At 63.0% G+C, this 56,577-nt stretch carries 51 protein-coding genes and 1 tRNA gene (2 of these 52 only partly in view); 24 read left to right on the top strand and 28 right to left on the bottom strand.

The features are described from left to right. The 4 genes from E8E78_RS06710 to E8E78_RS06695 all read left to right on the top strand — a co-directional run. Positions 1 to 103 carry the final stretch of a DUF1330 domain-containing protein gene (locus tag E8E78_RS06710; RefSeq protein ID WP_049273498.1) on the top strand. The gene continues 188 nt to the left of window position 1, outside the view, so the window shows 103 of its 291 coding nt (coding positions 189-291); its start codon lies beyond the left edge, outside the window; the stop codon is at positions 101 to 103. Positions 104 to 511: 408 nt separating this feature from the next. Next, a complete protein-coding gene (gene dusA, locus E8E78_RS06705; RefSeq protein ID WP_041167810.1) occupies positions 512 to 1,522 on the top strand; it encodes a tRNA dihydrouridine(20/20a) synthase DusA in 1,011 nt (336 codons plus the stop codon). 203 nt (positions 1,523 to 1,725) lie between these two features. Continuing rightward, the gene (tal, locus tag E8E78_RS06700) at positions 1,726 to 2,652 is read left to right on the top strand and encodes a transaldolase (RefSeq protein WP_049273496.1); all 927 of its coding nucleotides are present in this window, start codon (positions 1,726 to 1,728) and stop codon (positions 2,650 to 2,652) included. A gap of 207 nt (positions 2,653 to 2,859) precedes the next feature. Continuing rightward, positions 2,860 to 4,704: an alkaline phosphatase D family protein gene (locus tag E8E78_RS06695; protein WP_049273495.1), complete on the top strand. Its 1,845-nt coding sequence runs from the start codon at positions 2,860 to 2,862 to the stop codon at positions 4,702 to 4,704. A gap of 130 nt (positions 4,705 to 4,834) precedes the next feature. Here E8E78_RS06695 and rssC read toward each other — a convergent pair whose 3' ends face one another. Both rssC and rssB read right to left on the bottom strand, forming a co-directional pair. Beyond that, complete coding sequence (gene rssC / locus E8E78_RS06690) at positions 4,835 to 5,317, bottom strand: anti-sigma factor antagonist RssC (protein ID WP_016500715.1); 483 nt, start codon at positions 5,315 to 5,317, stop codon at positions 4,835 to 4,837. Beyond that, complete coding sequence (gene rssB / locus E8E78_RS06685) at positions 5,314 to 6,495, bottom strand: two-component system response regulator RssB (protein WP_049273574.1); 1,182 nt, start codon at positions 6,493 to 6,495, stop codon at positions 5,314 to 5,316. Before rssB ends, rssC begins: the two co-directional genes overlap by 4 nt. Positions 6,496 to 6,766: 271 nt before the next feature. Between rssB and E8E78_RS06680 the strand changes: the two genes are divergently transcribed. Further along, on the top strand, positions 6,767 to 7,066 hold the full coding sequence (locus tag E8E78_RS06680; protein WP_049273494.1) for a PilZ domain-containing protein: 300 nt from the start codon (positions 6,767 to 6,769) through the stop codon (positions 7,064 to 7,066). A 31-nt stretch (positions 7,067 to 7,097) separates the two neighbouring features. On the opposite strand, the gene E8E78_RS06675 is transcribed toward E8E78_RS06680, so the two are convergent. Next, a complete protein-coding gene (locus tag E8E78_RS06675; protein ID WP_016500718.1) occupies positions 7,098 to 7,805 on the bottom strand; it encodes a VacJ family lipoprotein in 708 nt (235 codons plus the stop codon). Positions 7,806 to 8,006: 201 nt separating this feature from the next. Between E8E78_RS06675 and E8E78_RS06670 the strand changes: the two genes are divergently transcribed. Both E8E78_RS06670 and E8E78_RS06665 read left to right on the top strand, forming a co-directional pair. Next, positions 8,007 to 8,573 (top strand): hypothetical protein, encoded by a 567-nt coding sequence (locus tag E8E78_RS06670; protein ID WP_049273493.1) that lies wholly within the window; start codon positions 8,007 to 8,009, stop codon positions 8,571 to 8,573. Between the two features lie 122 nt (positions 8,574 to 8,695). Further along, the gene (locus E8E78_RS06665) at positions 8,696 to 8,959 is read left to right on the top strand and encodes a DUF4404 family protein (protein WP_016500720.1); all 264 of its coding nucleotides are present in this window, start codon (positions 8,696 to 8,698) and stop codon (positions 8,957 to 8,959) included. Positions 8,960 to 9,102: 143 nt separating this feature from the next. Here the strand turns inward: E8E78_RS06665 and queF are convergent, their stop codons facing one another. Both queF and E8E78_RS06655 read right to left on the bottom strand, forming a co-directional pair. Continuing rightward, positions 9,103 to 9,933 carry an NADPH-dependent 7-cyano-7-deazaguanine reductase QueF gene (queF, locus tag E8E78_RS06660; RefSeq protein WP_049273492.1) on the bottom strand — a complete coding sequence of 277 codons (831 nt, stop codon included), beginning with the start codon at positions 9,931 to 9,933 and terminating at the stop codon, positions 9,103 to 9,105. 68 nt (positions 9,934 to 10,001) lie between these two features. Continuing rightward, positions 10,002 to 10,511 (bottom strand): cupredoxin family protein, encoded by a 510-nt coding sequence (locus tag E8E78_RS06655; RefSeq protein ID WP_049273491.1) that lies wholly within the window; start codon positions 10,509 to 10,511, stop codon positions 10,002 to 10,004. 182 nt (positions 10,512 to 10,693) lie between these two features. Here E8E78_RS06655 and cinR point away from each other — a divergent pair, with 182 nt between their 5' ends. Together cinR and E8E78_RS06645 are read left to right on the top strand one after the other, a co-directional pair. Next, entirely contained in the window at positions 10,694 to 11,374 is a 681-nt protein-coding gene (gene cinR / locus E8E78_RS06650) for a two-component system response regulator CinR (RefSeq protein WP_016485658.1), read from the top strand. Continuing rightward, positions 11,371 to 12,723: a heavy metal sensor histidine kinase gene (locus E8E78_RS06645; protein WP_049273489.1), complete on the top strand. Its 1,353-nt coding sequence runs from the start codon at positions 11,371 to 11,373 to the stop codon at positions 12,721 to 12,723. Before cinR ends, E8E78_RS06645 begins: the two co-directional genes overlap by 4 nt. 121 nt (positions 12,724 to 12,844) lie before the next feature. Here E8E78_RS06645 and E8E78_RS06640 read toward each other — a convergent pair whose 3' ends face one another. Genes E8E78_RS06640 through E8E78_RS06630 form a run of 3 tightly spaced genes read right to left on the bottom strand, consistent with a single transcriptional unit; the run spans position 12,845 to position 16,088 of the window. Then, positions 12,845 to 14,086: a lipoprotein-releasing ABC transporter permease subunit gene (locus E8E78_RS06640; RefSeq protein ID WP_061203906.1), complete on the bottom strand. Its 1,242-nt coding sequence runs from the start codon at positions 14,084 to 14,086 to the stop codon at positions 12,845 to 12,847. A gap of 60 nt (positions 14,087 to 14,146) precedes the next feature. Next, a complete protein-coding gene (gene lolD / locus E8E78_RS06635; protein WP_193391278.1) occupies positions 14,147 to 14,830 on the bottom strand; it encodes a lipoprotein-releasing ABC transporter ATP-binding protein LolD in 684 nt (227 codons plus the stop codon). A gap of 7 nt (positions 14,831 to 14,837) precedes the next feature. Continuing rightward, positions 14,838 to 16,088, bottom strand: a complete 1,251-nt coding sequence (locus E8E78_RS06630; protein WP_049273484.1) for a lipoprotein-releasing ABC transporter permease subunit — start codon at positions 16,086 to 16,088, stop codon at positions 14,838 to 14,840. Positions 16,089 to 16,181: 93 nt separating this feature from the next. Here E8E78_RS06630 and E8E78_RS06625 point away from each other — a divergent pair, with 93 nt between their 5' ends. Further along, positions 16,182 to 16,766: a PilZ domain-containing protein gene (locus tag E8E78_RS06625; protein ID WP_041167812.1), complete on the top strand. Its 585-nt coding sequence runs from the start codon at positions 16,182 to 16,184 to the stop codon at positions 16,764 to 16,766. Positions 16,767 to 16,799: 33 nt separating this feature from the next. Then, a complete protein-coding gene (locus E8E78_RS06620; protein WP_016500730.1) occupies positions 16,800 to 17,516 on the top strand; it encodes a glycerophosphodiester phosphodiesterase in 717 nt (238 codons plus the stop codon). 48 nt (positions 17,517 to 17,564) lie between these two features. Here the strand turns inward: E8E78_RS06620 and sthA are convergent, their stop codons facing one another. From sthA to E8E78_RS06605, 3 genes are all read right to left on the bottom strand, one after another. Next, positions 17,565 to 18,959, bottom strand: coding sequence for a Si-specific NAD(P)(+) transhydrogenase (gene sthA / locus E8E78_RS06615; RefSeq protein WP_016500731.1), 1,395 nt, complete (start codon positions 18,957 to 18,959; stop codon positions 17,565 to 17,567). Positions 18,960 to 19,162: 203 nt separating this feature from the next. Further along, positions 19,163 to 20,161 carry an FAD:protein FMN transferase gene (locus tag E8E78_RS06610; RefSeq protein ID WP_049273481.1) on the bottom strand — a complete coding sequence of 333 codons (999 nt, stop codon included), beginning with the start codon at positions 20,159 to 20,161 and terminating at the stop codon, positions 19,163 to 19,165. 210 nt (positions 20,162 to 20,371) lie between these two features. Continuing rightward, on the bottom strand, positions 20,372 to 21,835 hold the full coding sequence (locus E8E78_RS06605; protein WP_049273479.1) for a glyceraldehyde-3-phosphate dehydrogenase: 1,464 nt from the start codon (positions 21,833 to 21,835) through the stop codon (positions 20,372 to 20,374). 167 nt (positions 21,836 to 22,002) lie between these two features. Here E8E78_RS06605 and mfd point away from each other — a divergent pair, with 167 nt between their 5' ends. The 3 genes from mfd to E8E78_RS06590 are packed head-to-tail and all read left to right on the top strand — an operon-like array spanning position 22,003 to position 29,350. Beyond that, a complete protein-coding gene (mfd, locus tag E8E78_RS06600; protein WP_059395413.1) occupies positions 22,003 to 25,452 on the top strand; it encodes a transcription-repair coupling factor in 3,450 nt (1,149 codons plus the stop codon). A 9-nt stretch (positions 25,453 to 25,461) separates the two neighbouring features. Next, complete coding sequence (locus tag E8E78_RS06595; RefSeq protein WP_049277282.1) at positions 25,462 to 26,034, top strand: CsiV family protein; 573 nt, start codon at positions 25,462 to 25,464, stop codon at positions 26,032 to 26,034. A 1-nt stretch (position 26,035) separates the two neighbouring features. Next, the gene (locus E8E78_RS06590; RefSeq protein WP_280312848.1) at positions 26,036 to 29,350 is read left to right on the top strand and encodes a DEAD/DEAH box helicase; all 3,315 of its coding nucleotides are present in this window, start codon (positions 26,036 to 26,038) and stop codon (positions 29,348 to 29,350) included. 125 nt (positions 29,351 to 29,475) lie between these two features. Here the strand turns inward: E8E78_RS06590 and nagZ are convergent, their stop codons facing one another. From nagZ to E8E78_RS06575, 3 genes are read right to left on the bottom strand one after another with little or no spacing between them, the layout of a single operon-like run. Continuing rightward, entirely contained in the window at positions 29,476 to 30,474 is a 999-nt protein-coding gene (gene nagZ, locus E8E78_RS06585; RefSeq protein WP_172439606.1) for a beta-N-acetylhexosaminidase, read from the bottom strand. Between the two features lie 22 nt (positions 30,475 to 30,496). After that, positions 30,497 to 31,021 (bottom strand): L,D-transpeptidase, encoded by a 525-nt coding sequence (locus E8E78_RS06580; RefSeq protein ID WP_049277280.1) that lies wholly within the window; start codon positions 31,019 to 31,021, stop codon positions 30,497 to 30,499. A 40-nt stretch (positions 31,022 to 31,061) separates the two neighbouring features. Next, positions 31,062 to 31,769, bottom strand: coding sequence for a TetR/AcrR family transcriptional regulator (locus tag E8E78_RS06575; RefSeq protein WP_016500739.1), 708 nt, complete (start codon positions 31,767 to 31,769; stop codon positions 31,062 to 31,064). 216 nt (positions 31,770 to 31,985) lie between these two features. Between E8E78_RS06575 and lexA the strand changes: the two genes are divergently transcribed. Next, complete coding sequence (gene lexA / locus E8E78_RS06570; RefSeq protein WP_016500740.1) at positions 31,986 to 32,594, top strand: transcriptional repressor LexA; 609 nt, start codon at positions 31,986 to 31,988, stop codon at positions 32,592 to 32,594. Between the two features lie 13 nt (positions 32,595 to 32,607). Further along, the gene (gene sulA / locus E8E78_RS06565) at positions 32,608 to 33,084 is read left to right on the top strand and encodes an SOS-induced cell division inhibitor SulA (protein ID WP_016500741.1); all 477 of its coding nucleotides are present in this window, start codon (positions 32,608 to 32,610) and stop codon (positions 33,082 to 33,084) included. A 50-nt stretch (positions 33,085 to 33,134) separates the two neighbouring features. Here the strand turns inward: sulA and E8E78_RS06560 are convergent, their stop codons facing one another. The 7 genes from E8E78_RS06560 to E8E78_RS06530 all read right to left on the bottom strand — a co-directional run bounded on the left by E8E78_RS06560 (position 33,135) and on the right by E8E78_RS06530 (position 41,464). Next, a complete protein-coding gene (locus tag E8E78_RS06560; RefSeq protein WP_004376430.1) occupies positions 33,135 to 33,368 on the bottom strand; it encodes a hypothetical protein in 234 nt (77 codons plus the stop codon). A 50-nt stretch (positions 33,369 to 33,418) separates the two neighbouring features. Next, positions 33,419 to 33,934, bottom strand: a complete 516-nt coding sequence (locus E8E78_RS06555; RefSeq protein WP_049277278.1) for a DUF6586 family protein — start codon at positions 33,932 to 33,934, stop codon at positions 33,419 to 33,421. A 172-nt stretch (positions 33,935 to 34,106) separates the two neighbouring features. Then, a complete protein-coding gene (topA, locus tag E8E78_RS06550; RefSeq protein WP_280312853.1) occupies positions 34,107 to 36,716 on the bottom strand; it encodes a type I DNA topoisomerase in 2,610 nt (869 codons plus the stop codon). Positions 36,717 to 36,816: 100 nt separating this feature from the next. Next, positions 36,817 to 37,068, bottom strand: a complete 252-nt coding sequence (locus E8E78_RS06545) for a DUF1653 domain-containing protein (RefSeq protein WP_016485639.1) — start codon at positions 37,066 to 37,068, stop codon at positions 36,817 to 36,819. Positions 37,069 to 37,144: 76 nt separating this feature from the next. Then, positions 37,145 to 38,320, bottom strand: coding sequence for an acetyl-CoA C-acyltransferase FadA (gene fadA / locus E8E78_RS06540; RefSeq protein WP_016500745.1), 1,176 nt, complete (start codon positions 38,318 to 38,320; stop codon positions 37,145 to 37,147). A gap of 31 nt (positions 38,321 to 38,351) precedes the next feature. Then, on the bottom strand, positions 38,352 to 40,499 hold the full coding sequence (fadB, locus tag E8E78_RS06535) for a fatty acid oxidation complex subunit alpha FadB (protein WP_016500746.1): 2,148 nt from the start codon (positions 40,497 to 40,499) through the stop codon (positions 38,352 to 38,354). Between the two features lie 527 nt (positions 40,500 to 41,026). Next, positions 41,027 to 41,464: a hypothetical protein gene (locus tag E8E78_RS06530; protein ID WP_049277273.1), complete on the bottom strand. Its 438-nt coding sequence runs from the start codon at positions 41,462 to 41,464 to the stop codon at positions 41,027 to 41,029. A gap of 110 nt (positions 41,465 to 41,574) precedes the next feature. Between E8E78_RS06530 and E8E78_RS06525 the strand changes: the two genes are divergently transcribed. Beyond that, entirely contained in the window at positions 41,575 to 42,015 is a 441-nt protein-coding gene (locus E8E78_RS06525) for a universal stress protein (RefSeq protein WP_016500748.1), read from the top strand. 125 nt (positions 42,016 to 42,140) lie between these two features. Here E8E78_RS06525 and E8E78_RS06520 read toward each other — a convergent pair whose 3' ends face one another. Then, positions 42,141 to 44,069, bottom strand: coding sequence for an ATP-binding cassette domain-containing protein (locus tag E8E78_RS06520; protein WP_059395416.1), 1,929 nt, complete (start codon positions 44,067 to 44,069; stop codon positions 42,141 to 42,143). Positions 44,070 to 44,290: 221 nt separating this feature from the next. Here E8E78_RS06520 and E8E78_RS06515 point away from each other — a divergent pair, with 221 nt between their 5' ends. Then, positions 44,291 to 46,216, top strand: coding sequence for a transglycosylase SLT domain-containing protein (locus E8E78_RS06515; protein WP_049273472.1), 1,926 nt, complete (start codon positions 44,291 to 44,293; stop codon positions 46,214 to 46,216). A gap of 129 nt (positions 46,217 to 46,345) precedes the next feature. Here E8E78_RS06515 and E8E78_RS06510 read toward each other — a convergent pair whose 3' ends face one another. Both E8E78_RS06510 and E8E78_RS06505 read right to left on the bottom strand, forming a co-directional pair. Further along, positions 46,346 to 47,149 (bottom strand): MOSC N-terminal beta barrel domain-containing protein, encoded by an 804-nt coding sequence (locus E8E78_RS06510; RefSeq protein ID WP_049273470.1) that lies wholly within the window; start codon positions 47,147 to 47,149, stop codon positions 46,346 to 46,348. Between the two features lie 55 nt (positions 47,150 to 47,204). Beyond that, a complete protein-coding gene (locus E8E78_RS06505; RefSeq protein WP_016500752.1) occupies positions 47,205 to 48,140 on the bottom strand; it encodes a chemotaxis protein CheV in 936 nt (311 codons plus the stop codon). Positions 48,141 to 48,490: 350 nt separating this feature from the next. Here E8E78_RS06505 and E8E78_RS06500 point away from each other — a divergent pair, with 350 nt between their 5' ends. The 3 genes from E8E78_RS06500 (at position 48,491) to E8E78_RS06490 (ending at position 50,905) form a co-directional block, all read left to right on the top strand. Beyond that, positions 48,491 to 48,994, top strand: a complete 504-nt coding sequence (locus E8E78_RS06500; RefSeq protein WP_049273468.1) for a hypothetical protein — start codon at positions 48,491 to 48,493, stop codon at positions 48,992 to 48,994. Between the two features lie 365 nt (positions 48,995 to 49,359). After that, complete coding sequence (locus E8E78_RS06495) at positions 49,360 to 50,256, top strand: histidine kinase (RefSeq protein WP_049273466.1); 897 nt, start codon at positions 49,360 to 49,362, stop codon at positions 50,254 to 50,256. Continuing rightward, on the top strand, positions 50,246 to 50,905 hold the full coding sequence (locus E8E78_RS06490) for a response regulator transcription factor (protein WP_049273465.1): 660 nt from the start codon (positions 50,246 to 50,248) through the stop codon (positions 50,903 to 50,905). Before E8E78_RS06495 ends, E8E78_RS06490 begins: the two co-directional genes overlap by 11 nt. Here E8E78_RS06490 and yegS read toward each other — a convergent pair. After that, positions 50,889 to 51,776, bottom strand: a complete 888-nt coding sequence (gene yegS, locus E8E78_RS06485) for a lipid kinase YegS (protein ID WP_049273463.1) — start codon at positions 51,774 to 51,776, stop codon at positions 50,889 to 50,891. The two genes, E8E78_RS06490 and yegS, sit on opposite strands and share 17 nt — an antisense overlap. A gap of 309 nt (positions 51,777 to 52,085) precedes the next feature. On the opposite strand from yegS, the gene E8E78_RS06480 reads away from it, so the two are divergent. Further along, positions 52,086 to 53,333, top strand: coding sequence for a glycosyltransferase family 4 protein (locus E8E78_RS06480; protein WP_016500757.1), 1,248 nt, complete (start codon positions 52,086 to 52,088; stop codon positions 53,331 to 53,333). Here E8E78_RS06480 and glp read toward each other — a convergent pair. After that, positions 53,322 to 54,548, bottom strand: coding sequence for a gephyrin-like molybdotransferase Glp (gene glp, locus E8E78_RS06475; RefSeq protein ID WP_049273461.1), 1,227 nt, complete (start codon positions 54,546 to 54,548; stop codon positions 53,322 to 53,324). The genes E8E78_RS06480 and glp overlap by 12 nt on opposite strands. Then, positions 54,532 to 55,071: a molybdenum cofactor biosynthesis protein B gene (gene moaB, locus E8E78_RS06470; RefSeq protein WP_016500759.1), complete on the bottom strand. Its 540-nt coding sequence runs from the start codon at positions 55,069 to 55,071 to the stop codon at positions 54,532 to 54,534. Before moaB ends, glp begins: the two co-directional genes overlap by 17 nt. A 187-nt stretch (positions 55,072 to 55,258) precedes the next feature. On the opposite strand from moaB, the gene E8E78_RS06465 reads away from it, so the two are divergent. Both E8E78_RS06465 and E8E78_RS06460 read left to right on the top strand, forming a co-directional pair. After that, the gene (locus E8E78_RS06465) at positions 55,259 to 55,480 is read left to right on the top strand and encodes a YgdI/YgdR family lipoprotein (protein ID WP_016485624.1); all 222 of its coding nucleotides are present in this window, start codon (positions 55,259 to 55,261) and stop codon (positions 55,478 to 55,480) included. A gap of 80 nt (positions 55,481 to 55,560) precedes the next feature. Continuing rightward, a tRNA-Pro gene (locus tag E8E78_RS06460) sits at positions 55,561 to 55,637 on the top strand. A 55-nt stretch (positions 55,638 to 55,692) separates the two neighbouring features. On the opposite strand, the gene E8E78_RS06455 is transcribed toward E8E78_RS06460, so the two are convergent. Beyond that, positions 55,693 to 56,577, bottom strand: the 3' portion of a protein-coding gene (locus E8E78_RS06455) for a methyl-accepting chemotaxis protein (protein ID WP_049273476.1). It continues 732 nt past the right edge of the window; 885 of the gene's 1,617 nt are visible here — the last part of the coding sequence; its start codon lies off the right edge, out of view — the gene reads right to left on this strand; the stop codon is at positions 55,693 to 55,695.

The following is a 56,577-nucleotide window of genomic DNA, read 5'->3' as shown; positions in this document are numbered from 1 at the left end:
AGCCAAGAACTGTTACAGCGATCCTGATTACACCGCCGCAAAACAGTTCGCGCTTCGCGCCTACTGCCGCGAACTGATCATCATTGAAGGCGATCTCGCCTAGCCTCATCGCTACGGGAAACTATCGGCATCAGGGCCCAGAGCTATCCGGGATACTGAAGGCGAGCGACCTCATTGCTGTAGTGCCGCGTCGCTTAGCGGCGGATGTCGATAGTCTCGTCATGCCTTAGCCAGTTTGTGGCCAGCCCCCTCCGGCCCTTCTCGTCGTTTTGTTCAAACCTGAGCTAGCTGCTCCCGGGCGAACGTCTGGGCTTCTTGGTAGACTAATACACCTTTTTCTTGAGGCAGATCTGGACGGTATAGCTCACCGTCCCAGCAGCCTTTTTCCTTGCTCTGATAGTTGCCATGGTTTTCGGTGGTACAAGCGTGATTGGCATTGGTACATCGTACCAGTGCGCAACCAAAAAGCGCCCAAAACCCCGAAAAATGGTACCAAAATGCGTAGACCAGAATGCCCCTAGAATCAGCCCCAAAGCCAGAAACCACGCGCCCTGAGCCGTCACGCCGCTTCAGCGTTGCACCTATGATGGACTGGACAGACCGCCACTGCCGCTTCTTCCTGCGCCTGCTCTCCAGTCAAACCTTGCTCTACACCGAAATGGTCACCACCGGTGCCCTGCTGCACAACGACGCCCACCGTTTCCTGCGCCACGATGCCTCCGAGCACCCGCTGGCCCTGCAACTGGGCGGTAGCGTACCCGCCGACCTGGCAGCCTGCGCACGCCTGGCCGAGGACGCGGGCTATGACGAGGTCAACCTCAATGTCGGCTGCCCGAGCGACCGGGTGCAGAACAACATGATCGGCGCTTGCCTGATGGCTCACCCGGCGCTGGTGGCCGATTGCGTGAAGGCCATGCGGGATGCGGTGTCGACACCGGTGACGGTCAAGCACCGTATCGGCATCAATGGCCGCGACAGCTATGCCGAGCTGTGCGACTTCGTCGGGCAGGTGCGTGAGGCTGGGTGCCGGAGTTTTACCGTGCATGCGCGTATCGCGATTCTGGAGGGGCTGTCGCCGAAGGAAAACCGCGAGGTTCCGCCCCTGCGCTATGACGTCGCGGCGCAGCTGAAGGCGGACTTCCCGGACTTGGAAATCGTGCTCAATGGCGGGATCAAGACCCTAGCAGAATGCCAGGCCCATCTTGAAACCTTCGATGGTGTGATGCTGGGGCGTGAGGCGTATCACAACCCTTACCTGCTGGCCGAGGTCGACCAGCAGCTGTTTGGCAGCGATGCGCCGGTGATCAGCCGTAGCGAGGCGTTGGCGCAGTTGCGGCCATATATCGTGGCGCATATGGAAAGCGGTGGCGCGATGCACCACGTTACCCGGCATATTCTGGGGCTGGCCCAAGGGTTCAAAGGGGCGCGGCGCTTCCGTCAGTTGCTGTCGGCAGACATTCACAAGGCGGCGCAGCCGCTGGCAGTGTTTGACCAGGCGGTGGAATTGCTGCAAGGCCGGTGATACTACCCGTGCACGCAACCCGGCGGCTCCTACAGACGATCGTGCGAGCTTGAGAATTGCAGTATGTGGAACCTCAAGGCAGCCGGGCACTCGAATCTTCACCTTACGTACGGCCCTTCGTGGGCAAGCCCGCTTCTACAGGCCCTTGAGCGGCTGTCGGGGCTCGGGTAATGTCGAGTAAATGCACAGGACAGAGCACGCCCATGACTTCCAAGCTGGAACAACTGAAGCAGTTCACCACCGTGGTCGCCGACACCGGGGACCTGGACGCCATCACCCGGCTGAAGCCGGTCGATGCCACCACCAACCCGTCCCTGCTGCTAAAGGCCGCCGCCATCCCGGGCTACGCCGACCTGCTCAAGCAGGTGAAGGCCGATGCCAAGGGCGATGTCGACCTGGCCTGCGACAAGTTCGCGGTGGCCGTGGGTTCAGGCATTCTCAAGGTCATTCCGGGGCGTATCTCCACCGAGGTGGATGCTCGCCTGTCGTTCGATGAGCCGGCGCTGCTAAACAAAGCCCGCCAGCTGATCGGGCTGTATGACGCAGCCGGGGTCTCCAAAGACCGCGTGCTGATCAAGCTGGCCTCCACCTGGGAAGGCATCCGTGCCGCCGAGCAGCTGGAAAAGGAAGGCATCCAGACCAACCTCACGCTGCTGTTCTCCTTCGCCCAGGCTCAGGCCTGCGCCGATGCCGGTGTGTTCCTGATTTCGCCGTTCGTAGGCCGTATCTACGACTGGTACAAGAAGAGCACCGGCACGGATTATGTGGGCGCCGACGACCCAGGCGTGCAGTCGGTGACGCGCATCTATGACTACTACAAGGCCAATGGCTACAACACGGTGGTCATGGGCGCCAGCTTCCGCAATATCGGCCAGATCGAACAACTGGCCGGCTGTGACCGCCTGACCATCAGCCCTGAACTGTTGCAGCAGTTGAGCGATGACCAGGGTGAACTGCCGCGCGTGCTCAAGCCAGGCAATGCCGGCGAGGCCAAGCAGCAGCTGAATGAAAGCCAGTTCCGCTGGGCAATGAACGAAGATGCCATGGGCACCGAGAAGCTGGCCGAGGGTATTCGCCAGTTTGCGCGGGACCAGGAGAAACTGGAGAAGTTGATGGCTGAAAAAGCCTGACACATATCGAATTTGCCTGACGGGCGGGAAGTGTTCAGCATTTTCCGCCCGTTTTGTTTTGCCAAGCTTTAGTTGTGAATTGAATTCCAGGGCCTCTTCGCGGGTAAACCCGCTCCCCACACGCATACCCACAGGCCTGAAATTGGCGCTGTACTTGTGGGAGCGGGTTTACCCGCGAAGAGGCCCGATAAGCCACCCGAGCTGTCGATGACCTCCTCTACCCCCTTGCCTCTCGTACTCACCGGCCCGGTACTGCGCCGCCTGGAACCCCAGCGCCTGGCCATCTGGCTGGTCGCTACCCAACCGCTGCAACCCGAATTCATCTTCCCGGCAAGCGAGGCCAAGGTGGATTGCCAGGTCGTCCCGGTCGGCCAGCACGCTTTCATTCACCTGCTGGAAATCCACTTCGCCAACCCCCTGCCCTGCAACCAGCAGCTCGACTACGACCTGCTCATCAACGGCCAGGGCATCGCGGGCTGGGCGCCGCACCTGCTCTACCCCGGCACCCAGCGCCCGAGCCTGGTGCTGCGCGACCGTCTCGACCACTTGCTGCACGGTTCTTGCCGCAAGCCGCACCACCCCGCTGCCGATGGCTTGCTGTGCGCTGACCGCCTGCTGCAGGCCTGCGAGCAGCCTGAAGATCGCCCGGCCGTGCTGCTGATGACCGGCGACCAGGTGTACGCCGACGATGTCGCCGGCCCGATGCTGCGTGCTATCCATAGCCTGATAGAGCGCCTGGGCCTGTTCGACGAGCAGCTGGATGGCGCCGTGGTTGCCGACAGCCAGGCGCTGTACCAGCACCCGGCCAGCTACTACCACCGCGCCGACCTGCTGCCAGCGCAGGAAACCAACGACACCTTGCGCGAGCGGTTTTTTGGCGGCAAGCGCAAGCCGATTTTTTCGTCCAGCAACGCCGACAACCACCTGGTGACCCTCGCCGAGGTCATGGCCATGTACCTGCTGGTGTGGTCACCCGTGCCTTGGCAGCTGGTGGACATGGCGATGCCCAGCGGGCTGACCGACCAGCGCCAGGCACGTTATCGACAGGAGCTGCCGCTTATCCAGGGGTTTGCCGGGAACCTTGGCCAGGTGGCGCGGGTGATGGCCCACCTGCCCTGCCTGATGATCTTCGACGACCACGACATCACCGACGACTGGAACCTCTCGGCACAGTGGGAAGAAACCGCCTACGGCCACCCCTTCTCGCGGCGGATCATTGGCAACGCACTGCTTGGCTACCTGCTGTGTCAGGCCTGGGGCAACGATCCGGACAGCTGCAAGCCACTGGTCAGGCAATGCCAGGCGTTGTGCAGCCGGGCCCGCGATGAACTGATCGGCGAACTGCTGCGCTTTCAGGGCTGGCAATTCAGCTTGCCGACAAACCCTCCCTTGCTGGTACTGGACACCCGTACCCGCCGCTGGCGCAGCGAAAGCAACCTGGCCAAGCCGTCCGGCCTGCTCGACTGGGAGGCCCTGAGCGAGTTGCAGCAGGCGCTGCTCGACCACCCGTCAGCGGTGATTGTCTCGCCTGCGCCAATTTTTGGCGTGAAGCTGATCGAGACTGTGCAGAAGGTGTTCAGCTGGCTGGGCTACCCGCTTTTGGTGGATGCCGAAAACTGGATGGCCCACCGAGGTGCGGCGCAGGTCATCCTCAACATCTTCCGCCACTCGCGCACGCCGGGGCACTACGTGGTGTTGTCCGGGGATGTGCACTACTCGTTCGTCTATGAAGTGCTGATCCGCCACCGCCAGCGCAGCCCGCATTTGTGGCAGGTGACCAGCAGCGGGATCAAGAACGAGTTCCCCCGGCGCCTGCTGGATGTACTCGACCGGCTCAACCGCTGGCTGTATGCACCGCGCTCGCCGCTGAACTGGTTTACCAAGCGCCGGGAGATGGAAGTGGTGCCGCGTACGCCCAGCCACAGCAAGGCCGGGGAGCGCTTGTGGAACGGTGCGGGGCTGGGGCAGGTGTTCTTTGATGAGCAGGGGCGGCCGATGCGGGTGTATCAGCTCGATGCGGGTGGGGGTGAGGCTACCGAGTTTACTGGCTGAGTCTGGTCTTCAGCCTGTGCTGGCCTCTTCGCGGGTAAACCCGCTCCCACAGGAATCGTGGGCCTGTCAGACCTGTGCAGATCCCTGTGGGAGCGGGTTTACCCGCGAAAGGGCCGGCACAGGTTAACGATCAGGTCCGCTCCAGCGCATTGACCAGGTCATGGAAGGCTTCGCGGTTGGAGTCGTTCAGGCCCATGAGGATCTTGTGCGCCTCCAGCACCTTGGAGCGCACCACCTCTTCGTTCTGGTCCTGCGACGGCAGGTCGGTCAGGCACTCGGGGCACGGAATCGGGCGATCGACGATGTTGAACACCTGATCGAAACCCATCGACTGCAACAACCGGGAAATGTCCGGGTTGGTGGTGACCACGGTCGGCAACAGGCCTACCTTCTGCCGCGACAGGATCGACAGCTTGGCCAGCAGGCCCAAGGTGGTGCTGTCGATACTCTCGGTTTCGGTCAGGTCGATGACAATCGCCGAGAAGTTCAACGCCGTGAATATCTTCTCGATCGTCGCATCCAGCGCCGAACACAGGGTCAGGCGCACTTCACCGACGAACTTCAGTACGAAGGTACCACTCTGCTCGGCGAACTGGATTCTACCGGTACTCATTGAAGGTTCCTGCTCAACACCAATAGGGCGATATCATCCGGCATATCCCCAAGCGTAGCTAATCCGAATCGTTGACGCAGCCCATCCAGGCTGCCACCTGCTGCCTTGACGATCTCCGGCAAGGCAGCCTCTTTATCTTTGAGCGTGTCACCCGGCAAAAGGTCCAGAATGCCATCGGACATCAGGCTGAGGCTGAACTGAGGTGGCAGCTCCACCACCAAGTCCTGGTAGGTAGCCTCGTCGAAGAGCCCCACCGGCAGGCCACGGCCTTCCAGGTAACGGGTATGCCCGGGGGTATGCAGCACGGGCAGCGGCAAGTGGCCACCCACGGCGTAGGTCAACAGACCAGCCCCTTCGTCGATCACCCCGCCAACCATGGTCACGTGCTTGCCCAGCTTGCTATTGATCAGGCCGCGGTTGATGTGGCTGAGCACTTCGGACGGTTTGAACTCGCGCATCCTGCTGCGCTTTAGCTCAAACATGAGCCGCGTGGTCATGAATTTCAACAGCACGGTGACAAAGGCCGACGACGCGCCATGCCCGGAGACATCGGCGAGGTAGAAGGCAATACGCCGCTCGTCGACGCGGAAGTAATCGACAAAATCACCCGACAGGTACAACGACGGGATGATCTGGTGCTCGAAGGCGAACTCGCCAGCTACCCAGGGGCTTTCCGGCAGCATGTTCATCTGCACCTGGCGACCGGCGGTCTGGTCCTCCTGCAGCAGGTGCAGGCTGGCTTCCAGTTCGCGGTTGGCCGTTTCGAGCTTATCGCGGTAGCGTTGGTTTTCCAGCACCAGGCGCGAGCGGTCGAGGGCGCGGCGCACCGAATGCTCAAGGACGGCCAGATCTTCCAGCGGCTTGATCAGGTAGTCGGCGGCGCCCAGGCGCAAGGCCTCCACCGCATCGCTCATGACACCGGCACCAGACACCACGATCACCGGCAACTGCGGCGCACGCTCGCTGACCTGACGGATCAGTTCGAGGCCGCCCATCTGCGGCATGCGCAGATCGCAGATCACGAGGTCGGGCTGGTGTTCTTCGAAGACCTGAAGCCCCTGCTGGCCATTACCGGCCTGGAGGACGCTGAAGCCACTGTCTTCAAGATAGGCGGCGAGGCTCGCACGGACCACGTCGTCGTCATCGATAATCAGCAGCGTTGCACTGGTTTTCTGCATGTGGGCGAACGGCGCCGATTTGGGTGGGTGCAGCGGTGTCGGCAAAGCAGACGGCCAGCTACGGGAATTCTCTGTGGTCACACTCTACTTGAGTTGTAGGACAAGAACACCTGCCCGGCAACTGTTCAGAGGTACCTTGTAAGGCGCAGACGGTACTCCCATCCGGCAGGCGTTTCAAGCATGCGAGGGTCGACCTCGCCGCTCTTTACAGGGCAAATCACTGGGAGTTATAAGAAAGTCGACCAGCGTACCCTGATGGGAAGGATGCAGCATGCCGCACACACCCTCCAGCCACAGCGAAAAACGCGATTTCATCCGCATGCGCATCGATACCGCGGTCAGCCTGCTGCATGAGGGCCAGGTGATCGCAGCCGTGTGCCTGGACCTGTCCAGCAGCGGCATGCAAGTGCAGGCACCGCAACGCTTCCAGGTGGGGGATCATATCGAGGTGCGGATCGACTCCGACCACCCGGCGCTGAAAGGGCTGCATGCCAGCACCGAAGTGGTATGGATTGCCGACCAGCCGGGTGGGCAGCAGAAGTTCGGGCTGCGCGTGCTGGCCATGCATTGAAAAGGGGCCTGAAGCGGCCCCTGTTCACAGATCAGAAGTCGTCTTCGACTTCGCCATCCTTGACCTTGAACTCGCGGTTCTGCAGGTAGGCGTTACGAATGAAGATGTACTTGTCACCCTGTATCAGCTTCTCGGCAGAGAGCAGGTCGGCACGCGTGTCGATCACGTCCAGGGCAAAGATCGAATTGCGCGTCGGCACATGGTCGATGTAGCGGTAAGGCTTGGTGTAGCTGTCCGGGTACTTGGCAACGCCGTCACGCACCGTGCTGGGCCCCAGCAGCGGGATGACCACGTACGGGCCGCTCGGCATACCCCAGTAGCCCAGGGTCTGGCCAAAGTCTTCGTCATTGCGCTGCAGGCCCATCTTGGTGCCCACGTCGAAGAAACCGCCCAGGCCGAAGGTGGTGTTGACGATCAGCCGCGCCGTATCCACCCCCGCAGCATGAGGCTTGAGCTGCAACACGTCGTTGGCCAGGTTGGTCACATCACCCAGGTTGCGGAAGATGTTGTGGATGCCATCTTCAAGGAACTGCGGAGTGACCGCCTGGTAGCCCTTGGCCAATGGCTTGAGGGCATAGGTGTCGAGGGTATCGTTGAAGCGGAAGATCGGCCGGTTGACCGCTTCCCAGGGATCTTCCTCGGTGGCTGCCTGGGTGGCTGCCACGGGCGCCAGCAGCATGCTGGCGCAGACACAGGCCTGGGTGACTCGTTCGATCACACTGGCACCGATCCTACGCATAGATGTCTCTCCATCGAATTTCTCGGCCGCAAACGCAACGGGTCGCGCTGCTGGTAAGGCGGCAGTATAGAGGCTTGCGGCCTGATAAACAGCTTTACACATGTTTGCTCAATATTTTGTGAACAACTGTTGCAGGGGCGCCGATGTCACAGGGCGGTAACAATCACCGAATAGCCTGCGGACTATTTGGGGGAAGTTGCCATGGACGCTGCACCCGCCTTCACTGCTGTGCTGTTCGGCTTGCGCGGCTGCCTGGTGCAGGCCGCCAATGGTAGCGCCCCCTCGCCCGCACCCGGCGCCCTGGCTACCCTCGCCAGCCTGCGCCAGCACCAGGTGCCATGCATCTGGCTGGATGACCTCAGCGCCACCCAAAGCAAGCGCCTGGCACACGTACTGCCCGACTGGCTGCCGGGGCATTCGGTAAACGGCGTACGCTGGCCGGCGCCCAACGCCTGTTGGCAGGCACTGATGACCCTGGACAGCCAACGCCTGGACGGCTGCGTACTGGTCAGCGGCGACCCGCGCCTGCTGCAGTCCGGGCTTAACGCGGGCTTGTGGACGGTGGGCCTGGCCGCCTGCAGCCCGTTCTGCGACCGCAGCTCGCGGCAATGGCAAGCCATGACCTCGCAGCAACAGGACGTGGCCCGTGGCAAGGCAACGCTGGAACTGTTCGGCCTGGGCGTGCACTCGGTAATCGACCACCTGGAGGCGCTGGACACCTGCCTGCAGGACATCGCCCAGCGCCGGCGCAAAGGTGAAAAACCCTGATACAGCACCTTTGACGCGGATCATGCAAAGCGGCGGCAGGTGGATTACGCTGAAGACAGGCCAGAACCTTTGCCGCTTCGCTGAGGTCCATGGTTTGCCAAGCCCTTGATGGAGAACTACCAATGCCTGCCCGCGAATTGCAAGAGCGCCTGAACAGCTTGCGCGAGCAACTGGACCGCAACGTACCGCTTACAGAAGAAGAGCTGACCACGTTGCACGAAGAGGCGCGTCAGATCGAGGCGCAACTGAAACTGGAGGAAGCCACGCCAGACAACAACCTGGTCGACAGCGTGCATCTGGCAATCGAACGCTTCGAGGCCGATCACCCGGACGCCACGGCAACTCTGCGCAGCATTGTCAACTCGCTGCACAGCATGGGGATCTGAATCAGCTGGGGCTGCTCGGCAGCCCATTCGCAGCACAAGGCTGCTCCCACAGGTTCAGCGCAAAACCCTGATCATGCGCTGAAACTGTGGGAGCGGCCTTGTGTCGCGAAAGGGGCGCAGAGCGCCCCCAACCTACTTGAGCCTTACTGCCGAACCAGCCGCTTGTTATCCGGGCTGATCGCCCCGGTGCTACGGTACGGGTTGATATCCAGCCCACCCCGGCGCACATACCGCGCATACACCGTCAGATGCTCCGGCTGCAGCAGGTTCTTCAAATCCAGGTAAATACGCTCGACGCATTGCTCATGGAAGTCGGCGTGCTGTCGGAAGCTGATGAGGTAAGTCAGCAGGCTGGCGTGGTCCAGCGCCCTGCCCTTGTACTCGACCACCACGCTGCCCCAGTCCGGCTGGCCGGTTACCGGGCAGTTGGACTTCAGCAGGTGGCTGTGCAAGGTTTCTTCCACCACGTGCTCCGGGTTGCAGCGCAGCAGCTCTGGCTGCGGCTGCTCGTAGTTGCTGATGGCAACGTCCAGCGCATCGATGCACAGCCCCGGCAAGGCTTCCACGCCTTGGGCCTCGACTTCAGCCAAGGTACGAACCTTCACCCCCACCGGCTTGCCAGCCGCGGCAGACAGGTCTTTCTCCAGGCAGGCCTGCAATTCGCCCAGCGAGGCAAACACCGTCTGGTTCAGCGAGTTGAGGTACAGCTTGAACGACTTGGACTCGATGATGTTCGGCGAGTCGGCCGGGATGGCGAACTCGCCGATCGCCACCACCGGTTTACCCGACGGCAGCAGCCAGCTCAGTTCGAAGCAGTTCCAGTAATCCACGCCATGCCAGGGCAATGTCTGCGCGGTGACGCCCAGCTCGGCCCACTTGGCAGTACGCGGGATCGGGAACAGCTGCTCCGGGGAGTAGGTGGCGATGTATTCGCTGGACTTGCCCAGCGGCGAGTGTTCGGCAGCAGGATGCATGGAAACTGACCTAGAGGTTCGAAATTGCCCCTAGTCTACCGGTTTTGCACCCTGCCTTGGAGCGCAAGTCACTCGATGGTCAACGCCCCGACCATGCCAGCCTGATAATGCCCCGGCACGTTGCAGGCAAACTCGATGGGCGCCGACTTGCGGAAGGCCCAGGTCAGCTCGGCGCGCTGGCCTGGCATGACCAGCACCGTGTTGCCACCACCGTGGCCATGGTCGCCGCCGTGATCCATCATCTGCCCGTGGTCCATGCCTTCGTGGTCCATGGCCTCGGTGAACATCTTGCCTTGCATGGCGACCATTTCCTTCTGGTGCTCGGCATGCATGGCCTTGTCACCCAGGTTGAATTCATGCGGCAGCTTACCCTCGTTGACCAGTACGAAGCGCACCGTCTCGCCGGCTTTTACCTGCAGGTTTTTGGGCTCGAAGGCGATGTCCTTGAGCACCACGTTGACCGTGCGGGTGGCTTTGTTCGCCGGGGCCGGCTCGCCAAAGGCGAAAGTTTGCGCCTCGCCGGCAAAGGTCGACAGGCTGGCCAGGGCGAGGGCGGCGGCGATGAACAGGCGTTTCATGATGACTCCGGAAATGTACAACAGGATGAGGCCACCTTAGTCACGGGCGACTGGCAGCTACCTGACAGGGAGATTACAACTTTGTCAGCTTGGGCGTGCCTGCGCTTCGTCACGTATCATTTCAGCCACTACACCGCCTGCCTCCACAGGGCAGGTACAAACTTTCAGATTATGGACAGTGCATGAAACTGCTGATCGTCGAAGACCAGGCCCGCACCGGCCAGTACCTGAGCCAGGGCTTGAGCGAGGCCGGCTTCGCCACCGAGCTGGCCACCGATGGCGAAACCGGCCAGTTCCTGGCCCTGACCGGCGACCACGACCTGCTGATCCTCGACGTAATGTTGCCTGGCCGTGACGGCTGGCAGATCCTCCAGGCCGTGCGCCAGGCCGGCCTGGATACGCCAGTACTGTTCCTCACCGCCCGCGATGCCGTCGAGGACCGCGTGCATGGCCTGGAGCTGGGCGCCGACGACTATCTGGTCAAGCCGTTCGCCTTTTCCGAACTGCTGGCCCGGGTGCGCAGCCTGCTGCGCCGTGGCACCAGCCCCAGCCAGGACACCACCCTGAACCTGGCCGACCTGCGCCTGGACCTGATCCGCCGCCGCGCCGAGCGCGCCGGCCAGCGCATCGACCTGACCGCCAAGGAGTTCGCCCTGCTCGAACTGCTGCTGCGCCGCCAGGGCGAGGTATTGCCAAAATCACTGATCGCATCGCAGGTGTGGGACATGAATTTCGACAGCGACACCAACGTGATCGAAGTGGCGATCCGCCGCCTGCGCCTGAAAATCGACGACCCGCACCCGAACAAGCTGATCCACACCGTACGTGGCATGGGCTATGTGCTCGAAGAGCGCACGGAATGATGCGCAGGGTTTCCCTCGGCAGCCGTCTGGCCCTGTTGTTCGCCGCCTGCACCGCCGCCGTTTCGCTGGGCGCCGGCGTGTTGTTCAACCGGGCCAGCGAGCAGCACTTCGTCGAACTCGACCAGCAACTGCTGGACTCGCGCCTGTCACTGTTCCGTACGCAACTGGCTGGCATCACCACCCCAACCGAGCTGCAGGCACGCCTGCCCGCCCTGCGCGATGAGCTGAGCCACCAGGCCGACCTGGCGCTGCGCATCAGCGGCAGCGACGGCACCACCTGGTTCGAAAGCCGCACCGGGCTACCGCAGGAACCGCTGCCCGCCGGGCTGGCCACCCTGCATGCACAAGGCACCGACTACCGCAGCCTGGCTGTGCACCTGGCGCAGGGCGCCGTGCAGTCGCCACAACTGGCGCTTTACCTCGACATCACCCACCACCAGCATTTCCTGCAGGGCATGCAACGCCTGATCTGGCTGACAGTCGGCCTTTCAGCGCTGGCCACCGCGCTGCTCGGCGCCTGGGCGGTACGCAGCGGCCTGCGTCCGTTACGGCAGATGGGCCAGGTGGCCGCCAGCGTGTCGGCACGCTCGCTCACCACACGCCTGCCGGTGGCGCAAATGCCCGAGGAGCTGGCCGAACTGGCCGCCAACATGAACGCCATGCTGCAGCGCCTGGACGATGCCTTCCAGCGCCTGTCGGCATTTTCTGCCGACATTGCCCATGAGCTGCGCACGCCGCTGTCCAATCTGCTAACTCATACCCAGGTTACCCTCACCCGCCCGCGCAGCCTTGAGGAGTACCGCGAAGCGCTGCATGGCAACCTGGAAGAACTGCAGTGGATGGCGCAGATGATCAACGACATGTTGTTCCTGGCCAAGGCCGACCACGGCCTGCTGGTACCGGGGCAAGCGCCTTTGGCGTTGCATGACGAGGTGGATGCGCTGCTGGAGTACTACGCGCCGCTGGCCGAAGACAACAATGTGCAGATGCTGCGCGAGGGGGAGGCTGTGCTGCACGGTGACCGGCATATGCTGCGCCGGGCGCTGTCCAACCTGCTGGATAACGCCATGCGCTTTACCCCGGCGGGTGGGCAGATAAGGGTAACGCTGGCGCCTGGGCCGAGAATCAGCGTGGCCAACACCGGGCCGGCCATCGAGCCAGCTGCTTTGCCGCGGTTGTTCGACCGCTTTTACCGTGTGGACCCGGCACGGCGCGAAGGCAGTAGCGAGCATGCTGGGTTGGGCTTGGCGATTACCCGGTCGATCGTGCAGGCCCATGGCGGGGGCATTCGGGCGGAGTGTGAAAATGGGTGGACACGGTTCGTCATTCAGTTCAGCCAGGATCGGTGAAATTGGGGCTGCTTCGCAGCCCATCGCCGGCAAGCCAGCTCCCACAGGACTGCATCAAGCCCGGAGCCTGCGCGATACCTGTGGGAGCTGGCTTGCCGGCGATAAGGCCCTCGAACCTACCTCAAACCGCCAGGCCAATCGCCGGCTGCACCTGCGACGCCCGATAAGCCGGGTAAATGGTCGCCAGGAAGCTCATCACCAACCCGGCCGTGCAGATCATCACCACATCGCCCCACTGCAATTGCGACGGCAAGCTGCTGACGAAGTACACGTCCGACGTAAAGATGTGCTGCCCGCTCACCCGCTCCAGCCAACCCACGATCTGGCTGACATTGAACGCCGCAATCACGCCCAGCACGCCGCCGATCAACGTCCCGACCACACCAATCAGGCTGCCCTGGACCATGAACGTGCCCATGATCTGCGCGGGTGTGGCACCCAAGGTACGCAGAATGGCAATGTCCGGCCCCTTGTCGTTCACCACCATCACCAAGGTGGCAATGATATTGAAGGCCGCCACGGCGATGATCATCATCAGCAGCAGCCCGATCATGGTCTTTTCCATCTTCATGGCGCTGAACAGGCTGCCCTGGGTGTGCGACCAGTCATCGGCGCGGTAGGCATCACCCAGCCCGGCTGCAATCGCCTTGGACACCTGCGGCGCCGCATACAGGTCATGCAGCTTCAGGCGCACGCCCTGCACCTGGCCCGGTGCCCAGCGTTGCATCTCGCCGGCGTCGGCCACGTGGATATAGGCCTGCGAACCGTCCAGCTCGGCGCCGACCTTGAAGATACCAACCACCGTCAGGCGCTGCATGCGCGGGGTGATACCACCCGGTTCCTTGCTGATTTCCGGCACGATCAGGGTCAGTTTGTCGCCGGTGTTGAGGCGGAAGCGCCGCGCGGTCAATTCACCGATTACCACACCGAACTCACCCGGCTGCAGGTCCTGCAGGCGGCCCTGAACAATGTGCTGGCCAACGATCGAGACCTTGCCCTCTTCGGCCGGGTCGATACCGCCCACCTGGATCGGCTGCATCGCACCCTTGTACGACAGCATGCCCTCCATTTCGGTAATCGGCGCAGCCGCCATCACCGCCGGGTTCTGCAAGGCTGCGTCAGCCACCTTGTGCCAGTCGCCCAGCGGCTGCACGCCGAGGATGGCGGCATGCGGTACCAGGCCGAGAATGCGCGAGCTCATTTCGCGCTGGAAGCCGTTCATCACCGACAGCACCACGATCATCGCCAGCACGCCCAGCGACAGGCCGATCATCGAGGTCATCGAGATGAACGAGATGAAGTGGTTGCGGCGCTTGGCTCGGGTGTAGCGCGCGCCGATGAAGATGGGCAAGGGTCTGAACATGTACGAAATCACCCAATGAAAACAGGAAAACGGGGCGGCAAGGCCACCCCGAGCAGTCGATCAGATCGCCACCAGGTGGCCGTCGTCGAGCTTCAATACACGGTCCATCTGACGCGCCAGGTTGAGGTCGTGGGTCACCACCAGGAACGCCGTGCGCGACGAACTGGACAGCTCCTGCATAAGCTCCTGGATGCCTTGGGCGGTATGGTGGTCGAGGTTGCCGGTAGGCTCATCGAGCATCACCAGGCCGGGGCGGTTGACCAGTGCCCGGGCAATCGCCACACGCTGGCGCTCACCGCCGGACAGCTCGGCCGGCTTGTGGGTCAGGCGGTGGCCCAGGCCCACGCGATTGAGCAGCGCTTCGGCACGCTCCCGGGCCTCCGGGATGGGCGTGCGGCCGATCAGCAGCGGCATGCACACGTTCTCGATGGCGGTGAATTCCGGCAACAGGTGGTGGAACTGATAGACAAAGCCCAGTTCACGGTTGCGCAGCAGGCCACGGGCACGTTCACCCAGCGCCGACAGCTCTTCGCCAGCCAGCCAGACACTGCCCTGGGACGGCCGATCAAGGCCGCCCAGCAGGTTGAGCAAGGTACTCTTGCCCGAGCCGGAGCTACCGACAATGGCCACCCGCTCACCGGCATGCAGCTCAAGGTTGAGCCCGGACAGCACCTTCACCGATTCCGGGCCTTCGTCGTAAGACTTGCCCAGGTTGCGGCAACTCAGAACGGCTTTATCACTCATGCGCGACTCACTCATAACGTAGCGCCTCTGCAGGCTGGGTGCGGGCCGCACGCCAGGCCGGGTACAGGGTGGCGAAGAAACTCAGGACCAGCGCCGCACCGCAGACCATGTACACGTCCTGGGACTGGATCTGCGACGGCAGGTAATCGATGAAGTACACGTCGGCGTTCAGGAACTTGTGCCCGATCAGCTTCTCGATGCCGGCGATCGCCGCACTCACGTTCAGCGCGGCAACGATCCCGACCACGGCGCCGATCAGGGTACCGATCACCCCGATCACAGTGCCCTGGACCATGAAGATGAGCATGATCTGCCCGGGGGTGGCGCCCAGCGTGCGCAAGATTGCAATGTCGCCGCGCTTGTCGTTGACCACCATCACCAGGGTGGAAATGATGTTGAACGCCGCCACCGCCACGATCAGCAGCAACAGCAGGCCGATCATGGCCTTTTCCATGCGGATGGCTTGGTACAGGTTGCCGTGGGTGCGGGTCCAGTCACGGCTGTAGAACTCCTGGTCACCCAGCTGCTGTGCGATGCTCCAGGCCACGCGCGGCGCCTGGAACAGGTCGTCGAACTTCAGGCGCAGACCCTGCACCTGGTCGGGCTTCCAGCGGTGCAGGCGGGAAAGGTCGCTGATGTTGGTCAACCCCAGGTAACCATCGATCTCGCCCGCGCCCACGTGGAAAGTGCCAACCACGGTGAAGCGCTTCATGCGCGGGAACATGCCCGCCGGCGTCACGCTGACCTCGGGGGCGACGAAGGTGAGTTTGTCGCCGACGGCCACACCCAGCTTGGCCGCAGCCTTGTCGCCGATCATGATGCCCCACTCACCCGGCGCCAGCTGGTCGAGGCGGCCTTGCAGGACGAAGTTGTCGATGATCGACACCTCACGCTCGCGGGCCGGGTCGATGCCGTTGAGCAGCACCTTCTGCACCTTGCCATCATGGGTCAGCAGGCCCTGCATCTGGGTGAACGGCGCAACCGCCACCACCTGCGGATTCTGCTTTACTTGTTGGGCAAGGGCAGGCCAGTCAGCAATGGGCTGGCCGCTCTCCAGCGTGGCATGGGGGATCATGCCCAGCACGCGGGTGCGCATTTCGTGGTCGAAACCGTTCATCACCGACAGCACCACGATCATCACCACCACGCCCAGGGCGAGGCCGATCATCGAGGTCAGGGAAATGAACGAGACGAAGTGATTACGGCGTTTGGCACGGGTATAACGCGTGCCTATGAATGCGAAAAGAGGTCTGAACATGTCGGGGCTTGTTCGGATGAAAGGGAACGTCCTTGTGGCGAGGCGCCTACGGCGGCTTTACACTCGGACCACCGCCGCTACCTTGGGTTCGCCATGACGACATTAGACGAAGAAGATCGCCGCGAATACTACCGCATCGAAGATCGGATCGCACTTCAAATCAGCCCCCTCAGCGCGGCCGAAGCCCTTGAGCCAGATGTATTGCAAGATGATTCCCCGCTGTTCAACCTGCTCAGCGAGCTGCACCTGTCCGACTTCGAGTCGCAGCACCTGCTGCGCCAGCTAAGCGACAAGGACCGCACCCTCGCGGCCTTCCTGCGGGCGCAGAACAAACGCCTCGACCTGCTCAGCGCAGTCGTTGCCCAGACCCTGCTCGGCGAAGTAGGCCAGCCTCTGCCGGTGGTCCTCTCCGAAGGCGGTATCGAATTCGCGCAGGCGACGCACATTGCCCCGGGCACCCGGGTAAAAGTGAAGATGGTGCTGATGCCGCGCGCCCACGGCTTGCTGCTACGCGGCAAGGTCACCCATTGCGACCCCTGCCCCGAGGGCGGCTTCGAGGTCGGCACCGAATTCATCGACATGACCGACGCCCAGCGCCAACTGCTGGCTCGCTACATCCTGCAGCGCCAGCAACAACAGCGGCGCCAGCAGCTGGAACAGAATGATCCCGCCTCATGACCCTGTTTTTTTTTCTGATTTGAAGGAACGAACGTGACCCTGATCTACGGCCATCGCGGCGCCAAGGGCGAAGCGCCCGAGAACACCCTGCACAGCTTCCGCCAGTGCCTGTCCCACGGCGTCACCCGCTGCGAACTGGACCTGCACCTGTCGGCCGACAACGAGCTGATGGTGATCCACGACCCAACCCTCAAGCGCACCACCGGCCGACGCGGCAAGGTGGTCGATCACCCAGCCGCCGACCTGGTGAAGATCGATGCGCGCAACGGCGGCCCGGGCCACGTGCAGCCCTGCCCTATCCCGAAACTGGAAGAGCTGTTCGAGAAATGCCCGTTCGAGCACTGGCAGCTGGAAGTGAAAAGCGCTTCGCGCACCCGCGCCGCCACTACCGTGCTGGCGATTCGCGAACTGGCCCAGCAATACGGCCTGCTGGACAAGGTCACCATCACCTCCAGCTCACGCGAAGTGCTGGGCGCGGCCGTGGAGCTGGTGCCGGACGTGAAACGCGGGCTGGTCGCCGAGTACGCCTGGCTCGACCCGCTGAAGGTGGCACAGAACTACGGTTGCGAGCTGCTGGCATTGAACTGGACACTGTGCACCCCCGAGCGCCTGCTGAAAGCACAGGGCCAGGGTTTGCACGTGTCGGTGTGGACGGTCAACGAACCGGCGCTTATGCGCCGGCTCGCTGACTTTGGCGTGGACAGCCTGATTACAGACTTTCCCGGTTTGGCCAAGACCACCCTCGGGTAGGGTCGAAATCGGTCTCTCCGACCGGCTCAGGCCACCGGTCGGAGCCGCTCAAAAAAGCCGGTTCAGGCCGTCGTAGGCAGCTACCCGGTAGGCTTCAGCCATGGTCGGGTAGTTGAACGTGGTGTTGACGAAGTACTTCAGGTTGTTCAGCTCACCCGGCTGATTCATGATCGCCTGGCCAATGTGGACGATTTCCGAAGCCTGGTAGCCGAAGCAGTGTACGCCGAGGATTTCCAGGGTTTCACGGTGGAACAGGATCTTCAGCATGCCCTGCGGCTCGCCGGCGATCTGCGCACGCGCCATGCCCTTGAAGAAGGCCTTGCCCACTTCGTACGGCACCTTGGCCTGGGTCAGTTCCTGCTCGTTCTTGCCGATCGAGCTGATTTCCGGAATGGTGTAGATGCCGGTCGGTACGTCGTTGACGAAGCGCCAGCTGCCGTTGTCGACGATGCTGCCAGCCGCAGAGCGGCCCTGGTCATGGGCGGCACTGGCCAGGCTCGGCCAGCCGATCACGTCACCGGCGCCGTAGATGTTCGGCACGGTGGTGCGGTAAGCCTGGTCAACCTCGATCTGGCCACGACTGTTGACCTTGATGCCGATGTTTTCCAGGCCCAGCTTGTCGGTGTTGCCGGTACGGCCGTTGCACCACAGCAAGGCGTCGGCCTTGATCTTCTTGCCCGATTTCAGGTGCAGGATCACCCCGTTGTCCAGGCCTTCGACGCGCTCATACTCTTCGTTGTGGCGCACGGTGATGTTGTTGTTGCTGAAGTGGTAGCTCAGTGCCTGGGAAATTTCCGAATCCAGGAAGCTCAACAACTGGCCACGGTTGTCCACCAGCTCTACCAGCACGCCCAGGCCGCTGAAGATCGACGCATATTCGCAACCGATCACGCCAGCGCCGTACACGATCAGCTTGCGCGGGGTGTGGCTGAGGCTGAGGATGGTGTCGCTGTCGTAGACGCGCGGGTGGTGGAAGTCGATATCGGCCGGGCGGTACGGGCGCGAGCCGGTGGCAATGATGATGTGCTTGGCGTTGAGCTTTTCCACCACACCGTTCGGACACACCACTTCAACAGTTTGCTCGTCGGCGAAGCTGCCGGTGCCGAAGAACACATCGACACGGTTGCGGGCGTAGTAGCCGGTGCGCGATGCCACTTGCTTGGAAATCACCTTCTCGGCGCTTTTCAGCACGTCCGGGAACGAGAACCAGCGCGGCTCACCGATGGCCCGGAACATCGGGTTGGTGTTGAACTGCATGATCTGCCGCACCGAGTGACGCAGTGCCTTGGACGGGATGGTACCCAGGTGCGTGCAGTTGCCACCGACTTGGCGACGGTCATCGACCATCGCTACCTTGCGCCCTGCTTTGGCGGCGTTCATTGCCGCGCCTTCACCGGCCGGGCCAGAACCCAGCACCACTACGTCGTAGTTGTAGACAGCCATGCGTACTCCTTCAGAACTGCCCGCAAGCCACGGTCGCTCGCGGGGCGCGATCATGCCGCCGGGGCGCCATGAGAAAATTCGGGTGCAGTCTAATCAAGCGTGAACGCCGCGCACATTAACCCTTGGTCGCGTCGTAGGCCAATTTTGCCCGCACTACATATGGTTCACCCATTCCCTGGCGGCAATCATCCCTGCCTGCGCTTTCAATCGCCTTTCACTGCCCGTTCGAATGCGGGCGTAGCTCGAGAGACGAAGCCACCCTCGGCCCGAGTCACCAATACCGCGGCCAGGCCATGCGCCACGGCATAATCCCAGCCACGCTCAGGGCCAAGGATCAGCAGCAGTGTCGAGTAGCCGTCGGCCTGCAACGCCGAGACATCCAGCACGGTGGCTGCGGCCAGGTCGTGCTGCACAGGGCGCCCGAGACGGGCATCGAAGGTGTGCGAATAGCGCCGGCCATTCTCCTCGAAATAGTGCCGATAGTCACCCGAGGTTGAGACCGAAAGGCCATTGACCGCAATGATCTGCCGGGCGATCTGACGGTCTTCGCGGGGCAATTCCAGGGCGATCCGCCAGGGGCTGCCGTCGGGTTTGCGGCCAACCGCCTTGAGCTCGCCAGTGGCCTCGGCGACAAAACTGGCGACACCCATGGCAAGCAGGCGCGCAGCGATCAAGTCCACGGCATGGCCGGCGGCGATGCTATTGAAGTCGAGCTGCACCGGGGCGTCCTTGCACAGGGCCTGGCCTTCGATATGCAAGTGCCGATGACCCACACGCTGACGAACCTGGGCCAGTGCTTGCGGGTCGGGCACCTGCTCGTGGCGGGCCTGGGGGCCGAAGCCCCAGAGGTCGAGCAAGGGCTCGACGGTGAGGTCAAAGGCGCCATCACTTTGCTCGGCCAGGTGCTGGCCGAGGGCAACCAGCTCGAGCATGTCGGGCGGCAGGGCCAGGCACTGGTTGGCGGGCAGCTGGTTGAAACGGCTGACGGTTGAGTCGCTGCGGTAGGTGGAATAGTGCCGGTCGATGTCGCCAAGGATGGTTTCGACCGCCGCCTGTACCTGGGCCGGCGCCGGGCCACCGGGCTCGCGGACGTATTGGATGCTGTAGCTGCTACCCATGGTCGGGCCACCCAGGCGCTCCAGGGTGGAGCCCTGGTCGCAGGCGGTAAGCAGCAGGAGGATGAACAGTAAGGCTATGCGCAAGGTTCGGGCTCTCGGTTGCCTGCACTGGCCTCATCGCCGGCAAGCCAGCTCCCACAAGTACTGAGCCGAGTCTGACGACTGTGCAGTACCTGTGGGAGCTGGCTTGCCGGCGATGAGGCCAGTACAGACACAGTAGATGCCCGATCAGTTCATCAGGCAAAAAAAACGGGAACCCGAAGGTTCCCGTTTTTTCATTGCCTTACAAGCGAATCAGCGTGGAAACGCTGGCGGGTTCACACCGGCCATGTCTTCCATCACGCGAACCACCTGGCAGCTGTAACCGAATTCGTTGTCGTACCAGACGTACAGGACAACGCGGTTGTCGTTGGCGATGGTGGCTTCAGCATCAACCACACCGGCGTGGCGCGAGCCAACGAAGTCGGTCGAAACCACTTCCTGCGAGCTGACGTAGTCGATCTGCTTGTGCAGCTCCGAGTGCATGGCCGTCTGGCGCAGGTACTCGTTGATCTCGTCGCGGTTGGTGGCCTTTTCCAGGTTCAGGTTCAGGATGGCCATCGAAACGTTTGGCGTCGGCACACGAATGGCATTGCCGGTCAGCTTGCCCTTCAGCACTGGCAGCGCCTTGGCAGCAGCAGTGGCAGCGCCGGTTTCGGTGATGACCATGTTCAGCGGCGCGGCACGACCACGGCGGCTGCCCTTGTGGAAGTTGTCGATCAGGTTCTGGTCGTTGGTGAACGAGTGAACGGTTTCGACGTGGCCGTTGATGATGCCGTACTTGTCGTTGACCGCCTTCAGCACCGGCACGATGGCGTTGGTGGTGCAGGAGGCCGCCGAGATGATCTTGTCATCAGCAGTGATGTCACCGTGGTTGATGCCGTGCACGATGTTCTTCAGCGCGCCCTTGCCAGGTGCGGTGAGGATCACGCGGGCAGCGCCCGGGCAGGCCAGGTGCTGGCCCAGGCCGTCGGCATCACGCCATACGCCGGTGTTGTCGACGATCAGCGCGTTGTCGATGCCGTACTGGGTGTAGTCGACTTCGCTCGGGCTCTTGGCGTAGATAACCTGGATCAGGTTGCCGTTGGCGGTGATGGTGTTGTTGGCTTCGTCGATGGTGATGGTGCCATCGAACGGGCCGTGCACCGAGTCACGACGCAGCAGGCTGGCACGCTTGACCAGGTCGTTCTCGGCGCCTTTGCGCACGACGATGGCACGCAGGCGCAGGCCGTCGCCGCCACCGGTCTTCTCGATCAGGATGCGCGCCAGCAGGCGGCCGATGCGGCCGAAGCCGTACAGGACAACGTCGGTGCCTTTGCGCGCCGAAGCGTTCTGCTGGCCAACCACGTCGGCCAGCTCTTCACGGACGAACTGCTCGGCAGTGCGGCCATTGCCTTCCTGCTTGAACTTGTTGGCCAGCTTGCCCAGGTCGACCGAAGCGGCGCCCAGTTTCAGCTCGCTCATGGCCTTGAGCAGGGGGAATGTCTCGTGGACGGACAGTTCGGTTTCGTCGGTTTGACGATGACGCGCAAAGCGGTGCGCCTTGAGGATCGAGATAACCGAACGGTTGATCAGGCTACGGCCATAAATCGAGCTCACCACGTTGTTGTTGCGGTAGAGCTGACCGATAAGCGGGATCATCGCTTCAGCCAGAGCTTCACGATCAATCCACTCACCAAGACACTGGTCGGGCTTCTGAGTCACGGGAACCTTCCACATGTAGGGACAGAAAAAAGGGGCTACATTATGACGCCCCGACGCGGAACCGGCAATGAGCGCCTGTCGTAGCGATGCAAGCCAGCGTTCACGCCCTTTCGAGCCTGACAGCCGGCACGCTCACCGGTACAATCGGTGTCTTTGCCGCAACGCTTGGAGTGCAATCTCCCGTGTCAGTTCTGCGCCTACCGCACATGTCGGCCACGGCCGGCAAACAAACCTGGGGTAACCTGCCCGGTGCCGCCCTCAGCCTTGCCATCGCCGAGGCTGCCAGCAACGCTGGCCGCTTCACCCTGCTGCTGACCGCCGACAGCCAGGCCGCCGACCGTCTGGAGCAGGAGCTGCGCTTCTTCGCCCCCGACCTGCCAGTGCTGCCGTTCCCCGACTGGGAAACCCTGCCCTACGACCTGTTCTCGCCACACCAGGACATCATTTCCCAGCGCATCGCCAGCCTGTACCGCCTGCCGGAGCTGAGCCACGGCATCCTGGTGGTGCCGGTCACCACCGCCCTGCACCGCCTGGCGCCCACGCGCTTCCTGCTGGGCAGCAGCCTGGTGCTGGACGTGGGCCAGACCATCGACGTGGAGCAGATGCGCACGCGCCTGGAGGCCAGTGGCTATCGTTGCGTCGACACCGTCTATGAACATGGCGAGTTCGCCGTGCGCGGCGCGCTGATCGACCTGTTCCCGATGGGCAGCAAGCTGCCCTACCGCATCGACCTGTTCGACGACGAGATCGAGACACTGCGCACCTTCGACCCCGAGACCCAGCGCTCGATCGACAAGGTGGATTCGGTGCGCCTGCTGCCGGCACGCGAATTTCCGATGCAGAAAGAGGAAGTGACCCGCTTCAAGGCACGCTTCCGTGAACGCTTCGACGTCGACTTCCGCCGTAGCGCAATCTTCCAGGACCTGGCCAGCGGTATCATCCCTGCCGGCATCGAGTACTACCTGCCGCTGTTCTTCGAAGAAACCTCCACCCTGTTCGACTACCTGCCAGCCGATACCCAGGTGTTTTCGCTGCCCGGTGTGGAACAGGCCGCCGAACACTTCTGGAACGACGTGCGCGGGCGTTATGAAGACCGCCGCGGCGACCTCAGCCGCCCGCTGCTGCCGCCCGCCGAGCTGTTCATGCCGGTGGAAGACTGCTTCGCCCGGCTCAAGCAATGGCCGCGGGTGGTGGTCAGCAGCGAGGACATCGAACCGGGCGTGGGTCGCGAGCGCTTCCCGGCCCGCGCCCTGCCCAACCTGGCCATCGAGGCCAAGGCCAATCAGCCGCTGGCCGAACTGGCCAGCTTCCTCGACCAGTTCCCCGGCCGCGTGCTGTTCACCGCCGAGTCGGCCGGCCGCCGCGAAGTGCTGCTGGAGTTGCTGGAACGGCTGAAACTGCGCCCGCACACCGTCGACGGCTGGGCCGACTTCATCACTGGCAGCGAGCGCCTGGCGATCACCATCGCCCCGCTGGATGACGGCCTGGTGCTGGACGACCCAGGCCTGGCCCTGGTCGCGGAAAGCCCGTTGTTCGGCCAGCGAGTGATGCAGCGCCGCCGCCGCGACAAGCGCGGCGAAACCGCTAACGACGCGGTCATCAAGAACCTCACCGAGCTGCGCGAAGGCGCGCCAGTGGTGCACATCGACCATGGCGTGGGCCGCTACCTGGGCCTGGCCACCCTGGAGATCGACGGCCAGGCTGCCGAGTTCCTCACCCTGGAATACGCCGAGAACGCCAAGCTGTACGTACCGGTGGCCAACCTGCACCTGATCGCCCGCTACACCGGCAGCGACGATGCCCTGGCACCATTGCACCGGCTGGGCTCCGAGGCCTGGCAGAAAGCCAAGCGCAAGGCCGCCGAACAGGTGCGCGACGTGGCCGCCGAACTGCTCGACATCTATGCCCGCCGCGCCGCGCGCAAGGGTTATGCGTTTGCCGACCCGTCCGCCGACTACGCCACCTTCAGCGCCGGCTTCCCGTTCGAAGAAACCCCGGACCAGCAAACCGCCATCGAGGCCGTGCGGGCCGACATGCTCGCGCCCAAGCCAATGGACCGCCTGGTGTGCGGCGACGTCGGCTTCGGCAAGACCGAAGTGGCCATGCGCGCAGCGTTCATCGCCGTGCACAGTGGTCGCCAGGTAGCAGTGCTGGTGCCCACTACCCTGCTCGCCCAGCAACACTACAACAGCTTTCGCGACCGTTTTGCCGACTGGCCGGTGACCGTGGAAGTGATGAGCCGCTTCAAGTCGGCCAAAGAGGTGGCCGCCGCCGCCGCCGACCTGGCCGAAGGCAAGATCGACATCCTCATCGGCACCCACAAGCTGCTGCAGGACGATGTGCGTTTCAAGGACCTGGGCCTGGCCATCATCGACGAAGAGCACCGCTTTGGCGTGCGCCAGAAGGAGCAGCTGAAGGCCCTGCGCAGCGAGGTCGACATCCTCACCCTGACCGCCACGCCGATCCCTCGCACGCTGAACATGGCAGTGGCCGGCATGCGCGACTTGTCGATCATCGCCACGCCGCCGGCGCGCCGCTTGTCGGTGCGCACCTTCGTCATGGAGCACAACAACAGCACCGTGAAGGAGGCGCTGCTGCGTGAGCTGCTGCGCGGTGGCCAGGTGTACTACCTGCACAACGATGTGAAAACCATCGAAAAATGCGCCGCCGACCTTGCCGAACTGGTGCCTGAGGCACGTATCGGCATCGGCCACGGGCAAATGCGCGAGCGCGAGCTGGAACAGGTGATGAGCGACTTCTACCACAAGCGCTTCAACGTGCTGGTGGCGTCGACCATCATCGAAACCGGCATCGACGTGCCCAGCGCCAACACCATCGTCATCGAGCGCGCCGACAAATTTGGCCTGGCGCAGCTGCACCAGCTGCGTGGCCGGGTCGGCCGTAGCCACCACCAGGCCTACGCCTACCTGCTGACGCCTACCCGGCAAAAAGTCAGCGCCGACGCCGAAAAACGCCTGGAGGCCATCGCCAACACCCAGGACCTGGGTGCCGGTTTCGTGCTGGCCACCAACGACCTGGAAATCCGCGGTGCGGGCGAGCTGCTGGGCGAAGGCCAGAGCGGGCAGATCCAGGCGGTGGGCTTCACCCTGTACATGGAAATGCTCGAGCGCGCGGTCAAGGCGATCCGCAAGGGTACCCAGCCAAATCTGGAGCAGCCGCTGGGCGGCGGCCCGGAGATCAACCTGCGCCTGCCGGCGCTGATCCCCGAGAGCTACCTGCCCGACGTGCATGCGCGGCTGATCCTGTACAAGCGCATTGCCTCGGCCGCCGACGAAGAAGGCCTCAAGGACCTGCAGGTGGAAATGATCGACCGCTTCGGCCTGCTGCCAGAGCCGACCAAGAACCTGATGCGCCTGACCTCGCTCAAGCTGCACGCAGAAAAGCTCGGCATCAAGAAAGTCGATGCAGGCCCCAATGGCGGCAAGCTCGAGTTCGAAGCCGAAACCCCGGTCGACCCGCTGACCCTGATCAAGCTGATCCAGGGCCAGCCCAAACGCTACAAGTTCGAAGGCGCCACCCAGTTCCGCTTCCTTGTCCCGATGGAACGCCCCGACGAACGCTTCAATACCCTGGAGGCGCTGTTCGAGCGCCTGACACCACAGCCTGCCTAAGGAAGATCCATGCGTGCCATCCGTTGCCTGACCCTGCTGCTGGCGCTGTTCGCGCCAGCCGCCTTCGCCGAAGGCCTGTATCAGGTAGAAATGATTTTGGTGCGGCAGAACAGCGTGCCTGCCTTCACCAGCCCGTTTGCCCCTGAAGACTGGAGCGCCGGCGCCCCGCGCCTGGCGAAGGACGCCGAGCGCCGCCTGGCGCTGGAAGACGAAGCCACCCGCCTGGAAGCCACTGCCGACTACACCGTATTGATGCACAAGGCCTGGCAGCAGCAGGTCGGCAGCGAGCCTGGCCGCATCGCCCTGGGCGAAGGCACCGAACAGTTCGGCCACTTCCCTATCGAAGGCAACCTGAGCATCGCCGAAGGCCGCTTCATCGCGGTCGAGGCCAACTTCTGGGTCAATCAGCTGGACGGCAACGGCAACGTCCTGCAAAGCGAGCAGTTCAAGCAGAGCAACAGCAACGTCAAGGGCGGCCAGCTGACCTTCCTCGACGGCGGGCACCTGGCGGTGCTGCTGAAAGTCACGCCACCGGGCACGCCGAAAATGCCGGTGATGGACCCGGAGATGATGGAGCAGTGATGTGAGCGATGGCGATGCGCAGCAGCTACTAGGGGCCTATCCGGGCTGGGTCGACTTCATCGAGGCCGGCACGCTGGCACGAGGCCGCAGCTATGCTGCGCAAGCGCGGGCACGCATCCTGTCGCAGGATGACGGAACGATCGAGGCCATCTGCCAGGGTTCGGCAGGCGAGACCTACCAGCAAATAATCCGCCTGGTCGTCAACCATGGGGACCTGCGGGTATTTGGGAAATGCAGCTGCCCAGTCGGGCTCAACTGCAAACACTGCGTTGCGGCGCTGCTGCAATTGCAGGACAGCCCCGACGCCACAGCCCCCCATGAACAATCCGCCCTGTCGCTGCCCCCGGACCTCAACCTATGGGTGGAAGCCCTTGAGTCCCCCTCGCAACCAACGCCTCAAGGGCCAGCGCGCAAAGGCCCGGCAATCTATTACCGAATCCAGGTGGACCACGGGCTCTGGCGGCTAGAGCCAATCAAAGGTACCCGCCAGGCAGATGACACCCTGAAGATCGGCCGCATCACATCGATGCCCGAAATGCTCTACTACACGCCTCGCTACGTCACAGAAGACGATGCGCGGCTGTTGCGCCTGATCGATTCCCGCCGCGAAACGATGGCGTCCACGGTGCAACTGGAGGGCAAACCGGGCGGTGAGCTCTACAGCTATGCCCTGGCCACGGGCCGCCTGCTGTTTGAAGACGACTTGGCGCCACTCGCCCCGGGGCCGGAGCTACACGCCGAGTTCCGCTGGGTCAGGCTGGACAATGGCAGCTACCGTGGCGCCTGGTACCACAATGGTCACGAGCAGTTGCAGGCGGTGCCCATCGAGCCCATGCACTATGTTGACCGGCAGCACCATCTGACCGGCAAGCTGCGCCACGACCTCGACCCCTTCATTGCCAGCCAGCTTGCACGCGCGCCCATCGTGCCCGAGCATCTGGTCATCCCCTTGAGTCATCGATTGAACGCCTTGAACCGTCACGTCCCCACCCCCACTGCCGTGAGCACCGAGCACATCGAAGACATCACGCCAAGAGGGCGATTGACGCTGGGCAGCCTCGAATTCAGCGCCTATATGCCCAAGACCGGGCGTATGCAGCGGCAAATGCAGCACCGTGCCGCACTGGCATTCGACTACGACGACCTGCGCGCCAGCGGCAATGACGAAAAGCCGTTGACCCGCCTGGTCGGCAATACCAGCCAGCGAATTCGCCGACAGCCGCAAGCCGAGCTGGCCCTGCGCAAGGCGTTACGTGACCTGGGCTTCAAACCCGCCACTCGCCAGAGCAAGGCCCTGCCCGACAGTGCCGGCGAAATGTTCCAACTGCCCGACGACGAAGCCTGGCTGCGCTTCGCCCGTGAGGGCCTGCCACGCCTGCGCCAAGCCGGCTGGAACATAGACGTCCACCGTGACTTCGCCTTCAACCTGCAGGAGGTGGACGACTGGTACGCCACCATCGACGAAGCGCCCGGCCATGAATGGTTCGACCTGGAACTGGGCATCGTGGTCGACGGCCAGCGTCACAGCTTGCTGCCAATCGTGCTGCAACTGCTGCGCAGCAGCCCGGAGCTGCTGCGCCCCAACGAACTGGCCCGGCGCAGTGACGATGAACACCTGCTGATCGACCTGAACCGCGGCCGCCTGGATGCACCGGCGTTGCGCGTCGCCCTGCCCTACGGCCGCATCAAGGCCGTGATGGGCACCTTGGGCGAGCTGTACCTGCACGAAGACACTGCGGGCCCAGCCCTGCGCATGGAGCGCGCCGACGCCGCGCGCCTGAACGACATCGACGGCCTGCCCCTGCACTGGGAAGGGGGCCAGCACGTGCGCGATCTGGGCCGCCGCCTGCGTGATGCCCGCGACCTGCAAGTGGCCCCACCCGCCGGGCTGCAGGCCAGCCTGCGCCCCTATCAACAGCAGGGCCTGAACTGGCTGCAGGCACTGCAAGAGATGGGCACCGGGGGCATCCTCGGTGACGACATGGGCCTGGGCAAGACCCTGCAGGCCCTGGCACACCTGCTGCTGGAGCAAGAGGCCGGGCGCCTGGAGGCACCAGCCCTGGCGGTCATGCCCACCAGCCTGATACCCAACTGGCTGGACGAAGCCCAGCGCTTTGCCCCCGACCTGCGCGTGCTGGCACTGCATGGGCCGGGTCGCAGCAAGCATTTTGCCAAGCTGCATGAATACGACCTGGTCCTGACCACCTATGCCCTGGTGCCACGCGACCTCGAACACCTGCGCGCCCAGGCCTGGCACGTGCTGGTACTGGACGAGGCACAGAACATCAAGAGCAGCACCAGCAAGGCCGCCCTCGCCGTCTGCGAACTACAGGCCGGCCAGCGCCTGTGCCTGACCGGCACGCCGATGGAAAACAACCTGGGCGAGCTGTGGTCGATATTCCACTTCCTGATGCCCGGCTGGCTGGGCGATGTCAAACGCTTCAACCAGGACTACCGCACCCCGATCGAACGCCATGGCGACGCTGAGCGGCTGGGCCATCTGGTCACGCGCATCCGCCCGTTCCTGCTGCGCCGCACCAAGGAGCAGGTGGCCACCGAGTTGCCGGCCAAGACCGAGATGGTGCATTGGGTCGAGCTCAGCGACGCCCAGCGCGATACCTACGAGGCGGTGCGGGTGGCCATGGACAAGAAAGTCCGCGACGAAATCGCCCGCAATGGCGCGGCACGCAGCCAGATCGTCATCCTCGACGCGCTGCTCAAACTGCGCCAGGTGTGCTGCGACCTGCGGCTGGTCAAGGGCGTGGAAAGCAAAGGCAACCAGGCCGACAAGGGCAAGCTAGGCGCACTGCTGGAAATGCTCGACGAGCTGTTAAGCGAAGGCCGCCGGGTGCTGCTGTTCTCGCAGTTCACCTCGATGCTGGCGCTGATCCAGCAGGAGCTGGAAAAACGCAGTATCCGCTACAGCCTGCTGACCGGTGATACCCGGGACCGTCGCACGCCTGTGCAGCAGTTCCAGCAGGGTGATAGCGAAGTGTTCCTGATCAGCCTCAAGGCCGGTGGCGTAGGCTTGAACCTGACGGCCGCGGACACGGTGATCCACTTCGACCCCTGGTGGAACCCGGCCAGCGAAAACCAGGCCACCGACCGCGCCTACCGCATTGGCCAGGACAAGCCGGTGTTCGTGTTCAAGCTGATTACCCGGGGTACGGTTGAAGAGAAGATCCAGTTGCTGCAGCAGGAAAAAGCGGCGCTGGCAGCCAGCTTGCTGGATGGCGGGCAGGCTGGGCAATGGCGCATGGGCGATGAAGAAATCGAGGCACTGTTTGCGCCATTGCCAGGCAAACGCGGGCGGTAATTCAGCATGTTGTACTGCCTGTACTGGCCTCTTCACGAGTAAACCCGCTCCCACAGGGACCGCACCTCTGCCGAGGCGATGGCGTACCTGTGGGAGCGGGTTCACCCGCGAAGAGGCCGGCGCAGTCAATCGACCAGCTGAGCTTCCTTCAACGCCCCCAACGCCTCCAGCCAGCGCGGCTGTTGGCGATAGTCGGTCCGCGCAAACCCTTGCCCGCGCATCCGCGCAATCCGCGGCGATGGCTTGACCTTCATGCGCTGCGCCGCACTCAGGGCCAGCTCTGCTGCCGCCCGGTCATTGCACACCAGGCCCATGTCACAGCCGGCGCTCAACGCCGCCTCGATACGGCTGGCTGCATCACCCACCACATGCGCACCGGCCATCGACAGGTCATCACTGAAGATCACCCCGTCAAAGCCCAGCTCGCCGCGCAGGATGTCCTGCAGCCAACGCCGGGAGAAACCGGCTGGCTGGTTGTCGACCTGCGGGTAGATGACATGCGCCGGCATCACTGCCGCCAATTGCCCGCTCAGGCGCGAGAATGGCACCAGGTCGACCTGGCGCAATTGTTCAAGGCTGCGCTCATCGGTGGGAATGGCCACATGCGAGTCCGCCTCGGCCCAGCCATGCCCCGGGAAGTGTTTGCCACAGGCAGCCATGCCCGCCGCATTCATACCGCGAATGAACGCCCCGGCCAGTTGCGTGGCACGCAGCGGGTCACCCTCGAAGGCACGGCTGCCGACCACGGCGCTACGCTGGTGGTCCAGGTCGAGCACCGGGGCAAAGCTGAGGTCCAGGCCAACCGCCAGCACCTCGGTCGCCATCAGCCAACCGCACTGCTCCGCCAGGTATTCGGCGTTGTCATTGTCGGCCAGCGCACGCATGGCCGGCAGGCGCACGAAACCCTGACGCAGGCGCTGCACGCGTCCACCTTCCTGGTCCACCGCCAGAATCAGGTCGGGGCGGATGGCACGGATCGACGCGCACAGCTCACGCACCTGACGTGGGCTGTCGATGTTGCGGGCAAAGATGATCAGGCCGGCCACTTCGGGTTGGCGCAGCAAGTGACGGTCTTCGGCGGTCAGCCATTTACCGGCGATATCCACCATCAGGGAGCCTTGCAGGCTGACGGTCATAGGTAATCCTTCATTGCAGAACGAGAGAAGCCCAATCAGGGCATGCGGCCTCTGCGACCTGCACCGGGCAATGCACCCCGATACGGTCGAACAGGCCAAGCAAGTCAGTGTTGCGCAGGCGTATGCAGCCATGGGACAGCGCTACGCCCATGGGTTCCGTATCCGGAGTGCCGTGCAGGTAGATAAAGCGGCGGAAGGTGTCGACCGCGCCCAGGCGATTGACGCCAGGTTCGCAGCCGCTTAGCCAGAGGATGCGAGTCAGGATCCAGTCGCGGCCGGGGTATTGCGCGTGCAACGCCGGCGACCACACCTCACCCGTCCAGCGCCGCCCGACCAGCACCGCATCAAGCGGCAAGCCCGCGCCGATCTTCGCCCGCACCTGGTGCAAGCCACGCGGCGTGCAGCCCGAGCCATTGCGCTCGCCGGCACCGTTGCGCGCCGTGGAAACCGGCAGGCGCACGCGCAGCTGGTCACGGGCAAAGCCATACAGGCATTGGTCGGCGAGGGAAATGTGCAGCAGGTCGAGATCGGGCATGGGCGCTAGCTTAGCCGAAGCGCCCTGCCCCGCCCAGCCTTCAGGCCTTGGCGGTGATCGCGGTAGTCTTGCTGCGTGGTCGCAGCTGCGCCGTGGCCATGGCCTCGTCGGTGACGCCGCTGTCGGCACGCATGCCTGCGGCCAGGAACGGTACCATCAGGCGCATCACCTGCTCGATCGAGGTGTTGATGCCAAAGTCGGTCTCGGCAATTGCCCGCAGGGCCTTGATACCGGACATGCTGAAGGCGGCGGCACCCAGCATGAAGTGCACGCGCCAGAACAGTTCCAGCGGCGGAATACGAGGCGCGGCCTCGTTGACCAGCAGCATGTAGCGGCGGAACACTTTGCCGTACATGTCTTCCAGGTAACGCCGCAGGTGGCCTTGGCTCTGGCTGAAGGCCAGGCCCAGCAGGCGCATGAAGATCGACAGGTCGTTATTGCTGCGAGGCTGCACGGCCAACGCCTGCTCCACCAGCATTTCCAGCAGTTCTTCGAGGCTGGGCTTGTGCTCCGGCTTGGCCTGGCGCCGCTCCAGTTCGCGCTCGAGGCTGGCGCAGAACGGCCCGAGGAAGCGCGAGAACACGGCCTGGATAAGTGCCTTCTTGGAGCCGAAGTGATAGTTGACCGCCGCCAGGTTGACCCCGGCCTTGCTGGTGATCAGCCGCAACGAGGTCTCGGCGAACCCCCTTTCCGCGAACAGCTGCTCGGCAGCATCGAGAATGCGTTCAACGGTTTCCGATTGGGCCATGACTACTCCGCGTGCTCCGCCAGACAAACAGGTGTTTGAAACATACGTTTCAGGCCTGCTTCTGTCAAGGCTCGGTGACCGGGCGGTCGCCATTTAAAAGCAGCCTGGCTGCGGGCTGCAAGCGCCACCGCTCAGGTTTATTGCGCCATTTGGCTTGCAGCGCATCCAGTACTGTATATAATCCCAGTCACTGTACAAAAAGACAGAGCGCTCACCATGTTGAAACTGACGCCACGCCAAGCCGAAATTCTCGCGTTCATCAAGCGCTGCCTGGAAGACAACGGCTTCCCGCCGACACGCGCCGAGATCGCTCAGGAGCTGGGCTTCAAGTCGCCCAACGCTGCCGAAGAGCACCTCAAGGCCCTCGCCCGCAAGGGCGCGATCGAGATGACCCCGGGCGCCTCCCGCGGCATCCGCATCCCAGGCCTGGATACCAAGGCAGAAGAAAGCGGCTTGCCGATCATCGGCAGGGTTGCTGCCGGTGCGCCAATTCTTGCCGAACAGCACATTGAGCAATCCTGCAATATCAACCCTGCCTTCTTCCACCCCCAGGCCGACTATTTGCTGCGCGTCCACGGCATGAGCATGAAGGACGTCGGCATCTTCGACGGCGACCTCCTGGCAGTTCACACCTGCCGCGAAGCCCGCAACGGCCAGATCGTCGTGGCCCGCATCGGTGACGAAGTGACCGTCAAGCGCTTCAAGCGTGAAGGCAGCAAGGTCTGGCTGCTTGCCGAAAACCCCGAATTCGCCCCCATCGAAGTTGACCTGAAAGATCAGGAACTGGTGATTGAGGGCTTGAGCGTCGGCGTCATTCGCCGCTGATCCAGGAGGCGTCATGCAGCAGTTCATTCACGCACCCGAGCAAGCCCAGTTGCCCCTGTTCGAAGCATTCCTCGCCCAGCCCGTACTACCGGGCCTGAAAGCCAGCGAACTGGCGCGCAAGAGCAACCAGCCCGAACTGTTCAGCGAATTGTCGCTGCGCGGCGCCCCCGGGCACTGCCAAAGCCTGCTGGCACCGGTACTGCGCGAGCTGAGCGAAGAGGACGAGGCCCGCTGGCTGACCCTGATCGCCCCGCCGTCGAGCCTGACCCAGGCCTGGCTGCGCGATGCAGGGCTCAACCGTGAACGCATCCTGCTGCTGCAACCTCGCGGTAACCAAACCCCGCTGCAACTGGCCTGCGAAGCCCTGCGCCTGGGCCTCAGCCACACCGTGGTCAGCTGGCTGGGCAACGTCAACGCCACTGCACGCCAGCAATTGCAGCGCGCTGCCAGTGTCGGAAACGCACAAAGCCTGAACATCCGCCTCGGCTGATGTTCAGGCTTTGCCTGTCATTTGAACAAACCTGATGCCCTGCTGCACCTTCAGTGCAGCACGCGCGGCCCTTCATCACGCTCAAGCTCGCCATCCATCAGGCGACCTGCCATCTGCACACCCACGCTGAGCATGGCCTTGGCCACTTCTACATGCTGGCCCTGCAGGAACGCCTTGGCGTCTTCCGAGAAATCCAAGGTTACCAGGGAGCCCTCATCCTCGGCGCGACGCAGTTCGATGCGGCCATCAGGCAACTCGACAATTTCCAGAAAAGACGTAGACATAAATGGCAGTTCTCCGCGAAAGGCCAATATTGTACCAGCCGTAACGGCTATCAGCACTCACTCAACGCATCGCGGAAACGTCTCACCAGGCCCTTGAGGTTGTTGCGCCAGCTTTCCAGCTCGACACGCGACAGCGCAGGATGCTCGGGCTCATCGAGATTGACGGCCTGGATCAATGGCTGGGTGACGTCGGTCTTTGGCGCTTTCCTGGCGACCGGTGGTCGGAACAAATCGGCATAAGCACTCAGCATCTGCGCCAGCCAGGTTTCGCGCTGGCGGGCCAATTCCAGCAACTCGGCCACTTCCGGTATGGCGATGCCATTGAGCGCATCGTCGGCCAGCGCCTGCTCGACCGTTGCGACGACCGGCAGTCGGTAGAAGACTCCGATTTCATGGCATAGGCCCAGCAGCGCGCCATACAGGTGAAACAGCGCCGACTCGCGCTCAGCCTGAACCAGGCCTTGGGCGTTCATCGCCTGGCTTTGTTCAGCCTTGGCCATGGACTCGAGGGCGAGACCGGCGAAGAACAGTTTCTGGTTGGTGCGGGTGTAGGTTTCCTGGGCCATTTCTGTGCCCTCCCATCAGGCTACAAGGCGAATACATGCATCATAAATGATTGGGGCCGCTTCGCGCCCCTCCGCAGCACGAGGCCGCCCCTACAAGAGAACGCGATTCCTTGTAGGAGCGGCCTTGTGCCGCGAAGGGGCGCAAAGCGGCCCTAATTACAACGCTGTCACATCAGCGTTTGTCTTCAACCTTCCAGGCATTGCCGTCGTAGAACGCCTTCCAGCCGGTCGGCTTGCCATCGACCTCGGACTGCACGTACTGCTCCTTGGTCTTGCGGCTGTATCGGATTACCGTCGGGCGGCCATCCGGGTCTTTCTGCGGCGCATCGCACAGGAAGTGGTACTTCGGATCGATTTCGTGCTTGTGCGGCACGATTTCCATCACCAGCGGCGCACGGGTTTCGCGGTTTTTCGGGAACTGGCTGGCGGCCAGGAACAACCCCGAAGCGCCGTCACGAAGCACGTATGTGTCGTCGACCTTCTCGCACTTGAGTTCCGGCATGTCCACCTTGTCCATCTTTGGTGGTGCTGCCTCGCCGCTCTTGAGCAACTTGCGAGTGTTCTTGCAGGCTGGATTGGTGCAGCCGAAGAACTTGCCAAAACGGCCGGTCTTCAACTGCATCTCGCTGCCACACTTGTCGCACTCCAGGCTCGGCCCTTCGTAACCCTTGATGCGGTAGCTGCCCTCTTCGATCTCGTAGCCAACGCAATCCGGGTTGTTACCGCAAATGTGCAGCTTGTGCTTCTCATCCAGCAAGTAGGCGTCCATCGCCGTGGCGCAGATCGGGCAACGGTGCTTGCCCAGCAGCACGCGGGATTCCGATTCACCCTCGTCGTCAGCGGCAATCTCGTCACCCGGCACCAGGTTGACGGTGGCCTTGCAGCGCTCTTTTGGCGGCAAGGTGTAACCCGAGCAACCCAGGAACACACCTGTGGACGCGGTGCGAATCATCATCGGCCGGCCACATTCCTTGCACGGAATGTTGGTCATGGTCGGCTGGTTAGCGCGCATCCCGCCTTCGCTGGACTCGGCAGTCAGCAGCTTCTTGCTGAAGTCGCCGTAGAACTCGTCGAGCACGTTCTTCCAGTCACGTTCGCCCTGGGCCACGTCGTCGAGGTTCTCCTCCATGTCGGCGGTAAAACCATAGTCCATCAGGTTGGAGAAGCTTTCCGACAAGCGCTCGGTGACGATGTCGCCCATTTTCTCGGAATAGAAACGGCGGTTGTGCAACGTCACATAGCCACGGTCCTGGATGGTGGAGATGATCGCCGCGTAAGTCGACGGGCGACCAATACCGCGCTTTTCCATTTCCTTGACCAGGCTGGCTTCAGTGAAGCGCGCCGGTGGCTTGGTGAAGTGCTGGCTCGGGTCGATCTGAATCAGCTTCAGCGCTTCGCCCTGGACCATCTCTGGCAGCACGTCGTCTTCGCCCGGCTTGCTCTGCTGCGGCAACACACGGGTATAACCGTCGAACTTGAGGATACGGCCCTTGGCACGCAGTTCGAAGTCGCCAGCAGCCACGGTGACGCTGGTGGACAGGTACTGCGCCGGCGGCATCTGGCAGGCCAGGAACTGGCGCCAGATCAGCTCGTACAGGCGCTCGGCGTCGCGCTCCATGCCACTGAGCTTGGTCGGGTGGGTGTTCACATCGGAAGGACGAATTGCTTCGTGCGCCTCCTGGGCCCCTTCCTTGCTGCCGTATACCAGCGGTGCATCCGGCAGGTACTGTTTGCCGAACTCGCGCTCGATATAGGTGCGCGCCATGTCCAGGGCGTCGACCGACAGGTTGGTCGAGTCTGTACGCATGTAGGTGATGTAGCCGGCTTCATACAAGCGTTGGGCCATCATCATGGTCTTCTTCACCCCGAAGCCCAGGCGGTTACTGGCCGCCTGCTGCAGGGTGGAGGTAATGAACGGCGCCGATGGCTTGCTGCTGGTCGGGCGGTCTTCACGCTTGACCACGCTGTAGCTGGAAGCCTTGAGCTTCTCCAGCGCAGCCATGGCCTGGGCTTCGTTCAGCGGCTTGAAGGCCTCGCCCTTCTCGCGCGCCACCTCGAAACGCACCTTGGCGTTCTTGGCGGTACCGAGGTCGGCGTGGATCTCCCAATACTCTTCCGGGATGAATGCGCGGATTTCACGCTCGCGCTCCACCACCAGTTTCACCGCTACCGACTGCACACGGCCAGCGGACAGGCCGCGGGCAATCTTGGCCCACAGCAGCGGCGAAACCATGTAACCGACCACACGGTCGAGGAACCGCCGCGCCTGCTGGGCATTGACCCGGTCGATGTCCAGCTCGCCTGGCTGCGAGAAAGCCTCCTGGATGGCCTTCTTGGTAATTTCGTTGAACACCACGCGCTTGTAGCGGGTGTCGTCACCGCCGATGGCTTCGCGCAGGTGCCAGGCAATGGCTTCCCCCTCGCGGTCCAAGTCGGTTGCGAGATAGATGGTGTCGGCGTCCTTGGCCAGGCGGCGCAGCTCTTCGATCACCTTTTCCTTGCCAGGCAGGATCTCGTACTTGGCCTTCCAACCGTGATCCGGGTCGACGCCCATGCGTGCCACCAGCTGGCGGCGGGCCTTTTCTTTCGGCGACAGCGCCGGAGCCTCACCCGCGGCCTTGCCACGCTTGGCGGCTGGCTCTTTGCTTGCGCTGGCCGAACCGCTGGTGGGGAGGTCTCGGATATGGCCGATACTCGACTTCACCACGTACTGGTTGCCCAAATACTTGTTGATGGTCTTGGCCTTGGCCGGGGATTCCACAATGACCAGCGATTTGCCCATGGATCGGAGTATTCCTGAATCTGAAAATGAAAAACGCGTCAGGTACCAAACGCGGCACCGCTATATATAGTGGCAAAAGTGTGAGGTCAAGCTCGGGTGATCACTCGTGCGACTTGCCCAGCAACCCAGGCAGGCCTTCTTCGGCCTTGACCAAAGCAAAGCGTGGCACCTGCTCGCCGTCAACCTCGACAGACTCCTGGAACATCAAAAGGGGGCGCACCCAGAAGCTGTAATCACCATACAGGCATTGGTAGAACACCATCCACTCTTCGTTCTCGGAATGCCGCGCAACACTGAAGACACGGTACTCAGGCCCTTTGTAATGCCGGTATACGCCTGGTTGTATCTGCATGTTGCCCACCCTCTTTAATTAATCCTGTAAAAACAAAACCGGGGCACAAGGCCCCGGTTGCTGTCCCGCAACGCGATCAGACGCGTTCAAAGACAGTGGTGATACCTTGACCGAGGCCGACGCACATGGTCGCCACCCCCAGGGTACCGCCATTCTGCTTCATGACGTTGAGCAGGGTGCCCGAAATACGTGCCCCGGAGCAACCGAACGGGTGGCCCAAAGCAATGGCGCCGCCGTGCAGGTTAACCTTCTCATCCATCTTGTCGAGCACTTTCAAGTCTTTCAGCACTGGCAAGGCTTGTGCAGCAAAGGCTTCGTTGAGCTCGATGAAGTCGATGTCGGCCATGGTCAGCCCGGCGCGCTTGAGGGCTTTTTGGGTCGACGGCACCGGGCCATAACCCATGATCGCCGGATCGACACCGGCCACCGCCATCGAACGGATCACCGCCAATGGCTGGATACCCAGGTCCATCGCACGCTGGCCGGACATGACGATCATGCACGAAGCGCCGTCGGTGATCTGCGACGAGGTACCGGCAGTGACGGTACCGCCTTTCGGGTTAAACGCGGGCTTGAGCGACGCCAGGCCTTCGAGGGTGGTTTCCGGGCGAATGGTTTCGTCGAAATCGAACACCTTCAGGAAGCCGTTCTCGTCATAGCCCTGCATCGGGATGATCTCGTCCTTGAACTTGCCTTCGACCGTGGCCTTGTGGGCCAACTGGTGCGAACGCACGCCGAACAGGTCCTGCTGCTCACGGGTGATGCCGTGCATCTTGCCGAGCATTTCCGCAGTCAGGCCCATCATCCCGGAAGCCTTGGCTGCATGCAAGGACAGGTGCGGGTTGGGGTCGACGCCGTGCATCATGCTGACGTGGCCCATGTGCTCCACCCCGCCAATCACGAACACATCGCCGTTACCGGTCATGATCGCCTGGGCAGCGGTGTGCAGTGCGCTCATCGACGAGCCGCACAGGCGGCTGACGGTCTGCGCTGCAGAAGTGTGCGGGATCGGGGTCATCAGCGACGCCATGCGGGCGATGTTCCACCCCTGCTCCAGGGTCTGGTTGACGCAGCCCCAGATCACGTCCTCGACTTCCTTCGGGTCGACCTTGTCGTTACGCTCCAGCAGCTTGCTGATCAGGTGCGCCGACATGTCCTCGGCGCGGGTATTGCGGTGCATGCCACCCTTGGAGCGGCCCATTGGCGTGCGACCGAAGTCGACAATCACCACGTCTCTTGGATTCAGGCTCATATCAAATCTCTCGCTCTAGCTCGTTGACCGCTCAGTTGAAGAAGCGCTGGCCGTTCTTGGCCATTTCACGCAGCTTCGCAGTCGGGTGGTACAGCGGCCCCAGATCGGCGTACTGATCGGCCAGGGCGACGAATTCGGCCACACCGATCGAGTCGATGTAACGCAGCGCACCACCGCGGAAGGGAGGGAAACCAATGCCATACACCAGGCCCATGTCGGCTTCGGCGGCGGTTTCGACAATGCCGTCTTCCAGGCAGCGCACGGTCTCCAGGCACAGCGGGACCATCATCCAGTTGATGATGTCTTCGTCGGTGACTTCGCGCTGTTCGAACACGATTGGCTTGAGCACGTCCAGCACGGCGGCGTCGAAGACTTTCTTCGGCTTGCCGCGCTTGTCGGTTTCGTAGGCATAGAAGCCCTTGCCGTTCTTCTGGCCCAGGCGGTTCGCCTCGTACAGCGCGTCGACGGCCGAGCGGCGCTCGTCCTTCATGCGGTCCGGGAAGCCTTCGGCCATCACGTCACGCCCGTGGTGGCCGGTGTCGATGCCGACCACGTCCATCAGGTAGGCTGGGCCCATCGGCCAGCCGAATTTTTCCATGACCTTGTCGATGCGCACGAAGTCGACACCGGCACTGACCAGCTTGGCAAAGCCGCCAAAATACGGGAACAGCACGCGGTTGACCAAAAAGCCCGGGCAATCGTTGACCACGATCGGGTTCTTGCCCATTTTCTTGGCGTAGGCCACGGTGGTGGCGACCGCCACTTCACTGGACTTCTCGCCACGGATCACTTCCACCAGCGGCATCATGTGCACCGGGTTGAAGAAGTGCATGCCGACGAAGTTTTCCGGGCGCTTGAGCGCTTTTGCCAGCAGGTTGATGGAGATGGTCGAGGTGTTGGACGCAAGGATCGCATCCTCTTTCACCTGGCCTTCCACCTCGGCCAGCACGGCCTGCTTCACTTTCGGGTTCTCGACCACGGCTTCGACGACGATGTCGACATTGGCGAAATCGCCATAGGACAGGGTCGGGCGAATGGCGTTGAGCGCCTCGGCCATCTTGGCCGGGGTCAGGCGACCCTTGTCGACGCGGTTGCCGAGCAGCTTGGAGGCTTCGTTCAGGCCCAGCTGAATGGCTTCCTCGCGGATATCCTTCATCAGGATCGGGGTGCCTTTGACCGCCGACTGGTAAGCGATGCCGCCACCCATGATGCCGGCGCCGAGCACGGCGGCCTGCTTCACGTCATGGGCGATCTCGTCATGCGCCTTGGCCTTGCGCTTGAGTTCCTGGTCATTCAGGAACAGACCGATCAGGCTTTCGGCAACCGACGTCTTGGCCAGCTTGGCAAAGCCTGCGGCTTCGACTTCCAAGGCCTTGTCGCGGCCGAAGTTGGCGGCTTTCTGGATGGTCTTGATGGCTTCGACCGGGGCCGGGTAGTTCGGGCCGGCCTGGCCGGCAACGAAGCCCTTGGCGGTCTCGAAGGCCATCATCTGCTCGATGGCATTGAGCTTGAGCTTTTCCAGCTTAGGCTGGCGCTTGGCCTTGTAGTCCAGCTCGCCACTGATGGCGCGCTTGATCAGGTCCAGGGCACCGGCCTGCAGCAACTCAGGGGCGACCACGGCGTCGACGGCACCCACTTTCAGGGCGTCTTCGGCACGGTTTTCCTTGCCGGAAGCGATCCACTCGACAGCGTTGTCCGAACCGATCAGGCGCGGCAGGCGTACGGTGCCGCCAAAGCCGGGGTAGATGCCCAGCTTGACTTCTGGCAGGCCGATCTTGGCGCTGGTGGACATGACCCGGTAGTCGGCGGCCAGGCACATCTCCAGGCCGCCGCCCAGGGCGATGCCGTTGATGGCCGCAACGGTCGGCACTTCGAGGTCTTCGAAGGCGCTGAAGATGCGGTTGGCTTCCAGGTTGCCGGCGACCAGTTCGGCCTCGGGCAGCTTGAAGTTGTCGACGAACTCGGTGATGTCGGCGCCGACGATGAACACGTCCTTGCCACTGCTGACGATAACGCCCTTGACCGAGGCGTCGGCCTTGATGGCATCGACAGCCTGGCGAAGCTCGTTCAGGGTCAGGCGGTTGAACTTGTTGACGGACTCACCCTTGAGGTCGAACTTGAGCTCGACGATGCCACTTTCAAGAGCCTTAACCGTGATGGCTTTACCTTCGTAAATCATCAACTGATCTCCACGATATGGAAGCTGAACTGTACACGCCGATCGCTGCAGCAGAAGCAGGCCTAGCTGCCCTGCCCCAGGCACACCCGTCAGCGCGCTAGTCGGAAGTATGGCTTGGCGTCATGACATACAAACGCTCAATTCATACGCCCGTTTGATTTGGGTGTGCACACATTCTCCGAAAAGATCGGCGTTGTCAAATGCTCACGAGCACGGCGAAAACGCGACTTTCCGGTCACTTTGTATCGTCTGGGTACAAAACATGATGACAGTGATCGCCGACCATTCATGTCAGCGATTGACCACGGCCGATTGAATAACGCTGCGACTTTCGACTTGCGCGGCAACCCAAGGCGGCTACACTGCCACCTGCTTGAGTGAATACCCGGCCTGCCTGGCCTTTTCTGCGCAGCAGAACGCAAAGCGGCGACTTGGCACCCCACCCCTTCAGGGTTCTGCCAAGCCGCCGCTTTGTCGTTTAAAGCCCTGAACGCCTACGCCGTACCTGTAGGAGGTAGCCCCGGGGTTCAAGCCAGGGTTTCGAGGACGTAGGCAACATCCTGCAACACAGCCGTATCACCCCGTTCAGTCCAGTAGAGGGCGATCATCCGCGCATCGGCTTCGACCTTGTAGACGCTCGCCGGCAAGCGCGCCAGAGGCTCAATGAAGCGTGGATCTTCGCAGGGCTCACGCCACTGGTTCCACCACACCCCCGGGCTGATCTGCCAGAAGCTGAAGCTGTCTTCATTCCCCCGACGCCGTGCCCGATGGTACTGCGGGCAAGGGCTTGGCGGCTCCTTTTCGAGCCAGTGCGGCCATTGCTGCGGCGCCAGCTGCATACCCAGCCCCATTCGCCGTGCCTCCAGGCGCAGCTTCATCTGCTCGCTCTGCTTGCGCGAGCCGCGCAGCCAGGAAAGCGGGCTGAGAATCAGCGCAAGGATTGACACCACCAGCAATACCGTCATATCAGTAGTTCCCATAAAGCGTTGCAAATGAGCTGGTTAGCCATTTTTCACGGAAGACCCGCCCGAAAGCGACCATACTTCTTCTATCGCGATTGCCAGGAGTACCGCTCATGCAATATGAACATTTGTTGGTCGCCGTCGACCTGACCGAAGAATGCGACCCGGTGATCAAGCGTGCCATGAAGCTCGCCGAGCCCTCAGGCGCCAAGGTGTCCCTGGTTCACATCGTCGAGCCGATGGCCATGGCATTCGGCGGTGACGTGCCCATGGACCTGTCGCAGTTGCAACAGCAACAGTTCGACCAGGCCAAGGAGCGCATGGACCGCCTGTTCAACAAATACCCTGAGATCAACCGTGGCGACTCACACCTGACCTACGGCCAGCCGCGTCAGGAAATCCACCAACTGGCCAAGGACCAGAAGTGCGACCTGATCGTGGTCGGCAGCCATGGCCGCCATGGCCTGGCGTTGCTGCTGGGTTCCACGGCCAATGACGTGCTGCACGGTGCGCCGTGCGATGTACTGGCGGTGCGGTTGCAGAAGAAGGAATGACTTAACCTGCCCCGGCCCTATCGCCGGCAAGCCAGCTCCCACAGGGATACCACAAAGCTTGAAACCTGTGGTGTACCAGTGGGAGCTGGCTTGCCGGCGATAGGGCCAGTCCAGGCTGACGCCTATCAGCCTTCCAGCTCGGCCCAGCGCTCTACCAGCGCATCCAGCTCACTTTGGAGCTTCTCGATCTTGGCCAGCACTGCGGAAGTTTCAGTAATCGGGCGCTGGTAGAAGCCAGCCGCATTCACTTCTTCCTGAGCCTCAGCCATGCGCTGCTCAACCTGGTCGATCTGCCCCGGCAGCATCTCCAGCTCACGCTGCAGCTTGTAGCTGAGCTTCTTCTTCGAAGCTTCTTCCGCCACCGGCGCAGCAACTGGCGCGGGCTTGTCCTCGACTTTCTCCACCACTGCGCTGTTGAGCGCCGACTTGCCGCCTTTGCTCTCGGTCACGCCCAGCAGCTTCGGTGAGCCACCCTGGCGAATCCAATCCTCGTAGCCGCCGACGTACTCACGCACCTTGCCCTCGCCTTCGAACACCAGGGTACTGGTGACGACGTTGTCGAGGAAGGCCCGGTCGTGGCTGACCATCAGCACGGTGCCCTTGTAGTTGGATAGCACTTCTTCGAGCAGTTCGAGGGTTTCAACGTCCAGGTCGTTGGTCGGTTCGTCGAGCACCAGCAGGTTGGCCGGCTTGCTGAACAGCTTGGCCAGCAACAGGCGCGCACGCTCGCCACCCGACAATGCCTTGACCGGCGTGCGGGCACGCTGCGGGCTGAACAGGAAGTCGCCCAGGTAGCTCAGCACGTGGCGGTTCTGGCCGTCGATCTCGATGAAGTCACGGCCTTCAGCCAGGTTGTCGATCACGGTCTTTTCCAGCTCGAGCTGGTGGCGCATCTGGTCGAAGTAGGCGACTTCCAGCTTGGTGCCGCTCTCGACCTTGCCCGACGTGGGCTCCAGGCCGCCGAGCATCAGCTTGAGCAAGGTGGTCTTGCCGGTGCCGTTGGCGCCCAGCAGGCCGATACGGTCCTGGCGCTGCAGGACCATGGAAAAGTCCTTGACCAGCATTGGCCCGCCGGCGTGATGGAAGCTGACGTTTTCCAGCACCATCACCTGCTTGCCGGATTTTTCGGCCGACTCGATCTGGATGTTGGCCTTGCCCTGGCGTTCGCGGCGCTCACCACGCTCCACGCGCAAGGCCTTCAGCGCACGCACCCGGCCTTCGTTACGGGTGCGGCGGGCCTTGATGCCTTGGCGGATCCACACTTCTTCCTGGGCCAGGCGCTTGTCGAACAGCGCGTTGGCGGTTTCTTCGGCGGCCAGTGCGGCCTCCTTGTGCACCAGGAAGCTGGCGTAGTCACCGTTCCAGTCGATCAGGCCGCCACGGTCCAGTTCAAGGATGCGGGTGGCCAGGTTCTGCAGGAAGGACCGGTCGTGGGTGATGAACAAAACCGCGCCGTTAAAGCTGCGCAATGCCTCTTCGAGCCAGGCAATGGCACCGATGTCCAGGTGGTTGGTAGGCTCGTCGAGCAGCAGCAGGTCGGGCTCGGACACCAGCGCCTGGGCCAGCAGCACACGGCGGCGCCAGCCACCGGACAGCTCGGCCAGGGTCTTGTCGGCCGGCAACTGCAGGCGGCTGAGGGTGCTTTCCACCACTTGCTGCAGGCGCCAGCCATCACGGGCTTCCAGCTCGTGCTGGACGTGCATGAGCTTTTCCAGGTCTTCGTCGTTCTGGATATTCATGCTCAGGTGATGGAACTGTGCCAGCAACTCACCGACGCCATCCAGCCCTGCGGCCACCACATCGAACACCGTGCGATCGTCGGCCACCGGCAGTTCCTGCGGCAGCTCGCCGATCTTCAGGCCCGGGGCACGCCAGACTTCACCGTCGTCGCCCTTCTGCTCGCCCTTGACCAGGCGCAGCATGCTGGATTTGCCAGTACCGTTGCGGCCGATGATGCACACCCGCTCACCACGAGCGATCTGCCAGGACACTTTGTCCAGCAGCGGCATGGCGCCGAATGCGAGGGACACATCGCTGAATTTGAGCAGGGTCATGTTGGTCTCCATAAATCGGGCGCGCATTCTACCTGACTTGGCCCTCGACGGCATCCGCTTGGCCACCCTACGAGCGCTTTGCGACATCTGGTCGAAGTTAATATCCCGATACAAGCACAGTGCTTTCACCCGCCGCCGGCAAACAGCTAAGCTAAGGCAATTGCTTCCAACAGTGCTGGCTCCGCCGTCACTTCCCCATGGTTCTACTGCCCGGACGTATCATGCGCAGCCGCCTGTTACACATTGCATCATGCCTGCTGCTCACCGCTGCCACCTGCGCGGCGCAGGCCACCGACCTCACCCAGCAGCGCCAGTACTACGACGAGGCCAAGCGTGCGCTGGCCAAAGGCGACAAAGGCCCGTACTTGCGCTATGCGCAAGCCCTGAGCGACTACCCGCTGACACCGTACCTGGCCTACGACGAGCTTACCGCCCGCCTCAAAAGCGCCAGCAACCAGGAGATCGAAGGCTTTCTCGCCAAGCATGGCGACCTGCCCCAGGCCAACTGGATGAAACTGCGCTGGCTACGCTGGCTGGCCGAACGCGGCGAATGGGACACCTTCGTCAAATACTACGACCCCAAGCTCAATTTCACCGAACTGGACTGCCTCAACGGCCAGTATCAGCTCAGCCATGGCCTGCGCGCCGAGGGCTATGCCACAGCTGACAAATTGTGGAACGTCGGGAAGTCACAACCTGCCGCCTGCGACACACTGTTTGGCATGTGGGCGGCCGAAGGCCAGCTGACCGAGGCCAAGCGCTGGGAACGCACCAAGCTGGCGGCCCAGACGCGCAACTACGCTTTGGCCAACAACCTGGTCAAGACCCTGACCACCCTCGGCCCTCAGGGGCGCCTTCTGGTCGACGTGGCGCAAAAGCCAGAGCTGCTCAACCAGCCGTCGCGCTTTACCCCGGTCAACGAAGCCATGTCCGATGTCGTCAGCCTCGGCCTGCGCCGCCTGGCCCGGCAGGACCCGGAGCGGGCCATGGCACTGCTCGACGATTATGCCCAGCGCATGCACTTCTCTCGCGACGAGAAGGTGGCCATCGCCCGCGAAATCGGCCTGACCCTGGCACGCCGCTACGACCCGCGCGCGCTCGACCTGATGACCCGCTACGACCCCGAACTGCGCGACAACACCGTCAGCGAATGGCGCCTGCGCCTGCTGCTGCGCCTGGGCCGCTGGGAAGACGCCTACGAGCTGACCAGGCGCCTGCCCCAGGACCTGGCCAGCAGCAGCCGTTGGAAATACTGGCAGGCACGCAGCCTGGAGCTGGCCCAGCCGAACAACCCGCAGATCCCGCTGCTGTACAAGACCGTGGCACGTGAGCGCGACTTCTATGGCTTCCTCGCTGCCGACCGGGCACAGACGCCATACCAGCTGAACAACAAGCCGCTGCTGCTAAGCCCGCAACTGGTCAAGAAGGTGCGCAACACGCCCGGCATCCAGCGTGCACTGGAATTCCACGCCCGCGGCCAGATCGTCGAGGGCCGCCGCGAGTGGTACCACGTAAGCCGCCACTTCACCCGCGACGAAATGGTTGCCCAGGCACGCCTGGGCTACGACCTGCGCTGGTACTTCCCGGCCATCCGCACCATCAGCCAGGCGCAATACTGGGACGACCTGGACATCCGCTTCCCGATGGCCCACCGCGACACCCTGGTGCGCGAAGCCAAGGTCCGCGGCCTGCATTCAAGCTGGGTATTCGCCATCACCCGCCAGGAAAGTGCATTCATGGAGGATGCGCGCTCGCCGGTGGGTGCCAGCGGCCTGATGCAGCTGATGCCGGCCACGGCCAAAGAGACCGCGCGCAAGTTCAGCATCCCGCTGGCATCACCGGCGCAGGTACTGAACCCGGACAAGAACATCCAGCTGGGCGCGGCCTACCTGAGCCAGGTGCACAGCCAGTTCAACGGCAACCGGGTGCTGGCCTCGGCGGCCTACAACGCCGGGCCCGGCCGCGTGCGGCAGTGGCTGAAAGGCGCCAAGCACCTGAGCTTCGATGTGTGGGTTGAATCGATCCCGTTCGACGAAACACGCCAGTATGTGCAGAACGTGCTGTCGTATTCGGTGATCTACGGGCAGAAGCTGAATTCGCCGCAGCCGCTGGTGGATTGGCATGAGCGGTACTTCGATGACATGTAGGGCCTGCTGAACCTGAACCGGCCCTATCGCCGGCAAGCCAGCTCCCACAGGTTCATCACAGGTTCGAAGGCTTGTGCGCTACCTGTGGGAGCTGGCTTGCCGGCGATAGGGCCGGTTCACGCAGCACATTCACTCCAGAACTTCCACCTGCATTCCTGGTTCAAGCCACCCACTGCCATCCACCGCCAGGTTCTGCCCGAACAGCACATCCCCCTCCTTCTCGCGAAAGGTCTTGAGCGTGACCATCGGCTCGCGGTCGGCACTGCGCTCCCCGGTTGCTGGATCAATTGTTGTGAAGATGCACCGCACACTGGGCTTGAGCACGCGAAATTCCAGGCTGCCAATGCGAATCCGCTTCCAGCCATCCTCGGCAAACGGTTCTGCCCCTTGCACCACTAGGTTCGGTCGAAAGCGCAGCATTTCCATGGGCCGGCCAATACGCCGGTTGAGCTCGTCGAGCGAGCCCTGGCCAATCAGCAGCAAAGGGAAGCCATCGGGAAACGCCGCCCGATCACTGTTGAGGCCGTAACCATTGGGCAGGTAACGCGCGCGCTGCTCCGGGCAATGCACCAGCCGCACGGCCTTGCCCAGCAACGCGCTCAACCAGGCCGCTGCTGCGTCGCCAGCGTCGGGCACGCGCAGGGTGTCGCGCCAGATCGTCACGCCGCGCAGCGCATCATCGGCAGCGGGCACAGGCACCCGCAACGGCACCCGCCCAGGCGCCTGCAGCAACAACTGGCCGTTGTCGTTATCGCACGCCTGCAGCTGGCCAAGTTGCGGCCAGGCACGCTGGGTCAGGAAGCGTCCATTTTCTTCCTCCACGACCATCCAGCGCCGGTCACCCTGCAACCCCAACAGCCCCACCCGTGATGCCTGCAGGCTTTGCGCCTGGCCCGACTTCACCGGGTATCGATACAACTCACTGAGAAACATCCCTGCCGCCTCGCGTCATGCCAAAAGCCAAGCTTATACCTGGCTGGCCCGGCGATCACGCAGTGGCAGCATCCAGCAGCAGGCGTTGCTTGACCACATCGACCAGGCGATCAGGCTGGAACTTGGACAGGAAGTTGTCGCAACCCACCTTCTTCACCATGGATTCATTGAAGCTGCCCGACAGCGAGGTGTGCAGCACGACGTAGAGCTGGCGCAAACGGGCATCGCTGCGAATCTCGGTGGTCAGCCGGTAGCCGTCCATTTCCGGCATCTCGGCGTCAGTGAACACCATCAGCAGCTTTTCGCACACGTCCTCGCCCGCATCGGCCCAGCCCTTGAGCATGCGCAGCGCCTTCAGGCCGTCACTGGCCACGTGCAGCTTCACCCCCAACTGGGACAGAGTGTCACGCAATTGCGCCAGAGCCACACTGGAGTCGTCCACCAGCAGCACCTCGCGCCCGCGGGCACGGGCCAGCACCGGGTCGGCAAGCTTCTCGCCGGAGACCCGGGCGTTGTACGGCACAATCTCAGCCAGCACCTTCTCCACGTCGATCACCTCCACCAGCTTTTCATCCACCTTGGTGATGGCGGTCAGGTAGTGCTGGCGACCGGCGCTGGCAGGCGGCGGCATGATCGACTCCCAGTTCATGTTGACGATACGGTCGACACCACCCACCAGGAAGGCCTGCACCGACCGGTTGTACTCGGTGACGATGATGGTGCTGTCCGGCCCCGGCTGCAGCGGGCGCATGCCGATCGCCTGGGACAGGTCGATCACTGGCAAGGTCTGGCCGCGCAGGTTGACCACCCCGCAGACGAAGGCGTGGCGCTGGGGCATCAGGGTCAACTTGGGCAGTTGCAGCACTTCCTGCACCTTGAACACGTTGATCGCGAACAACTGGCGGCCGGCCAGGCGAAACATCAGAATTTCCAGGCGGTTCTCACCCACCAGTTGCGTGCGTTGGTCTACTGTGTCGAGAATGCCAGCCATTGGAAAACCCCCAGGCTTGAGTCAAAAAAGTGTAAGCATCCACCCTGTATCGGCGGCTTCACGCACACCTTGACCCTTGCGGGAAAATGCCGCGAAGGCAATTGATATCACTTTACCATCATGCTTTACTGCGGGCATTACACGGCAAATCAGCAGGGCGACAAAAGTTCCCCGCCTGAGCTCGATATCAGGGAAACCCCTACCTGCAATCGGGTGCAACCTGATGTTCGCGATATCCTTTAGCCATTAATGTGACGCCATTCTCAATGCATGAATGGAGTCAGGCTTTTGCTAGCTATCGTTTCGGCGTGCCCACCCCTTGCGCCTTCCCCACGCGCGGGGACCTGATCATGGACACTGCCTTATCGTTCGATGACGCCCTGCAGGGTTACCTGCTGGATGCCCAGGTATTGCTGACCCAGGCCCAGGAGTGCCTGCAGCATCTGGAGCTGATCGACAATGATCCAGATGCCTGCCGCTGCCTGGACGACACCCTCGAGAGCCTTGCCAGGCAGGCTACACGCCTGGGCCTGCGTGAAGTCGCCCATTACACCAATGCTCTGCAACAGTTACTTGCCCCCGCCTGTCACCGCGGCTGCCTGCAACGTGAAGCCCTGCCCGCGCTAGGGGCCTGCCTTACCTTGCTGGCCTGGCAACTGGAGCTGCTCGATACCCGCACCGGGCGGCTGAACCTGGACATCGGCGAGCAACTGGTGCTGCTGAGCGACCTGGCCAAGGTCGTGAAGCAACCGTTTGTGCAAGCCTGTACCTCCTGCGACGAGCACGGCAGCACGTGCCTCCACCCGCACGCTCCAGCGGCACGCGGCACAGGCAGGTGGAACCCACCATCTTAACCTGACACGAAGTGCAACTAAGCATGTTCGTTCATGCCCCAAAAAGATCGAACTAGGGAAGTTAGCCAAGTTTTCGAGGGCCAAGGTGAATCTCTAACGCGCTAGTTGCACTACAAGTGCGTAATGCGCGATCAATGGGTGGCACTTTGCCACTCGCCAGTGCTCGACCCGCAGGCGTTTCAAGGCATTACCCAGCCGCGACCGATACAGTGCGAAGTGGTAATATGCGCCCCCACAAACGCTTGCAACCTGAATAAAGGTTGAACGATCACGTGCTCGAAAAAATATCGAAAGTACTGCGCCAAAGCCTCTGAGCAGCATTGTGCAAGGCCTCCATCAGCAATACTTCAGTGGCTTCCCTACCTATGCTTCCACGCTTGAAGACTTCTTTGCGTTGCTGCTCCCGCGTTGCCCTGCTGCGTTGGGTGACGGCCGCGTTATGCGTGGCCTCGCTGGTCGCCAACCTGATGCTGTACCTGGCCAACCAGGCAGCCCCGGCCAGCCTGCTGGTGCTGCAACTGGTCGCTACGCTGGGCACCGTCGTCTACCTGGGCCTGAGCGCCAAGTCGATCAGCCTGCGCCCGGCAGAACTGGCCGAGCGCATGCTCAAGGTCCAGGAAGACGAGCGCCAGCACTTGGGCCGGGAACTGCACGACGACATCGGCCAGCTCCTCACCGCCGCCAAGCTGCAGCTGCAGTGGCTGCAAAGGCGCATGCCCGACGAGCTGCAAGGCCACTGCAATACCCTGCGCAGCACGCTGGATGACACCTTGGGCAACGTACGCGACGTGTCCGCCCTGCTCAACCCTCGGCAATTGGCCAGCCTGGGCCTGGAAGCCAGCCTGCGCGCGCACCTGGTGCGTACCCTGGCCAGCAGCAGTGTGCACTGGAGCCTGGCGTGCAACCAGCGCCTGGGCGGCATTGACGAAGCTGTGGCCATGGCGGTGTTTCGCATTACCCAGGAGGCCGTGACCAACATGCTGCGCCACGCCCAGGCAGATAACCTGATCATTCAGCTGCAGCGCACCCCCGAGGGGCTGGCGTTGTCGATCCACGACGATGGCCGTGGCTTCGTCCCGGCACGGCACCCGGCCGACGCAGGCCAGCGCGGCCTGGCTGGCATGCAGGAGCGGGTCACCGCCTTGCAGGGTAGCCTCGACATCACCAGCCAGCTCGGCTTGGGCACGCGTATCGAGGCGGTGTTCCCGTGGCCTGCGCGTACCCAGCAACGCGCCGGGAGCAAGGCCACCCATGACCTGTAGACTGCTGCTGGTTGACGACCACTCGCTGATCCGCGCCGGTGTGCGCGCACTGGTCTGCGACATCCCCGGCTATGACGTGATCGGTGAAGCCGACGACGGCAGCCAACTGCTCGAACAGGTGCGCGCGCTGGCGCCCGACATCGTCTTGCTGGACATCTCCATGCGGTCGACCAGCGGCCTGGACGCCCTCACCCAACTGCGGGCAAGCGCAAGTACATGCAAGGTGCTGATCCTCTCGATGCATACCGACCCTGACCTGATCATGCGGGCTCTGGAAAGCGGCGCCCACGGCTACCTGCTCAAGGACACCAGCGCCACCGAGCTGGAGCAGGCCCTGGGCGCAGTGCGCAACGGCGAGCGCTACCTCAGCCCAGCCATTGCCCACACCGTCATCAACCAAGCCCTACGGCACACCAAGCAGGGCAACCAAGCGGCTGGCGAGCGGCATAACCTCACTGCGCGACAACTGGAAATCCTGCGCCTGATCGTGCGCGGCAAGTCCACCCGGGAAATCGCTGCGGGCCTGGGCCTGTCGATCAAGACCGTGGAAACCCACCGCTCGCAAATCATGAAGCGCCTGCAGATTCATGATGTGGCCGGCCTGGTGCTGTTCGCTGTACGCGAGAAAATCATCAGCCTGGATGACTAAGCAGCGGCGACCCGGCCGGCAGGTGCAGTTGCAACGCGCCAGGCCTGGCCTGAAACCGCAGGTTGCCGGCCTGCAACGGCTCGCCATCGAGGTTGATGTCCAGGCCCTGCGCGCTCTTGATCTCGACCCAGGGCAACCTGGCGCGGACGAAAAGCCCGTCACCGGCCAACAGGTCGCGCACTGCCCCGACTACCTCTTGCGGCGCTGGCAGGATGGCGATGTCGAGCAGACCGTCATTCACCACCGCCTCAGGGCACAGCACTTGCCCGCCCCCCGCCTGGCGACCATTGCCGATCCCCAGCGCCAGCAGGCTCCCTTGCCACTGGAAGTCAGGCCCTTGCAGTTCCACCGTGGCTGCCTGCAGCTCGCTGAAGCGCGACAACCCGGTGAACAGGTAGGCCGCGGCACCCAGCACCTTCTTCAGGTCTTCGGAGGTGTTGGCGGTGACCTGGCTACCAAACCCACCCGTGGCCATGTTGAGGAACAACTGGTCGCCGGCCTGGCCCAGGTCGATAGCCTGCGCCGGCGTATTCAGCAGCGCCAGTGCCTCGGCAGGCTCCAGGGGTATGCCGGCGGCTTTGGCGAAATCGTTGGCCGTGCCCAGCGGCAACAGCGCCAGGCTGGCCTCGGCATCTGCCAGGCCCATGGCCTCGGCCACATCCCGTAAAGTGCCGTCGCCACCGCCTGCGACGATATGGCTGTAGCCCGCCGCCAGCGCCTCACCGACCAGGCGCTGCGCGTCACCCGCCTCCCAGGTGACACGCACATCCAGCACCCAGCCGGTATCGCGCAGGTCGCAAACGGCGCTGCGCAGCGCTTCGTTCATCGCCTGCTTGCCGTGCAGGATCAGCATTGCCTTGCGCCCTTGCATCGCGCTTCTCCGTGAAGTTGACCGACCCAGATCTCGACCATGCCTGCTCACCGATCGTTGCATGCCCACAAAAAAATACCCAAGCCAACGTGGTCTTTTTCCCACACCCGACAATGCGCGCTATGCTCAGAAAATGAACTTTTGACAAGTTTTTGACCTAGGCAACCAAACCTACCTGGGAAGTCAGCCTTTTGACTTCTGTTTGCCGGGCCCGAAACCCTAGCCATGGACGCGCCCCGGCAGTGGTGTTCAGCACACTGCCGATGGGCGCGTCTTTTCATCCGCGACCTTTCACGAGGATTCCGGGTCATGCGCATTCTCTGGACACTGCCCTACCTACCCTGGCCGACCACCAGCGGCAGCAAGACCCGGCAATACCACCTGATGCGCGCACTGGCACAACAGGGCCACCGCATTACCCTGTTGGCGCAGTCGAAAATCCCCCTCAGCGATACAGCCCGCGAAGCCCTGGAGCCACTGCTCGAACGCCTGATCGTAATGCCCCGTCGGCCGCTGCACAGCCCGCTGAACCTATTGGCTTCGCCCATTATCGACTACCCCATGCGGGCCATCATCAACGGCCTGTCCCCGTGCCTGCGGCACCGTTTCGAGCAATTGCTGGACGAACCCTGGGACGTGATCCAGATCGAGCACAGCTACAGTTTTCAACCGTTCGAGAAGGCCCTGCAGGCCCGCGGATTGCCCTACATGCTCAGCGAACACACGCTCGAGTCGGTGATGGGCGGTGCCTGCCACGACCGGCTGCCCCTGTGGCTGCGCCCACTCAACGCCTTCGACCGCTGGCGCTACCGGCGCTGGGAACAGCGGGTGCTGTGCCAGCCCACCGAGCTGGTGGCAGTCAGCGCCCACGACGCCGAGCTGATCGCGCAGATCAGCGGGCGACCGGTGAATGTGGTGGTCAACGGTGTAGATTGTGACTTCTACCAGCACGTGGAGCCCGCGTTACACAGCCAGCGCCTGCTGTTCGTCGGCAACTTCGAATATGGCGCCAACCTTGAGGCCATCGAGTGGGCGCTGGAAGACATCATGCCGCAGGTGTGGATGAGCAACCCGGCTGTGCGCCTGGCAATAGCCGGGCATGCCCTGCCGGCCAGCTGGAAACTGCACTGGAACGACCCGCGCATCGAATGGTTCGGCTACCGCCCGGACCTGCGTGAACTGCAAAAGCGTTCGGCGCTGTTCTTCGCGCCGCTGCGCTATGCCGGGGGCTCCAAGGTAAAAATCCTGGAGGCAATGGCCGCCGGCCTACCGGTGATCACCACCGGCAAAGGCGTATCGGGCCTGACCGCAAACAACGGCGAGCACTATCTGGGCAGCGATGACGGCGACCAGCTGGCCCTGTTGATCACCCAACTGCTCAACCAGCCCTGGCGCATGAGCCAGTTGAGCGCTGCCGGCCGCCAGTTCGCCCGCCAGCGCCACGACTGGAGCGTGGCCGCCCAGCAACTGGAGAACGTGCACATGCGCCTGGCCCAGGCAGCGCCGGCCGAGGCCGCGCCGCTGGGCAGTGCCTGGCTGGGCCGCTCAGCCAAGTAGCTCGCTGAAGGGGATGAACGGCACGCTGTCACCCTGTTTCGGCGTGCTGCCCTCTCGCACTTCCACCAAACCCTCGGCCCAAGCCGCGCTGCGCAGCACGCCGGAGCTCTGGTTCTTGTAGATACGCACCTGGCCCTGCTCGATGCGTGCACGCAGGTACTCGCGCCGCGTGCCGGCCTTGGGCCAGTCAAAGCCTGCCGGCATGTCGAAGCGCAGCGGCGTGACATCGCCCACGCCCTGGCGACGTAACAGATAGGGCCGGGTCAGCAGGCCAAAGGTAACCAAGGTAGAGGCCGGGTTACCCGGCAGGCCGATCACTGGTACGCCCTGGAAGTGGCCGAAGGTGAGTGGCTTGCCCGGCTTGATCGCCAGCTTCCACAAGGCCAGCTCGCCCGCCTCGCGTAGGGCCGCCCCCAGGTAATCGGCCTCGCCCACCGAGACACCACCGGTAGACAAGATCAGATCAACGTCGCCCAGCGAGGCCAAACAGGCGCGCGTAAGCGCCAAATCATCCGGCAGGATGCCTGCATCGACCACGTCGCAGCCCAGCCGCTGCAGCCAGCTGACCAGCAGCCGGCGGTTGCTGTTGTAGATTTGCCCCGGCCCCAGCGGCAGGCCGGGCTCGACCAGTTCGTCACCCGTGGACAGCACCGCCACCCGCACTTTGCGCACCACGGCCAGTCGGCCGTGGCCCAGGGTCGCCGCCAGGCCCAGTTCGATCGGCCCCAGCCGGGTGCCAGCGCTCATCACCTGCTCGCCCTTGCGGGTCTCCTGGCCTTGAGGGCGGATGTTCTGATCGGCATGCAAGGGTTCGAGAAAGCGCACCCGACCGTCTTCGGCCACTTCGGTGTTTTCCTGCATCTCGACGCAATCGGCGCCTTCAGGCACTGGCGCCCCGGTGAAGATGCGCGCGCAGGTGCCCGGCTGCAGGGGCTGCGGCGCATGGCCGGCGAAGATCCGCTGACTGACCGGCAGTGGCTCGCCCTGCCAGTCGGCCTTGCGCAAGGCATAGCCGTCCATGGCACTGTTCGGCCAGGGCGGCAGGTCGAGCGAGGCCACCAGGTCGGTGGCCAGCACGCGGCCCTCGGCCTCGGCCAACGGCAGGTTCTCGATGTCACGGATCGGCGCCGCTTCGGCCAGCGCCAGCAGTTGCTCCAGGGCTTGCTCCACCGGCATCAGTGGCCGGGCCTGGCTAGCTTCAGCCACGGCTGTCACAGGCCGCTGCCTGCTTCAGGTGCGCAACGAAGTTGCAGGGGCGATGGCGTGCATCGAGCTGCTCGGCCAGGATGCCGTCCCAGCCGGTGCGCACCGCATTGGTCGAGCCCGGCAGGCAGCACACCAAGGTGCCGTTGGCCAGCCCGGCCAGGGCGCGCGACTGCACGGTGGAGGTGCCGATGTCGGCCACGGAAATCTGCCGGAACAGCTCACCAAAACCGTCCACCTGCTTGTCCAGCAGGCAGGCCACCGCTTCGGGCGTGCTGTCGCGGCCGGTAAAACCGGTACCACCAGTAATCAGCACCACTTGCACGCTGTCATCGGCGATCCAGGTGGCGACCTGGGCGCGGATCTTGTACAGGTCGTCTTTCAGCAGCACGCGCTCGGCCAAGCGGTGGCCCGCTGCGCTCAGGCGGTCGACGAACAGCTGGCCAGAGGTGTCGGTGTCGAAGGTGCGGGTGTCGCTGACCGTCAGCACGGCGATGTTCAGCGCCACGAAGGGGGTATCTGCCTTGGCTTTCATGGAGGTCCGTCACAACAGGATGAGATGGCCGCAGTTATATCACAGCGTACCTTTGCCCGGCGTTGCGCCATCAGCCTTGCCCTGGATCAAGAAGACAGATTTGTCGCTATGCTGCACTTGGAGTGAACTTGCACTAATGTCCTGCGTCATAAATGTCATCTAGCACCATCGCACTTGGAGAAACACGATGATCAAACGGACCCTACCCGCCTTCCTGCTCGCCTTGGGCCTGGGCGCCCTCGCTGGCTGCTCGACCCCTACCGTCATCACCCTGAACGATGGCCGGGAGATCCAGGCAACGGATAAACCATCCTTCGACGAAGACTCCGGTTTCTACGAATTCGAGCAACTCGACGGTAAGCGCACGCGCCTGAACAAGGACCAGATCCGCACCGTCAAAGAGCTCTGATCAAGCACCTGTTTTGGCAAAGGCCCTTATAACAACAAGGGCTTGTGGGCGAAAACGGGATACAGTAGGATTTTGTTCATCGGAGTGTAGCGCAGCCAGGTAGCGCGTCTCGTTCGGGACGAGAAGGCCGCAGGTTCGAATCCTGTCTCTCCGACCAGATCCTTTTCAAAAAGCCCGCCTTGCGCGGGCTTTTTGTTGCCCCTGAAAAAGTGTCAGGCGCTCAGGCGCGAGGTTACTTCGCCCAGTTGCCCGGACAACCCATGCAGGCGGTGCCCCGCCTGCTCGGTGTGCTGCACCGACTCCTGGTTGGCCGTGGCAATGCGGGTGATTTCGATCAGGTTGCGCGAGATGTCTTCGGCCACGCTGGTCTGTTCTTCTGCCGCCGTGGCGATCTGCCGGTTCATGTCGCGGATCGCCTCTACCGCCTGGGTGATGCGCTGCAGCATCTGCCCGGCCTGCTGCACCTGCTCGGCCCCCTCTTCGCTTCGTTGCTGGCCGCTTTCGATGGCCTTGACCGCTTCAACCGCACCTGACTGCACCGCTTCGATGATCTGGTGGATCTCGGCAATCGAGGCTGCCGTGCGCTGGGCCAGGCTGCGCACCTCATCGGCCACCACCGCAAAGCCACGCCCGGCCTCGCCGGCACGGGCCGCTTCGATGGCCGCGTTCAGCGCCAGCAGGTTGGTTTGCTCGGCAATACCGCGGATCACTTCGAGCACTTTGCCAATGCGCGTGCTGTCGTGTTCCAGGTCGCGGATTACCGCCGCCGTGCCGGCGATTTCGCGGTTGACCACGCCAATGATATCGATGGTCTGCTGCATCACCTGCTCACCCGCCTGGGCACTGTGGTCGGCGTCATCCGCTGCGCGGGCAGCTTCAGCGGCATGGCGGGCCACTTCCTGGGCGGTGGCAGACATCTCGTGCATGGCCGTGGCCACCTGGTCGGTGCGCTGGAACTGGTCATGGGTGCCGCGGGCCATGTCGCCGGCAATGCTGCGCAACTGGCCGCTGGCACCTTCCAGCTCCTGGGCATTGTCCTTCAGCCGGCCGACGGTGTCGGCGAGAAAGTCGCGCAAGGTGTTGGCCGCCCGCGCCAG

The sequence above is a fragment of the Pseudomonas sp. BN505 genome (assembly GCF_029873175.1).
GTDB lineage: Bacteria > Pseudomonadota > Gammaproteobacteria > Pseudomonadales > Pseudomonadaceae > Aquipseudomonas > Aquipseudomonas putida.
This window is presented reverse-complemented; position numbering and strand designations above follow the sequence as displayed.

What these genes read in the sequence shown, in the direction of transcription:
- E8E78_RS06500 (WP_049273468.1), top strand. Translation starts at nt 48,491, where the DNA reads ATGGACACTGCCTTATCGTTCGATGACGCCCTGCAGGGTTACCTGCTG.
- sulA (WP_016500741.1), top strand. Translation starts at nt 32,608, where the DNA reads ATGCAGCAGTTCATTCACGCACCCGAGCAAGCCCAGTTGCCCCTGTTC.
- fadB (WP_016500746.1), bottom strand. Translation starts at nt 40,499, where the DNA reads ATGATTTACGAAGGTAAAGCCATCACGGTTAAGGCTCTTGAAAGTGGC.
- E8E78_RS06675 (WP_016500718.1), bottom strand. Translation starts at nt 7,805, where the DNA reads ATGCGTAGGATCGGTGCCAGTGTGATCGAACGAGTCACCCAGGCCTGT.
- E8E78_RS06645 (WP_049273489.1), top strand. Translation starts at nt 11,371, where the DNA reads ATGATGCGCAGGGTTTCCCTCGGCAGCCGTCTGGCCCTGTTGTTCGCC.
- E8E78_RS06625 (WP_041167812.1), top strand. Translation starts at nt 16,182, where the DNA reads ATGACGACATTAGACGAAGAAGATCGCCGCGAATACTACCGCATCGAA.
- fadA (WP_016500745.1), bottom strand. Translation starts at nt 38,320, where the DNA reads ATGAGCCTGAATCCAAGAGACGTGGTGATTGTCGACTTCGGTCGCACG.
- moaB (WP_016500759.1), bottom strand. Translation starts at nt 55,071, where the DNA reads ATGAAAGCCAAGGCAGATACCCCCTTCGTGGCGCTGAACATCGCCGTG.
- E8E78_RS06575 (WP_016500739.1), bottom strand. Translation starts at nt 31,769, where the DNA reads ATGGCCCAATCGGAAACCGTTGAACGCATTCTCGATGCTGCCGAGCAG.
- E8E78_RS06665 (WP_016500720.1), top strand. Translation starts at nt 8,696, where the DNA reads ATGCCTGCCCGCGAATTGCAAGAGCGCCTGAACAGCTTGCGCGAGCAA.
- dusA (WP_041167810.1), top strand. Translation starts at nt 512, where the DNA reads ATGCCCCTAGAATCAGCCCCAAAGCCAGAAACCACGCGCCCTGAGCCG.
- E8E78_RS06580 (WP_049277280.1), bottom strand. Translation starts at nt 31,021, where the DNA reads ATGCCCGATCTCGACCTGCTGCACATTTCCCTCGCCGACCAATGCCTG.
- lexA (WP_016500740.1), top strand. Translation starts at nt 31,986, where the DNA reads ATGTTGAAACTGACGCCACGCCAAGCCGAAATTCTCGCGTTCATCAAG.
- E8E78_RS06510 (WP_049273470.1), bottom strand. Translation starts at nt 47,149, where the DNA reads ATGTTTCTCAGTGAGTTGTATCGATACCCGGTGAAGTCGGGCCAGGCG.
- E8E78_RS06525 (WP_016500748.1), top strand. Translation starts at nt 41,575, where the DNA reads ATGCAATATGAACATTTGTTGGTCGCCGTCGACCTGACCGAAGAATGC.
- E8E78_RS06680 (WP_049273494.1), top strand. Translation starts at nt 6,767, where the DNA reads ATGCCGCACACACCCTCCAGCCACAGCGAAAAACGCGATTTCATCCGC.
- E8E78_RS06515 (WP_049273472.1), top strand. Translation starts at nt 44,291, where the DNA reads ATGCGCAGCCGCCTGTTACACATTGCATCATGCCTGCTGCTCACCGCT.
- E8E78_RS06545 (WP_016485639.1), bottom strand. Translation starts at nt 37,068, where the DNA reads ATGCAGATACAACCAGGCGTATACCGGCATTACAAAGGGCCTGAGTAC.
- E8E78_RS06505 (WP_016500752.1), bottom strand. Translation starts at nt 48,140, where the DNA reads ATGGCTGGCATTCTCGACACAGTAGACCAACGCACGCAACTGGTGGGT.
- E8E78_RS06555 (WP_049277278.1), bottom strand. Translation starts at nt 33,934, where the DNA reads ATGGCCCAGGAAACCTACACCCGCACCAACCAGAAACTGTTCTTCGCC.
- E8E78_RS06655 (WP_049273491.1), bottom strand. Translation starts at nt 10,511, where the DNA reads ATGAAACGCCTGTTCATCGCCGCCGCCCTCGCCCTGGCCAGCCTGTCG.
- E8E78_RS06695 (WP_049273495.1), top strand. Translation starts at nt 2,860, where the DNA reads ATGACCTCCTCTACCCCCTTGCCTCTCGTACTCACCGGCCCGGTACTG.
- rssC (WP_016500715.1), bottom strand. Translation starts at nt 5,317, where the DNA reads ATGAGTACCGGTAGAATCCAGTTCGCCGAGCAGAGTGGTACCTTCGTA.
- tal (WP_049273496.1), top strand. Translation starts at nt 1,726, where the DNA reads ATGACTTCCAAGCTGGAACAACTGAAGCAGTTCACCACCGTGGTCGCC.
- E8E78_RS06630 (WP_049273484.1), bottom strand. Translation starts at nt 16,088, where the DNA reads ATGTTCAGACCTCTTTTCGCATTCATAGGCACGCGTTATACCCGTGCC.
- E8E78_RS06530 (WP_049277273.1), bottom strand. Translation starts at nt 41,464, where the DNA reads ATGACGGTATTGCTGGTGGTGTCAATCCTTGCGCTGATTCTCAGCCCG.
- E8E78_RS06490 (WP_049273465.1), top strand. Translation starts at nt 50,246, where the DNA reads ATGACCTGTAGACTGCTGCTGGTTGACGACCACTCGCTGATCCGCGCC.
- rssB (WP_049273574.1), bottom strand. Translation starts at nt 6,495, where the DNA reads ATGCAGAAAACCAGTGCAACGCTGCTGATTATCGATGACGACGACGTG.
- E8E78_RS06670 (WP_049273493.1), top strand. Translation starts at nt 8,007, where the DNA reads ATGGACGCTGCACCCGCCTTCACTGCTGTGCTGTTCGGCTTGCGCGGC.
- cinR (WP_016485658.1), top strand. Translation starts at nt 10,694, where the DNA reads ATGAAACTGCTGATCGTCGAAGACCAGGCCCGCACCGGCCAGTACCTG.
- topA (WP_280312853.1), bottom strand. Translation starts at nt 36,716, where the DNA reads ATGGGCAAATCGCTGGTCATTGTGGAATCCCCGGCCAAGGCCAAGACC.
- E8E78_RS06520 (WP_059395416.1), bottom strand. Translation starts at nt 44,069, where the DNA reads ATGACCCTGCTCAAATTCAGCGATGTGTCCCTCGCATTCGGCGCCATG.
- E8E78_RS06495 (WP_049273466.1), top strand. Translation starts at nt 49,360, where the DNA reads ATGCTTCCACGCTTGAAGACTTCTTTGCGTTGCTGCTCCCGCGTTGCC.
- E8E78_RS06480 (WP_016500757.1), top strand. Translation starts at nt 52,086, where the DNA reads ATGCGCATTCTCTGGACACTGCCCTACCTACCCTGGCCGACCACCAGC.
- lolD (WP_193391278.1), bottom strand. Translation starts at nt 14,830, where the DNA reads ATGAGTGATAAAGCCGTTCTGAGTTGCCGCAACCTGGGCAAGTCTTAC.
- E8E78_RS06595 (WP_049277282.1), top strand. Translation starts at nt 25,462, where the DNA reads ATGCGTGCCATCCGTTGCCTGACCCTGCTGCTGGCGCTGTTCGCGCCA.
- yegS (WP_049273463.1), bottom strand. Translation starts at nt 51,776, where the DNA reads ATGCAAGGGCGCAAGGCAATGCTGATCCTGCACGGCAAGCAGGCGATG.
- queF (WP_049273492.1), bottom strand. Translation starts at nt 9,933, where the DNA reads ATGCATCCTGCTGCCGAACACTCGCCGCTGGGCAAGTCCAGCGAATAC.
- sthA (WP_016500731.1), bottom strand. Translation starts at nt 18,959, where the DNA reads ATGGCTGTCTACAACTACGACGTAGTGGTGCTGGGTTCTGGCCCGGCC.
- E8E78_RS06560 (WP_004376430.1), bottom strand. Translation starts at nt 33,368, where the DNA reads ATGTCTACGTCTTTTCTGGAAATTGTCGAGTTGCCTGATGGCCGCATC.
- E8E78_RS06640 (WP_061203906.1), bottom strand. Translation starts at nt 14,086, where the DNA reads ATGTTCAGACCCTTGCCCATCTTCATCGGCGCGCGCTACACCCGAGCC.
- E8E78_RS06465 (WP_016485624.1), top strand. Translation starts at nt 55,259, where the DNA reads ATGATCAAACGGACCCTACCCGCCTTCCTGCTCGCCTTGGGCCTGGGC.
- E8E78_RS06605 (WP_049273479.1), bottom strand. Translation starts at nt 21,835, where the DNA reads ATGTGGAAGGTTCCCGTGACTCAGAAGCCCGACCAGTGTCTTGGTGAG.